The organism is Leucobacter sp. wl10 (genome assembly GCF_003569785.1).
Taxonomy (GTDB): Bacteria; Actinomycetota; Actinomycetes; order Actinomycetales; family Microbacteriaceae; genus Leucobacter.
In genome coordinates this window covers 1-56,653 of sequence record NZ_KZ983995.1, presented here as the reverse complement: position 1 = coordinate 56,653, position 56,653 = coordinate 1, and the positions used below count along the sequence as shown (strand labels likewise).

Sequence of the window (56,653 nt, the reverse complement as noted above, 5' to 3'; positions counted from 1 at the left end):
CACCGCGAGCACGGGCTCGGCCTCCGGGCTCTTCGGGCTCCGCGCGCCGCGTTCGTCGAGCGCCGCGGACATGAGCACCCGCGTGTACTCCTCGCGGGCCTCCTGCCGCATGCGCGACGAGTGCAGCGTCTCGACGACGCGTCCGTGCCGCATCACGGCGACGCGGTCGGTCACCGCGCCGGCGAGTGCGAGGTCGTGGGTGATGAAGAGCATCGACAGCTCGCGGTGCTTGCGCAGCTCGCCGATGACGGCCATCACCTCCTCCTGCGTGGTGACGTCGAGGGCCGTCGTGATCTCGTCGGCGAGCAGGATCTCGGGGTCCATCGCGAGGGTCGCCGCGATCATCACGCGCTGTAGCAGCCCGCCCGAGAGCTCGGCGGGGTACTGCCGCAGCCGGCGGCCCGGGTCGGTGATGCCGACCTCGTCGAGCAGCTCCTTCGCGCGCCGGTCGGCGGCGTCGCGCTTCCGTCCGGCGACGTGCACGAGCGCCTCGGTCATGAAGTCGCCGATGGTGCGCAGCGGGTTGAGGTGGGCCCGCGGGGTCTGGAAGACCATGCCGATGCGGGTCGCCCGCAAGTCGCGCAGCTCGGGTGCGCTCATCTCGGCGATGTCGCGGCCGAGGATCCGGATCGACCCCCCGGTCGTGAACGCCTCCGGGAGGAGGCCCGCGACGGCGCGCACCGAGAGCGTCTTGCCCGATCCCGACTCTCCCACGAGCCCCACGGCCTCGCCGACGCCCACCGACACCGTGCAGTCGTGCACGAGGGTGCGCCCCGGCAGGCCGACCGACAGACGGTCGAGTTCGAGTACGGTGCCGCTCATCGTTCCTTCTCCTCTGCCCAGGTGGTCACCCGCGCGCCGATGATGCTGACCGAGAGCACGGTGAGCACGACGAAGAGCGCGGGGAACAGCGACTGCTCCGGCGCGCCGGCGAGGATGCCGGCCTGCCCGCTCGAGATCATGGAGCCCCAGTCGGCCGCCGGCGGCTGCTGACCCAGTCCGAGGAACGAGATCGCGGCCAGATCGAGCATCGAGTACCCGAAGCCGACGGCCATCTGCGCGGCGACGACGGGCATGAGCGCCGGAACGAGGTGCCGGAAGCAGATCGCGAGGCTCGACACCCCCTGCACGCGCAGCGCGGCGATGTAGGGCCTGCCGAGCTCGCGCGACGCGGCGGTCTGGGTGAGCCGGGCCACCACGGGAATGTACGCGATCGACAGCGCGATCACGGGGGCCACGAGCCCCTTGCCGAACATCGCGACCGCGAGCACCGCGAGCACGAGGCCCGGGATCGCGAAGATCACGTCGACGATCCGCGAGATGGTGGCGCGCACGGCGCCGCCGAACCAGGCCGCGCAGATCGCGAGCAGCGCGCCGGCCGCGGTGGAGAGCGCCACGACGAGGATCGGGGCGAAGACGCTGGCCTGCGCACCGGCGAGCATGCGGGAGAGGATGTCGCGCCCGAGGTCGTCGGTGCCGAAGAGGTTGGCGGCCGTCGGCACCCCGTTCTCCGGCCCGACGTAGAGCTGATCGGGGTCGTAGGGCGCGATCCACGGCCCCGCGACGGCGACCAGCGCGATGACTCCGAAGACGCAGAGCGCCGTGAGGGTGAGCCAGTCCTTGCGCGCGGCGCGCTTCGCCGATGCCGGCACGGCGCCCTGCGCGAGCTGAGCGACGCTCATGGCTGCCTCCCTGCGGTAACGGTGTCGGGGTCGATGAGGGCGCTGACGAGGTCGGCGACCGCGTTGAGCACCACGAAGATGGCGACGAGGATCAGCGACACGAGCTGCACCACCGGCAGGTCCTTGCGCGCTGCGGCCTCGGTGAGCAGCGAGCCGATGCCGCCGAGTCCGAAGGCCACCTCGACGATCGCGGACGCGGCGAAGAGGCCCGCGATCGTGGTGCCCGAGATCGCGAGGACCTGCGGAGCCGCGTTGCGGAACACGTGCACGCCGAAGATGCGCGTTCTCGGGATGCCGCGCACCCGCGCGGTGTCCACGTGCTCCGAGTGCAGCTGAGCGACGATCGCGCTGCGCGTCACCCGGCTGATGTAGGCGATGAACATCACCGCCAGCGACGCCGCGGGGAGGAGCAGGTGCCACACCCGGGTCCAGCCGCCCGTCCCCTCCCCGTACACCGGAAACCAGCCGAGGCTCTTCGCGAAGATCCAGATGAGCAGGATCGCCACGACGAAGCCCGGCAGCGCCATGCCGAGCGCGGTGAGCACGCCGATCGCCCGGTCCACCGCGGGGCCGCGGGTCGCGGCGAGGATCCCGGATCCCACGCCCGCGACGAGGATGATGAGCACCGTCAGCAGCACCAGCTGCAGCGTGATGCCGAAGCGCGGCGCGACGAGGTTGATCACGTCGGTCTTGTAGACGAAGGATCGCCCGAAGTCGCCCGTGAAGACCCCTCCGAGCCACTTCAGGTAGCGCATCCAGATCGGGTCGTCGAGGTCGTACTCCGCTCGGATCTGCGTGATGAGCTCGGGGGTGGGCTTGGCTCCCCCGGCGAGCGCCGCGATCGGGTCGCCGGGGGTGAGCAGCAGCGCCGAGAAGATCACGACGCTCGACAGGAGGAGCGTGAGCAGTAGGCCGCCGATCCGCCCCAGGAGCAGGCGCGTCCAGTTCATGTCGTCATCGGTCCCTCGTTCTCGGCTCCGCGGATCACTTGCCGCCGAGGCGCAGCGCCCAGGGGCTGCTGTAGACGGCCACGGACGTGACGACGCCGCTCAGCTCGTCGTTCAGGTAGGTGGTCTGGTAGGCGCCGGCCAGGGTCACCTGCAGCTGGTCGGGCGCGAAGATCTTCTGCGCGGCGACGAACTCCTCGGCCGACGTCTGCGGGTCGGGCGCCGTGCGCGAGGCCTGCATGCGCGCGGTCACCTCCTCGTTCGCGTACCCGCTCCAGTTGAACACGCCCCCGAGCTCGGCGGGCAGCGTGAAGAGCGTCGGGTAGCCGCCGACGCCGGGGGTCTCGAGGTAGCCCTGAGTGGCGACGAAGTCGATGCCCTCGCGGCCGGCCGGATCGTAGAACATGGCCCCGAAGTCGGCCGGCTGCATCTCATTGATCTCGATGTCGACGCCGATCTCCTTCGCCGAGCTCTGCAGGATGGTGGCGGTCTGCTGGAACTCCTTGGCGCCGGCGGGGATCGCGATGACGAGCGGCCGGTCGGGCTGCTCCCCGCTCTCCTCGAGCAGCTGCTTCGCCCGCTTCAGGTCCTTGCCCGGCGTCTCGAGCGCCTCGTAGCCCGCCCGGTAGACGTCGGCGGCCTCCATCGCCGAGAAGCTGAAGGGCGGCACCATCGTCTTCTGCACCTCTCCGAGACCGCCGAGCACGGTTTCGATGTACTGCTCGCGGTCGATCGTGGAGCTGAGCGCCGCGCGGAACTTCGGGTTGGCGGCCGGGCCCTGGTCGGTGGCGGGTCCGAAGCTGTACGAGGCCGTGGAGGGTCCGAGCACGAGGGAGCCGGCGCCCTCCCCCTCGAACGCCCTGCGCGAACTCGGCGAGACGTTGAAGGCCCCGTCGATCTCCCCCTGCGTGAGCGCCGTTGCCAGGGTCGAGCTGTCGGTGACGAAGACGTAGGTGAGGGTCTGCACCAGCGGGGCGCCGCCCCAGTAGCTCTCGTTCGCGACCGTCACGATCTCGCTGCCCGGCTTCCATCCGCCGGGCTCGAGCTTGAAGGGGCCGGAGCACATGAGCCCGGCGTCGGAGGTGCCGAGCGCCGCACCCGCCTTGTCGCCGAAGGCCTTGCTCATGACGGCCCCGCCCTGCCCCGCGATCGCTTCGCGGAAGCCCAGGTCGGGCGCCGAGAACCTCACCGTGACCTGGAGGTCGCCGGTCTTCTCGATGCTGTCGACGAGCACGAAGGCGGAGTACCACTGCGACTGCGGATTCTGGCCGCGCTGCAGGCTGTACACGACGTCGTCCGCGGTGACCGGGGTCCCGTCCCAGAAGGTCGCGTCGTCGCGCAGGTCGATCACGAAGGTCACGGGGTCCACGAACTCCGCGCTGGTGGCGACCCCCGGTTCGATCGAGTAATCGGGCTGCAGCGAGAGGAGGTTGTCGCACAGGTTCGGGATGATGAGGTTGGCCGAGGACGACGGGTCGAGCGTCGCGGGCTCCCCCTCGGTCACCGACCAGGTGACCTCGTCGACCGGCTGCGTGCCGGCGGGGAGCGAGGCGACGAGCTGGGACTTGTCGACCGGTGCGCTCGTGCCCGAGGTCGATGCGCCGTCGCGGGGAGCGCAGGCGGTCACGGTGAGCAGCGCCGCCGCTCCGAGAGCCAAGCCCGCCAGCAGTCCACTTCGTTTCATGGGTTTCGTCCTTTCGGAATGCGGGCGGATCGTCCGTGATCCGTCCTGATGATATTTTAGTGCAACAACGTTGTACATCAACGTTGCTTTTTGATTACGGGGCCCGCTAGGCTCGCGATATGCCGAGGGACATCGACCGCGAAGCACGCCTGCAGGACATCGCCGACGCCACGATCCGCGTCGCTCGCGCCTCGGGCGCGAACGCGGTGACCATCCGCGCGGTGGCCCGAGAGCTCGGCGGGTCGACGACGCTCGTCACCAACTACCTCCCCTCGCGCTCCGCGCTCATCCTCAATGTGCTCGATCGCGCGAGCGCCCGCTGGCGCGACGAGTACGAGTCCTCCGCCTCGGGGCTGACCCCGTCGCAGCGCTTCGAGGCGCTCGTCACCTGGGAGCCCGATCCCGACGAGGTCGAGCCCGTGCTGCGCGCGCTGATCCTCGAGATCGTCGCCAACGCCCAGGCCGAACCCGCCCTGAGCGAGTCCCTGCACCGCGAGTCCGAGGCCTACCGCGCCGTGCTGCGGCAGGCCGCCGGCGAGGCGGGCTTCGCCGATGCCGACCTCGCGACCGACCTCGGCTATCTGCTGCTGCGAGGCGCCTACTTCGCGAGCGCCGAGGACGCGGCGTACTGGACGCCGCTGCGTACGCGCGAGGTCGCGCTGGCGGCGCTCCGCGCGCTGCCGCGCCGCACGCACTGAGCCCGCCATCACCGCACCACGAACACTCGGATGCACACCCGACCGTCCTCGTCGCGCGCGAGCCCGAGGAACTGGTGCTCGGCGAGCCAGCGGTGAGCGGGGGCGTCGGTCTGGAACACGGGGGCGGTGCGGAAGTACACCCCCGGGTCGTCCTCGGCCACGTCCTCTCCGCGCTCCATGCGGGCCAGCGCCTCGGCCGACGCCCGGAAGTAGCCGCGGTTGAGCACCTCGATCACGGCACCGTCCTCCGCGCGGATCGCGTAGCGCGCCTCGAGCTGCGCCGTTCCCGAGCGCTCCACCGCCCAGTCCCCGCCGCCCGGGAGCACCTCGCCGCTCAGCAGCGGGCCGGCCACGACGCCGCCCGTGATGGGCGTGAGCGTGAGCACCTCGTCCGGGCCGCGGCCGATGTGGATGTCGGGGTCGCAGTCCACGCGGATCTCGAAGGCGAACTCCAGCCGCGGATCGGCGGTCACGCGAGCTCACCCGCCAGCACCGGGATCTCGATCGCGAACGCCTCGGGGCCTCCGACCGCGAGGTGCTGCGTGTTGGCCTCCACGGCGTCTCCTTCCGTCCAGGGGTCGCCCCCGGTGCCCGGTTGCGGCAGGAACTCGGGGTAGTCGCTGCTCGACACGTGCGCGCGCAGGCGGTGGCCCGCCCGCAGCCGGTAGCCCACCTGCCCGAGGTCGATCTCGAGCGCGCCGCCCTCGGCGGCGTCTCGCAGCTGCAGCTGGCCGCGCGCGATGCGCAGCGCCGAACCGTCGGGTGCGAGGTCGAGCAGCCGCACGAAGCAGTCCATGACCGGGCCCGTCGACCGCACCCGCACGCGCGCGGCGACCGGGCCGGCGAGGTCGACGTCGTGCGGCTGCTCGGGCGAGGTGAACACGAGCACGTCGTCGCGATCGCCGATCGGCGCCTCGTCGGGCAGGTGCAGCAGATACGAGAACGCGTCGGGCACGCTCGAGGGAACGAGATCTTCGGGATCGTGCACCCAGCTCAGCTCGCCCGCCTCGACCGGCCGCTCCGCGACGAGCCCGCCATCGGCCGTCGCGAAACGCGTCTCGACGCGCACTCCCGCGGGCGGCCAGGCGGCCTCCGCGCGGAACCCCTCGGTGCCGGCGAGATTCCAGGCGACCCGCGGGATATCTGCGGGGCGGCCGTTGCCGCGCACGAACACCTCGAAGAACTCCAGCGCCGGGTCGAGGTAGGCGGGCAGCGCCTCGCGCACCTGGGCCTCGCTGCGGTCCTCCACCCGGTCCTCGGCGGGCTCGAGCAGCGCGTGGTTCTCGTGATCGATCGATTCGATGCGCAGGTGGTGATGCGCGTCCCAGTGCGGGTGCCGCGCGATCTCGGCGACATCGGCCCAGGAGAGCGGGGCGCAGTTGTCCCACCACCCGATGGTGTGCAGCACCGGCACCGAGCGCCCGGCGAACGGGCTGCCCTGGGGAAAGCGGCGCAGCGTCACGGGGTGCGGAACCCACTGGTCGTAGGAGACGGAGCGTCGGCCGCGCGCGGCCATGAACGCCTCCGCCTGCGCGGCGAAGTCGCGCCGCGTCCAGTCGGGCTCCCACAGGTAGGTGTCGCTGCCGAAGAAGTGCGTGAGGGGGTACATGTTCGTGATGCCCATCTCGACCCGGCGCGTGCGGTCCGCCGGATCCCGGTGCACCGGCTCCCCCAGCGCCGTGCCGGTGACGCGGGGCGCGATCGCCCTGAGCGCGGGATGCCCGCTCGCGGCCGCGGCCCACTGCGTGTAGCCGTAGTAGCTGTCGCCCCACATGGCCACGCGGCCGTTCGACCACGGCTGGGCGACGATCCAGTCGAGGGTGTCCTCGCCGTCGCGCACCTCGTGCACGAAGAGCAGCGCCTCGCCCTCCGAGCGGAACTTGCCGCGCACGTCCTGCGCCACGACGCGGTAGCCGCGCGCCGCGAAGTACTCGGCGACGAGCGGGATGAAGGTGTAGGCGCCGCTCTTGTCATAGGGCAGGCGGATGAGGATCGTGTCGCCCGGGCTCTCGTCGCGCACGCCGCTCGCGGCGACCGGCAGGTAGACGTCGGTGGCGAGGTGCACGCCGTCGCGCGTGCGCACGCGCTCCTCCCGAGCGAGCGGGCTCACCGGCGCGGGGGCCAGGTGCAGGGTCTGCGGCATGTCACTCCTTCGTGTGCGGGATCCTCCGGCCGCGGTCGACCGGACGTGAATACGCTAAGCCGCGAGACCCTATTTAGTCAAGTCCGACTAGACTAAATATTATGGAACCCGCCGACCCGACTCGGACGCCGCGCGCGGACGGTGACGGGGAGCGGGGATCTAGGCTGGCAGAGGCAGGACCCGCGAACGGCGGAACAGCGACAGGACAGGAGCAGGCATGGCACGTCCATCGGTGGCCGGCGAGCGCCGCGAGCAGATCATCGAGGCCACACTGCAGACGATCTCGGAGCGCGGCATCAGCGGCACGACGCTGGATCGCATCGCCGACGCGGCAGGCATGTCGCGCGGACACGTGCGCCACTTCGCGGGCAACCGCGATCGCCTGCTGCTCGACGCCGCGCGCGCCTTCTACGCCGACGAGAGCGGCGCCCCCGCGATCCTGCCGAACACCGTCGACGACCTCGACGGCGCGCTCGACTACCTCCTCGGCGAGGAGTTCGCGAGCTCGAGCGCCGAGAACGCCATCGTGCTCGCCTTCGTCGAGCTCGCGCGGACAGACGCGGAGATCGCCGCGACCCTCAGGGCCGCCCATTCCGCCACTCTGGACCGGCTGAGCGGTTTCATCGCGGCCGCGAAGCCGGCGGCCGATCCCGCCGCGCGCGAGGTCGCCGCTCAGGGGCTGCTCGCCGCCGCCCTGGGCAACGCCTTCATCGGCGACTTCGACCCCGACACCCGGCACACCTCGCTCGCCCGCGCGGCGGTCGACGCCCTGCTCGCCACCCTGTAGGGCGCGGCGGGGCTACCGCGCGGCGAAGCCCTCGACGAGCCGGGCGAACGAGACGTACGCGCGGCGCGGATCCATCGTGCCGGCCGCCACGCCGATCGCCGCCTCGCGCAGCGCGCCGACGAGCAGCACCGCAGCGGCCTCGGCATCGACCCCGGGGTCGACCTCGCCCGCCTCCCGCGCCCGCTCCAGCGCTTCGCGGATCGACACGACGCTCGCACCCGAGCCGATGCCGCGCTCGGCCCCGTCGACGATGAGCGTGGGGCCGGAGACGTTGTAGAAGTGCCCGATGCGCGGGTCGCCGGCCAGGTCGAACATGGCGCGGGCGTGGGCCACGATGCGACCGCGCCAGTCGCCCGCGGCGAGCACCGCCTCGCGAGTGCGCCCGACGAGCTGCCGCCCCAGGCGCGCGTAGGCCGCCCGCAGCAGCTCGTCGCGACCGCCCGGGAAGTGCGCGTAGACGGTGCCCCGCGAGATACCGGACTCCGCCGAGATGCGATCGATCGTGGTCTCCGCGAGCCCCGCGCTCGCCACGACGGCGAGCACCGCGTCGACGAGCTCGCGCCTCGTGCGCTGCTGCCGTCGCTCGCGCAGGCTCGTCGGCCGCTCATCAGTGTCCACGTCCACCCCTCCATCCTAGAGAACGTCGGCCGCGGCCGGCTCTCCCGGGTCCGCGATCCGGCGCCGGGGTGTGGTTTTGAGGCGGGGTGTCTCCTGGAGCGATGGCGAGGCTCGCACCATCGCTCGCGGACGCGCGCGCGGAGGCCGTTGTGGCGGAAGTGCATGCGCGGAGCCGAACGCAGCCCATGCGCAACGCCGTGCCACTGGCCGGGAGGCCGATGCGCGCCCGGCACCCGGCGCCGGGGCCGGGGCCGGGTCGCCGACAAACTGGTCGCGCTCGACCCAGCAAAGGCCGCGCCGCACCATCTGCTCTGCCGCACACTCAGCGCCCGCAAAGGCCTGGAAGCCGGGACCCTGCGCGGACTGGAAGGGACCCGTCGCCTTCATACTGATCGACCTCTGGACCCCGATGACACCGCCCGCCCTCGACCCGGCCACCCCGACGCCCCACCCCGGATGCGCCGGTGCGGTGCGACAACGCCATCAGCGGGCGCCGCGACCACGCCGACTACCTCGCACAACCCCAAACCCCTAACGGCCCGCTCGAACCGGTGCCCCCGGCCGGAACGGCCTGGAGACCTCGATCAAACGCAGCGGTCGCGTACCGCCCCGCCAAGGGCCGAACGCGCCGGAACACCATGATCCTCCCGAGACGCCACGAAAATCACGTGAATAGCATGGCGTCTCGGGAACAGCATGGCCCCCCGGCGGGAACGCAAGCGAGCCCAGCCCGCCACCACGACCAACACATCAAGCATCACACCCTTACCCACCCGGCCCCCTACGCGGACATCCCCACGTGAGGCAAGCGCAGCCCCTCCCGGACCTCTAAACCGAGCCAAGTCCAGCGCTTGTGCATCGCGAGCCATATTTCTATACTCTGAGTATAGTTTTCTGCCGGGATCCCGGCGATCCCGCGAGACTCCCGAAAGGACGTTCATGGTCACCGTCGATCTCGCCGCGGCAACCGAGCTGGCCCGCGAGGCGCTCGCCGAGTACGGCCTCGACCCCGGCACCGGGCTGACGCTGCTGAAGCAGCGCGAGAACTTCGTGTTCTCCCTGAGCAACGGGGGCACGGACTACGTGCTGCGCGTGCACCGCCGGGGCTACCACAGCGACGAGGAGCTGGCGTGCGAACTCGATTTCGTGCGGGCCCTGCACGGAGAGGGCGTCTCCGTTCCCCGCTTCGTGACCGCGGGCGACGGCCGCGGCTTCTGCGTGGTCGGCGCGGAGCACCCGGCCGGCGCGCACCAGGCCGACCTGCAGCACCTCATCACCAACCACGGCAACTTCGGCGACGAGCGCACCGGCGTCGACGGCACCGCCGAGCTCGACCCCGGCGACTTCGCCGAGCTGGGCCGGCTCACGGCTCAGGTGCACGACGCCACCGAGCGCTCGGGCTACGCCATGGCGGTGCCGCGCGACGACTGGGACCTCGACGGCCTCGTCGGCGAGGAGCCCGCGTGGGGCGATCCGCTGCGCATCGCGGAGCTCGCGGGCGACGAGCGCGAGGCCGTCGCCGCCGCGATCGCGCGCATCCGGGAGGCGCTCGGCGCCTACGGATCCCCCGCGCACCGCTTCGGCCCCATCCACGCCGACCTCACCCCCGAGAACGTGCTGCGCACCCCGAACGGCCTCGTGCTCATCGACTTCGACGACTTCGCGGCGGGCTGGCACCTCTTCGACCTCGCCACCGCGCTCTATTTCTACACGCCCCACCCGCGCTACGCCGAGTACCGCGACGCGCTCTTCCGCGGGTACGAGGCCGTGCGCCCGCTCGACGAGGCCGACCGTGCCGTGTTCCCGGCGATCCTGCTGGCCCGCGGCCTCACCTACCTCGGCTGGGCGGCCGACCGCCGCGGCGAGCCGACCGCGGAGTGGCACGCCACCGCGGTGCTCCCCAACGTCGTCCGCATGTCCCGCGAGCTCATCGCGCAGCCCCGTCACCGACCCGGGAGGACCGCGATGACCTCGAACGCCGAACTCATCGGGCGCCGCAACACGACCATCGGCCCCTACTCGCCGCTCTTCTACGACGAACCGCTCCAGTTCGTGTCGGCCAAGGGCGTGTGGCTCACCGAGGCGAACGGCGACCGCTACCTCGACGGCTACAACAACGTGCCCCACGTGGGTCACTGCAACGACCGCGTCGTCGCGGCGCTCGCCGAGCAGGCGGCCACGCTCAACGTGCACACCCGGTACCTCAACGAGCGCGTGGTCGACTACTCCGAGCGGCTGCTCGCCACCTTCGAGCCCGGCCTCGACCGCATCCTCTTCGGCAACTCGGGCTCCGAGGCCAACGAGCTCGCCATCCGCATCTCGCGCCAGCTCACGGGCAGCACCGGCATGATCGTCTCCGACTACAGCTACCACGGCACCACGATCACGCTCGCCGGGCTCACGACCGGGCTCAAGACGGCCGTGCCGCTCGACCCCGACGTGCGCACGCTGCGGATCCCGGATCTCGACACCGACCCGCGCCCCGAGGCCGAGGTGCTCGCCGAGACGCTCGCCGACCTCGACGCCTCGATCGCGTCGCTGCAGGAGGCCGGCTTCGGCGTCGCGGCCTGCCTCTTCGACCCGCTGTTCTCGACCGAGGGCATGCCCCGCCTGCCCGAGGGACTCGTGCGGGGCATCGTCGACCGCGTGCGCGCGGCCGGCGGCATGGTCATCGCCGACGAGGTGCAGAGCGGCTTCGGGCGCACCGGCACCCACATGTGGGGGCACGAGTACGCGGGCATGCGGCCCGACCTCGTGACCATGGGCAAGCCCATGGGCAACGGGCACCCGATGTCGGCGGTCGTGACGAGCGGGACGGTGCTCGACGCCTTCGGATCGGCCAACGAGTTCTTCAACACCTTCGCGGGCAACCCCGTCTCGGCCGCGGTCGGCGAGGCCGTGCTGATCGAGATGGAGGAGAGGGGGCTCATGGCGCGGGCGAAGACCCTCGGAGACGAGGCCTCCGCGCGGTTCCGCGAGTTCGCCGAGCGCTACGACTTCGTGCGCTCGGCGAAGGGCGCCGGCATGTTCCTCGGCCTGGACTTCGCGGTGGACGGAGCGCCCGCCCCCCGGCTCGCGAAGCGGGTCGTCGAGGCCGTGAAGGCGCGCGGGGTGCTCATCTCGCGGATCGGCCGCGACGAGAGCGTGCTCAAGGTGCGACCGCCGCTCGCCTTCGGCCCCGACGAGCTGCCGATCCTGCTCGACGCCCTCTCGGGCGCCCTGTCCGACGTTTAAGGTGTATCCTCTCCGCAAGATGATTCGAAGAAGGTGATTGGCTGTGCAGATCGCTCCGCAACGAGGCGGCGCAGGACGCCCCGAGCCCCGTCCCTCCCAGGCCGACAGTCTGGGAGTCTTTCGCAGCATGGTGTCGTCGTCGTTCGTGCCGCTGCTCGTCAGCGCGGAGCGCGACGACGCCTTCACGGCGCGGCTCACCTCCGCCGACGCCGACGACATCGTCTTCACCGAGGTCGCCGCTCGGCCGCACCTCGTGGAGCGCACCCCCGCGACCATCGCCGACGGCGGCAGCGGCTACTACAAGGTGAGCCTGCTCGTCTCGGGCAGCAGCATCCTCGTGCAGGACGGCCGGGAGCTCGTGATGCGACCGGGCGACCTCGCGGTGTACGACACCTCGCGCCCCTACTCGCTGCTGTTCGGCGAGGAGTTCCGCAACCTCATCATGATGTTCCCGAAGGATCGGCTCGACCTCCCCATCTCCTTCACCGAGCAGCTCACCGCGGTCTCCCTCGTGCAGGAGCACAGCGGGCTCACCCCCGTCATCACGGCCTTCCTCTCGCAGTTCCCGGCCCAGCTCACGCACCTCTCGCATCGCGTGCGCGCCAAGCTCGCCCACACCAGCCTCGACCTCATGGGCACGCTGTTCTCGAGCATCCTCGACTCCGATCCCGAGCAGCGGGATCCGCACCGCGTGCTGCTGCAGAAGATCTACAGCCACATCGACCTGCACCTCGCGTCGCCCGGTCTCTCCCCCGGCGCCGTCGCGGCCGCGCACTACATCTCCACGCGGCATCTGCACGCGCTGTTCCGGGAGGCCGGCACCACGGTGTCGACCTGGATCCGCGAGCGGCGCCTCGAGCGCTGCCGCGCCGACCTGCTCGACCCCGTGCTCAGCGACCGAACGGTCTCCGCGATCGCGGCGCGCTGGGGGTTCACCGACGCGGCGCACTTCAGCCGGGTGTTCAAGGCCGCCTACGGCGTCTCCCCCAGCGAGTTGCGCCGCATCTGACCCGCGCGCCGGGATGGGCCGGCGCTCGACGGGCCTGCGCCGAGACCGAGTCGTAACACTCGTTGTCCGCCAGTGCACGGGCATTGTCTGTCGCGGTGATCGTCCCTCCAAGGGCCGCCGCGGCTGTCTACAGTGATACCAGGTTCCGGGCGATGCGGCTCGCCAGCGCTCCTCGGCACCCCCCACGATCCCATCTCTGAAAGGAAGCCGGGCCGATGACGACCCCCGATGCAGACCTCTCCGCAGCGGATCCGAACGAGTGGCGCAGCTACGACGAGTTCGCGGCCGGCATCGACGCCTTCCGCCTGCCGAGCACGGGCCTCGACGGCCGCTCGTTGAGCCTCGCGCTCGAGGACGGCTCGCAGCTCGACCTGGCCTTCTCCGCCGATACCGTGCGGTGGAGCGCGACGGGCGACCTCGCGACCGACGGCGAGTCCGCCGACCCGTACGACGCGGTGCGCGTGCGCGAGGACGTGGTCTTCGTCAACCTGCCGCTCCGGTCGCGGGAGCGCGAGGCGATCACGATCGTGTACTCGGAGACGACGCACCGCGCGCTCGTGGCGCGCTCGCTCATCGCCGAGGAGGCCGTCGAGGGCGAGCCCCGGGTCGGCCAAACCTTCTGGTCGGCCATCACCGATCGCGGCGAGGTCTCGGGCGAGGCTCCCGGCCCGTCCCGAGACCTCATCGGCGCGCGCAACCTCTACCGCTACAGCCCGCATCACCTCTACGAGCACGTCTACATCTCGAGTCAGCGCTACGCGTGGCAGTGCGTGCAGGGCGTGCAGCGCGGCCACGGCGACATGGACCTGTCGACCGTGTGGAGGTTCGCCGACGGTCTCTACCTCTTCTGCTTCCGCGAGTTCCGCATCCCCGTCGCGAGCGTCTGGCTGCACGACCTCGGCTACCGGCTGATGACCACGGGCGTCTTCCTCGGCCTCAACGGCGAGGGCCGGGCCGAGCACTCGCGGGCGGGCGGGCACATCTACCCCATCGGCACCGTCAGGTACCCCGATGCGCAGCCGGTCTGATCCCCCGCCGATCCACCCCACCCACTCACCCATCCGAGAGGACACACCATGAAATCACGCATCCTGGGCGCTGCCGCGCTGACCGCGGCAGCCGCACTCGTGCTGAGCGGCTGCGCAGGGGGCGCGGGCGGAGGTGAGGGCGCGCCGATCAAGCTCGGCTCCGTCAACACCATCAGCGGCCCGGCCACGTTCCCCGAGGCCTCCGAGGCCGCGGCGGCCGTCTTCGACAAGGTCAACGCCGACGGCGGCATCAACGGACGGCAGATCGAGTACAAGGCCACCGACGACAAGGCCGACCCGGCCACCGCCACGGCGTCCGCGCGCGAGCTCGTGGGCAGCGACGAGGTCGTCGCGCTCGTGGGCGGCGCCTCGCTGCTCGACTGCGAGATCAACGCGAAGTACTACGAGCAGGAGGACGTGCGGTCGATCCAGGGCATCGGCGTCGATCCCGGATGCTTCAACTCCCCCAACATCGCCCCCGCCAACATCGGGCCGTTCAACGACACCACGGCCACCATGCTCTACGGCTCGGAGGAGCTCGGCCTCGAGAACCTCTGCGTGTTCACCAGCGTCATCGGTTCGACGGGTCCCTCCTACGCCGCCGCGGTCAAGCGATGGAGCAAGATCACCGGCAAGGAGCCGACCCTCGTCGACGACACCGTCCCGTACGGCGGCGCGGACTACACGCCGTACATCGTGAAGGCCAGGGAGGCGGGCTGCGACGCCATCGTGAGCAACGCGGTGGAGCCCGATGCGATCGGCCAGGTCAAGGCCGCCAACCAGCAGGGCTGGGACGACGTCGCGTTCCTGTTCCTCACCTCGGTCTACAGCGAGAGCTTCGCGGCCGCGGTCGAGAACTCGGGGGCCGGGGTCTACGTGCCCGCCGAGTTCTACCCCTTCACCGAGGACAGCGACGTCAACGCCGACTGGAAGGCGCTGATGGAGGAGAACGACATCACGCTCACCTCGTTCAGCCAGGGCGGGTACCTCGCCGCGACCTTCATGGTCGAGGTGCTGCAGAGCATCGACGGAGACATCACGCGCGAGAGCGTCAACCAGGCGCTCGCGGACATGGCTCCGATCGAGAACCCGATGATCGCCTACCCCTACCAGTTCGACAAGATCGCGGCTCAGGACTACGCCCCCGGCGCGTGGCCCGTCGTGCTGAAGTCGGGCACGAAGGCCTGGGCGCAGGCTGCCGACGACTGGCTGATGATCCCGGCGAGCTGATCCCGCCCCAGCCCGGCACGCGGTGCGGCGAGGGCCCTGCGCTCCCGCCGCACCGGGCGCACCCGCTTCAGACCCCGAAGGATTCCCATGCTCCAGAGTTCCCTCCCACGGCCGGCCGGCCGGAGGCGGCCGTGAACGGCGGCGCGCTGCTGCAGGGCGCGCTGTCGGGCCTCGCCGCCGGCGGCGTGTACGCGGTCTTCGCCGTCACGCTGACGCTGATGTCCCGGCTCGTTCGCGTCGTCAACTTCGCGCAGGCCGCCACCGGCATGTTCGCGGCGTTCATCGCGGTGTGGTTCGCCAGCAGGCTCGGCATGCCCGTGTGGCTCGCCACGGTCGCGGGCGTCGTCGTCGGCGCGCTGCTGTCCGCGCTCATCGGCTGGATCGCGGCGACCTGGCTCTCCGAGGCCGACCTGTCGACCCGGTCGGCGATGACGGTGGGCCCCCTCCTGCTGCTCATGTCGCTCTCCTACATCCTGTTCGGCAACAAGCCGCAGCCGTTCGCCTCGATCTTCAACGGGCCGGCGTTCAGCGCCGCGGGCGTCGTGGTCAGCTGGGTGACGGTGATCACCGTGTCGCTCGCCGTGGCCGTCGCGGTCGCGGCGGCGCTCATGCTGCGCAGGACGACGATCGGCACGAAGCTCCGCGCGCTCTCCGACCGCCCCACCACGGCGGAACTCATCGGCATCTCGTCGAAGCCGCTCGCGGTCGGCGTGTGGGCCGTGACGGGGGCGATCAGCGCCGTCACGATCCTCATCATCGCCCCGACCCAGTCCAACGACGCGGTCACGCTCTCCATGCTCATCATCCCCGCGGCCGCGGCGGCCCTGCTGGGTGGGTTCAAACGGCTCGACCTGGCCGTCGCCGGCGGCCTGCTGCTGGGCCTCATCAACGGCGTGGTGGCCCAGGTGGCCGAGCTGTCGCTCGTGCGCAACTTCGTGCCGCTGCTGTTCATCGTGATCCTGCTGCTGTGGTCGCAGCGAAAGGAGGTGTGGGATGCTGCTCGCTAACCGACGTCTGCGGGTCGCCCTGCCCGCCGCGGTCGCCGTCGTCGGCATCGTCGTCGGATGGGCCATGAGCGCGGGGCTCTCGGGCTACGTCGTCTACCTCGCCATCAGCATGGTGACGGCGACGATCTCGCTGCTCGGCCTCGGCGTGGTCACCGGGTCCGCCGGCATCATCGCGCTCTGCCAGCTCACCTTCGGCGCCATCGGCGCGTGGGTCGTGACCTTCCTCAACCAGAGCGGGGCGCCGGGCGGATTCGTCCTGTGGCTGATCGCCGGAGCCGTCTTCGCCGCGCTCGCGGGCGTGCTGCTCGGCCTCCCCGCGCTGCGCCTGCGCGGCGTCAACCTCGCCGTGGTCACCCTCGGCGCCGCAGCGGCCGTCGACGTGCTGCTCGTGCAGACCCAGTTCCCGGGGCAGAAGGACGGCCTCTCGGTGGAGCGGCCCGACCTCTTCTCGAGCGACCGCGAGTACTTCTTCTTCTCGATGGTCGTGCTCGTCGTCTGCGCCTACCTCGTGTTCCTGCTGCAGCGCAGCCGCGTGGGGAGCAGCTGGAAGGCGGTCTCCTTCTCGGAGCGCGGCACCGCGGCGGTCGGGCAGAGCGTGCGCATGGCGAAGCTGTCGGCCTTCGCCGTCAGCGCCGCCCTCGGCGGAGTCTCCGGCGGACTGCTCGCCGGCCAGGTGGGCATCCCCTACGCGTCGAGCTTCACCCCGATCATGTCGCTCGCGCTCTACATCCTCGCGGTGATGAGCGGGGCCTACCTCATCGACATGGCCGTCTTCGGCGGCGTGCTCTGGGTGCTCGTGCCCGAGCTGCTCAAGCGCTGGGGCGTGCCGCAGGACTGGGGATTCGTGATCTTCGGCGTGCTCGGCATCCAGGCGATCACCAGCGGATCGAACCTCGGCGAGGCGATCCGCGGCGGGTTCCGCAAGCGGGCCCGCAGGCGCAGGCAGGCGCGGGCCGAGGCGGCCGCCGCGGCCGCCTCGGAGGTAGGCACGACCGCGCTCGACGTGTTCGCGGTGCCCGAAGCCGCGGAGCCGATTCCCGCGAACGCGGAGCCCGCGCTCGAGGTGCGCGGCCTGGGCGTGCAGTTCGGCGCGCTCAAGGCCAACGACGACGTCTCGCTGCGGGTCCGGCCGCGCAGCATCATGGGGCTCATCGGCCCCAACGGCGCCGGCAAGTCGACCTTCGTCGACGCGGTGAGCGGCTTCCTGCCGCAGCACACGGGAACCGTGCTGCTCGACGGCGAGGACGTCACGCGCCTCTCGCCCGTGGCTCGCGCCCGCAAGGGCCTGCGGCGCACCTTCCAGCAGGATCGCGTTCCTCCGCAGCTCACGGTCGAGGCCTACGTGCGCTTCGTGGCGCGCAGGCGGCTCGACCACGACGAGCTGGCCGACGCGCTGGCGTTCCTCGGCTGCCCGCCCCCGGAGGAGCAGCTGGCGGGAGTCGACGTCGGCACGCGCCGCCTCATCGAGGTCGCCGCCGCGGTGCTGTCGGGACCGCGCGTGCTGATCCTCGACGAGTCCGCCGCCGGTCTCTCGCACGAGGAGCACCTGCAGTTCGGGCACCGCCTGACCCGGATCCCGTCGCGCTTCGACACCGCGATCGTGCTCATCGAGCACGATCTCGATCTCGTGCGCTCCGTGTGCACCGAGCTCACCGTGCTCGATTTCGGCCGGGTGCTCGCGCAGGGACCGAGCACGGAGGTTCTCGACGACCCGGCCGTGATCGCGGCGTACATGGGAGATGCGGAGATGACGCAATGAGCGAACTGCAACTGAACGGCGTCACCGTGAGCCGCGGGGCGGGCCCGGTCGTCTCGGACGTCGAACTCGTGCTGCGGCGGGGAGAGATCCTCGCTCTGGTCGGGCCGAACGGCGCGGGCAAGACCAGCCTGCTCGAGTCGGTCTCGGGCGTCATCGGCCATTCGGCGGGCGACATCCGGATCGACGGCGAGTCCATCGCGAAGTGGAAGCGGGTGCAGCGCTCGCGCGCCGGCATCGCGCACATCGAGCAGGGGCGGGCCATCTTCCCGTCCCTGACGGTGCGCGAGAACCTGCTGCTCACGGCCCGGACCGACGCCGCGCTCCAGGAGGTGCTGCAGTCCTTCCCCGAGCTCGAGAAGCGCATCGACAACCAGTCGGCGCTGCTCTCGGGCGGCGAGCAGCAGATGGTGGTGCTGGCGCGCGCGTTCGCGTCGAAGCCGCGCTTCCTGCTGATCGACGAGATGTCGCTGGGCCTCGCGCCCGTGGTCTTCATGCGGCTGCTGCCGGTGATCCAGCAGATCGCCGAGTCGGGTGTGGGCGTGCTCCTCGTCGAGCAGTTCACGCATCTCGCGCTCGGCATCGCCACCGACGCGATGGTCGTCTCGAGCGGTCGCGTGAGCCACCCGCAGGGCCCGGCCCGGGTGCTCGCCGACGACGAGGCGCTGCTGCGCCGGAGCTACCTCGGCGGGTGATCGGCCCCGGCTGCGGGGGCGCGGGGTTCGGGATCGCCGCTCAGCGCGGCTCACATGCCCGCGTGCTCGAAGGCGACCGTCGGCAGGTCCACGATGTGCGCGCCGCCGTCGGCGACGAGCACGGCGCCCGTCATGTACGACGACTGCGGCGAGCCGAGGAAGCGCACGATCGAGGCGATCTCGGCGGGTTCGGCGGGCCGGCCGAGCGGCACGTCGCGCGTCACGGCGGCGTAGCCCGCCTCGCGGTCGGCGATCTCGGGCGCGCGCTCGGCGAACTCGTCCATCTCGGAGTCGGCCATGGGCGTGCGCACCCAGCCGGGGCAGACGGCGTTGACCCGCACGCCCCGGCGGCTGTAGTCGCGCGCGAGGCTGCGCGTGAGCCCGATGAGCGCGTGCTTTCCGACCGTGTACCCCGCCACCGAGGGGCCGGCGAACAGCCCGGCGAGCGACGACACGATCACGATCTGGGCGCCGCCCGCGCGCTCGGCGCTCTCGAGGAGCGCGGGCAGCGCCTCGCGCGCCATCACGAACGCGGTCGAGAGGTTCACCTTGATCGACGACTCCCAGTCGTCGTCGCTCGTCTCGCCCACCGGGGAGAAGCCGTGGCCGCCCGCATTCGCCACCAGCGCGTCGAGGCGCCCGAACCGCTCGACCACCCGCGCCACCGCCGTGCGCGCGGACGCGCCGTCCGAGGCGTCGGCGACGATCGCGGTGCAGCCGATGCGCGCGGCGACCTCCTCGACGGGGCCCGAGCGCCGCCCCACCACCACCACGTGCGCGCCCTCGCTCGCGTAGCGCTCGGCGATCGCCGCCCCGATCCCGGTGCCGCCGCCGGTGATGACGACCACTCGTCCCTCGTTCTCGCTGTTCCGGGGTGCCATGCGGGATCCTCTCCGTTCGATTGCCTGCTGCGGCCGCGAGCGGCCCCTCCTCCTCTCATCCTGCCGCGATCCGCCGTCCGCGCCGAGCAGCTCTACGCTCTCAGCGCATCGGTCTTCGCCCAGAGTCAACACCGCCCGGGGGATAATGGCGACGAGCCGTCCATTCCTCGGCAAAGGAGCCCCCATGGCACAGGCTTTCGCCGACCGCCACCGCCCCGACGTCACCCACACGCACGGCGCGCGGGTCACCACGCCGGCGAGCGCCGTGCACCCCCTCGACCCGCTGACGAGCGAGGAGATCGCCGAGGCCCGGCGCATCCTCGCCGACGCCGGCCGCTTCACCGAGCACACCCGCGTGCCCCGCATGCTGCCGGTCGACCCCCCGAAGCAGACGCTCGCCGTGTGGCGATCCGGCGACGCGCTCGACCGCCGCATCCGCGTGACGCTGCTCGAGCGCGACACCGGCGCGGTCTCCGAGGCCATCGTCGCGGTGACCCGCGGCGAGGTCGACGACTTCCGCGTGCTGCCCACCGGCGAGCATCCCTACGGCCAGCCCCAGTACCTCTTCGAGGAGTACGAGGACGCCGCGGCCATCGTCAAGGCCTCCCCCGAGTGGCGGGCGGCGATGCGCCGCCGCGGCCTCGAGCAGCACCTGGAGCTGGCCTTCTGCTCCCCCCTCGCCCCGGGGTTCTTCGGCCGCGACGACGAGGTCGGCCGCCGCATCGTGCGCTCCCACACCTACGTGCGCTTCGACGAGTCCGACAGCCCGTGGGCACACCCCGTCGAGGGCCTCGTGGTGCACGGCGACCTCACCGAGCGCCGGGTGATCCGCATCGACGACGAGGGCGACGTGCCCGTGCCCCGGCAGCACGGCAACTACACCCTCGACGCGCAGGGGCCCGCCCGCACCACGCTCAAGCCCATCGAGATCACCCAGCCCGAAGGCCCGAGCTTCTCGGTCGACGTCAGCCTCGTGCAGTGGCAGAACTGGAAGCTGCGCGTCGGCTTCACCCAGCAGGAGGGGCTGGTGCTGAACCAGATCACCTGGCGCGACGGCGACGAGGACCGCTCCGTGGCGCACCGGGCGAGCATTCCCGAGATGGTCGTGCCCTACGGCGACACGTCGCCGAGCCGACTCTGGATCAGCTACTTCGACGCGGGCGAGTACCTGCTCGGCAAGAACGCCAACTCCCTCTCGCTCGGCTGCGACTGTCTGGGCGTGATCCACTACTTCGACGCCTTCGTGCCCGACGACCACGGCAATCCGGTCAAGATTCCGCGGGCCGTGTGCATGCACGAGGAGGACTACGGCGTCCTCTGGAAGCACACCGACTTCGCGGGCAACCCCGAGGCGCGCCGCAGCCGCCGCCTCGTGATCAGCTACTTCGCCACCGTCGGCAACTACGACTACGGCTTCTTCTGGTACCTCTACCTCGACGGCTCCATCCAGGTCGAGGCTAAGGCCACGGGCATCGTGTTCGCCGGTGCGGGGATCCCGGGATCCGAGAACCCGCACGCCCCCGAGATCGCGCCGGGCATCTTCACCCCCGTGCACCAGCACCTCTTCTGCGCGCGCATCGACGTGGCGATCGACGGCGAGGACAACACGCTGCACGAGGTGGAGGCCGTCGGGATCCCGACCGGCCCCGACAACCCGCACGGCAACGCGTTCACCTGGTCGGACACCCGGCTCGAGACCGAGCGGTCGGCGCAGCGCATCGCGAACGGCCTGACGAGCCGGGTGTGGGAGGCGCGCTCGGCGCACCGCACCAACCACGTGGGCAGGCCGACCGCCTACCGGCTCATCCCCGAGGGCGGGATGCTGCTCGCGGCGCAGCCCGAGTCGACCGTGCACGGCCGTGCGGCCTTCGCCACGAAGCACCTCTGGGGCGCGCGGTACGACCCCGACGAGCTCTACCCGGGCGGCTTCTACCCGAACGCCCACGCGCCGGGCGCCGGGCTGCCCGAGTGGACCGCGCGGGACCGCTCGCTCGACGGCGGATCCGCGACGTGCTGCACGGGCAGCGAATGACGACCACCCTCGAGAAGCAGGAGCCCGCCTTGACCACTCACCCCGACCTCATCCTCACCGGCGGCCGCGTGTACACCGTGGACCCCTCGAACCCCTGGGCGGAGGCGGTGGCCGTCACCGCCGGCCGCATCGCCGCCGTCGGGGCCGCCGCCGAGGTGAGCGCGCTCGCCGGGCCCGACACCGAGGTGCGCGACCTCGAGGGCGCGTTCGTCATGCCCGGCCTCGCCGACGTGCACAACCACTTCTTCCTCGCCGGCAAGGAGGAGCTGTTCGAGCTGCGGGTGCCGATCGGCGCCCACCTCGACGGGATCATCGCGTCCGTCCGCGAGCACGCGGCCTCGCTGCCGGCCGACGCCTGGGTGGTCGGCGGCCCCTGGGCGAGCGACCGCCTCGGAGAGGTGAGCACCCGCGAGGCGCTCGCACAGCTAAATGAGGCCGCGGGCGGGCGCCCCGTCATGCTCTCCGACGACTCGCACCACAACCGCTGGGTCAGCAGCCGGGCCATGCAGATCGCCGGCGTCGAGGCCGGTCAGCCCGGCGTGGTGCTCGACGCCGAGGGCCGGGCCACGGGCGTGCTGCTGGAGTCCGCCGGCATCCCCGTGGCCCGGGCCCAGCAGGCCGCCGGGGGGCTCACCCCCGGGCAGGAGCGGAGCGCGGCGCGGCGCGGCGTCGAGATCCTGAACTCCTTCGGCGTGACGGCGTTCCAGGACGCCGGCGTCTCGATCCACATCATGGAGGCGCTGCGCTCGCTCGACGCCGCCGGCGAGCTCGACGCGTGGGTCGTCTCGTCGATGCTCGTCAACGACGACATCTTCGGCTTCTCCCGGGTCGGCGACGACCTCGTGTTCGACGGGGAGCGATACCGCACGGAGCGCCACCGCCCCGACTTCGTGAAGATCTTCCTCGACGGCGTGCCGCCGACCCGCACCGGCGCCTTCCTCGAGCCGTACCTGCCCGACGACGCGCACGGGCACGACCACCGCGGTGCGACGCTGCTGCCGCCCGATGAGCTCGCCGACTGGCTGCGCCGGGCGGCGAAGGCCGGCCTGGGCGCGAAGATCCACTGCACCGGAGACGCCTCCGTGCACGAGGTACTCGACGCCGTCGAGACGCTGCGCGCCGAGGGCTTCGCCGACACCCGGTACCACATCGCCCACGGGCAGTTCGTGCACCCCGACGACATCGAGCGCTTCGCGAAGCTCGGCGTCGCGGCCGACATCTGCCCCTTCATCTGGGTGCCGGGCCCGATCGTCGAGGCGATCCGCGAGGTGCTCCCGCGCGAGCGCGCCGACCGGATGCAGCCGAACCGCGCGCTGCTCGATGCCGGCGCCATCGTCGCGGGCGGGTCCGACTGGCCCGTGGCCGCGTCTCCGAACGCCTGGGAGGGGATCCACGGCCTCGTCACGCGCGAGGATCCGCACGGGCAGTACCCGGGAGCGCTCTGGCCCGAGCAGGCGATCACGCTCGCCGAGGCGATCGAGGCGTTCACCATCGGCGCCGTCACCGCGATGGGGCTCGCCTCGGAGACCGGTTCGCTCGAGGTCGGCAAGTCGGCCGACCTCGTGCTGCTGGATCGCGATCCGTTCGAGCACCCGGCGAACCAGCTGGTGCGCACCACGGTCGCGGAGACCTGGTTCGCGGGCCGCCGGGTCTACGCGCGCGACTGACCGGCCCCTCGCGGCCCCGACCGAAGGAGAAACGCATGCACCAGCTCACCGTGCTCTACCCGGAGCCGACCGATCGGGCCGCGTTCAGGGAGCACTACCTGAGCACGCACCTGCCCCTCTGCGCCAAACTGCCGGGCGTGCAGGGGATCGCCTACGCGCTCGACATCTGCGAGCCGGGCGAGGGGCCGTACTTCGGCGTGTTCCAGGCGACCTTCGCCGACGAGGCCGCCCTCGGCGCCGCACTCGCCTCGCCCGAGGGGCTGACCGTGCAGGCCGACGTGCCGAACTACGCGACGGGCGGAGCGACGGTCCTCCCGTTCGCGGTGGAGTCCTTCCCCGTCGGGTGAGGCCCGCCGTTCGGAGACCGTATCGATACGGTCCGGGATATTCACCATTCCGCGGGATCGGCGTACCGTTGCACCCATGACCGCGGTTGTGCGAACGAACGGGCTCACCAAGCGCTTCGGCCGGGTCCGGGCCCTCGACGGGCTCGACCTGCGCGTCGAGGCGGGCCAGATCCACGGCTTCCTCGGTCCCAACGGCGCGGGGAAGACCACCGCCATCCGGATCCTGCTGGGCCTCGCGCGGAAGACGGGGGGCGAGGCCGCCGTCTTCGAAGAAGACCCGTGGCGCGACGCCGTACGGATCCACCGGCGCATCGCCTACGTCCCCGGCGACGTGAGCGTGTGGCCGAACCTCTCCGGCGGGGAGGCGATCGACCTGCTGGCCCGGCTGCGCGGCGCGCGGCGGGGGGACGCCGCATACGCGTCCGAGAAGGAGCGCCTCGCCTCGGTTTTCCGGTTCGATCCGCGCAAGAAGGGGCGCAGCTACTCGAAGGGCAACCGCCAGAAGATCGCGCTGATCGCGGCGCTCGCCGTCCCGGCGGAGCTCTACGTCCTCGACGAGCCGACGAGCGGCCTCGACCCGCTCATGGAGGTCGTCTTCCGCGACGAGATCCACCGGCTCCGCGCGGCTGGGGCGACGGTCCTGCTGTCGAGTCACATCCTCTCCGAGGTCGAGCTGCTGTGCGACCGCGTGAGCATCATCCGGGCGGGCAGGATCGCCGAGTCGGGAACGCTCGCCGAGCTGCGGCACCTCACCCGTACCGAGGTGTCCTTCGAGGCGACGGACCCCGCGGCTGTCGCCGGCCTCCCGGGCGCGCACGACGCGGCGGTCGCGGACGGCCGCGCCCGCTTCACCGTCGACAGCGATGCCCTCGGGCCCCTGCTCCCGGAGCTCGCCGCGAGGGGCGTCGCGGGCCTGCGGATCCGGCCGCCGTCGCTCGAGGAGCTGTTCCTGCGGCACTACGGCGACGACCTGGCCGATCCGAAGCTGGCGGGGGCGACCCGTGGGGCGACGGCCCCGGGCGGAGGCTCGGCGCGATGATCGCCCTGCTGCGCCTGCGGCTGCGGAGGGACCGGCTGCAACTGCCGCTCTGGATCCTCGGCGCGGTCGCGCTGGCCATGGCCGCGGTGAACGGCGTCGACCAGACCTACGGCACCGAGTCCGACCGGGTGGAGATCCTCGCCGCCGTCGTCGCCAACCCCGTCATCATGCTGTTCAGGGGGCTCCCATCGGGTGCCGACCGCGGCGCCTTCACGATGTTCCTGATCCTCCCCTTCCTCGCGATGATGGCGGCCTTCATGAGCAGCTTCCTCGCGGTGCGGCACACGCGCGCGGAGGAGGAGGCGGGTCGCGCCGAGCTCGTCGGCGCGGCCCCCGTCGGGCGGATCGCACCGCTCGCGGCCACGATCGCGCACGGTGCGCTCGCCAACCTCGTGCTCTCGGCCCTCGTCGCGGCGGTGTTCCTCGCGGCCGGACTCGACGCCACCGGCTGCCTCGTCGCCGCCGCGGCCACGGGGGCGGTCGGGCTCGCGTTCCTGTCCGTCGGCCTCACCGCAGGGCAGCTCATGCGCACCTCCCGGGGCGCGAACGCCCTCGCCGTGTGGTGCATCGTGATCGCCTTCGCGCTCAGCGGGGTCGGCAACGCGCTGGGCGCGCCGAGCGACGACCTGCGGAGCGTGGAGAGCGCCTGGCCCGCCTGGCTCTCGCCGTTCGGCTGGGCGGAGAACGCCCGGCCGTTCGCCGCGGACGATCCGCGGCCGATCCTGCTCGGCCTCGGGCTCGCCGCGCTGCTCTCGGTGGCCGCGTCGCTGCTGCGGTCGGTGCGCGACGTGGGCGGCGGCCTCATCGGGGAGCGCCCCGGACGGGAGGCCGCTCCCGCCGCCCTGTCCTCCCCGCTCGGGCTGGCCTGGCGGCTCTCGCGGGGTTCGCTGATCGGCTGGTGCGCGGGCGGCGTGCTCACCGGACTGCTCGCGACGAGCCTCGCCTCGGTCATCGACGCGATCGGCGCGGAGGTGCCCGCGGTCGAGCAGCTCACGGCCGCACTCTCGGACGGCGGCGAACTCGCCCAGGGCATGGTCGTGATCTTCTTCATCGTCGTCGGCGTGCTCGCCTCGTGCGCCGCGGTGCAGACGGTGTGCCGCGCCCGCCAGGAGGAGGTGCGCGGCACCGCCGAGCTCGTGCTCGCCGCGCCCGTCGACCGGGTGCGGTGGCTCGCGGCCACCCTCGCCATCGCCCTCGCCGCGATCCTGCTGGTGACGGCCGCCGGTGTGCTCGGTTCGGTGATCGGCGCGGTTGCGGGCGGGGACGAGTGGTCCCTGGCGCGGGACGCGCTGGTGAGCGGCGGCGGACAGGCGGTCGCGGCGGCCGTCTTCCTGGCGCTCACGGCGCTCGTGTTCGTCGTGCTGCCGCGCGCCACGATTCCCCTCGGGTGGACCCTGGTGCTGCTGGGGCTGCTGCTGGGACTGTTCGGAGCCCTGTTCGGGCTCCCCGACTGGATCGTGCGCCTCTCGCCGGTCGCGGATGTCCCGACGGTCAGCGGCGGCGGCATCGATGTCCGGGGGCTGTGGTGGCTCCTGCTCGTCGCGGCGGCCGGATCGGCGGCCTCGCTCGCGCTCATGCGGAGGAGGGAGCTCGAGGGCGACGGGTAGGGCGGCGGCCGAGTCGGGCCCGGATCGCCCGGGCCCGCTCGATCCGGCTCGGGGCGGCTCGGGGCGGCTCGGCGCGGAGGGCGGCCCGATCAGTCGGCGAGCTGCGCGACGGCGCCGCCGATGTCGCGGAGCACCGTGCGGTCGTGCCGCGAGCGAGCGCCCGGCACGTACCGCAGGCGCTCGATGGATCCTCCCGCGAAGCGGAACGAGCGACGCCGCTCGTGCAGGTCCCAGTCGACGGGGCCGCCGTAGTCGTACCCGACGCTGATTCCGGTGAACGGCGCCATGCCGAGCAGCATCGGCACGGCGGCGATCTCGGCCGAGAGCGCGCCGTCGACCTCGAGCCGCAGCCGCCACCGCAGGCCCTCGAGCTCGTCGACGCGCAGCACGAGCTCGCGGGCGCCCGGCTGCAGCGCGCCGCCCCGCGCCCGGTGCATCTCGCCGTAGGCGTTGTAGGAGAGCAGCGGCGCGCCGTCCTCGATGGCCAGCAGGTAGCCGCCGCCCTGGTCGCCGTGGGCGACGACCACCCCCTCCCCGCGCTCGCCGAGCGCCAGCGACGCCTCGACGACGAACGACTTCAGCGCCGTCAGCTGCGCCGCGCGGAAGCGCTCGAGCGGCGGCCGGAACGGTATGAGCGACACGGGCGCGGCGAGGGCGGCCTCCGTCTCAGGGCGGTTCGCGTGCAGCGTGCCGTCGTCATCGAGCGGGAACACGGCGTTGCTCCAGGCCTCCTCGCGCCAGCGCTCGGCGAGCGCGGAGAGGCGATCGGGTTCGGCCGCCGCGAGATCCCGGGTCTCCGTCGGGTCCTCGGAGAGGCGGTACAGCTCCCAGGAGCCGCCGGCCGCGCCCTCCCCGCGCGTCGGCGGCGTGGGCGACACCGCTTTCCACTCCCCCTCGACCATGGCGCGGCGCCCCAGGCACTCGAAGTACTGCGCCTCGCGCACCTCGGCGTCGGGGTCTCCCAGCACCGGGGCCATGCTCCGCCCGTCGGCCTCCTGCGCGGGCCGCCCCCTCAGCTCGGCGAGCCGGGGCACGCCCGCGAGTTCGAGGATGGTGGGCGCCAGGTCGGACACGAACACGAACTGCTCGCGCAGGCCGCGCGAGCTCGTTGGGGCGGCGGGCCACGCCACGATGAGCGGCGCGTGCACGCCGCCCTCGTAGGTGGACGACTTGAACGAGCGGAACGGCGTGTTCGAGACGCGGGCCCACCCGGTGGGGTACTGGGAGAAGAGCGTCGGGCCGCCGATGTCCTCGAGGTCGCGGGGCACGTCCCTCACCCACCCCTCGGGCACCGGAGCCGAGTGCCCGAACTGCGCGAAGTAGCTGCGCGTGCCGCCGGGGCCGCCCTCAGCCGTGCCTCCGTTGTCGCTGGCCAGCACGATGATCGTGTTCTCGAGCTCGCCGAGCTGCTCGAGACGGGCGACGAGGCGGCCGACGCTCTGGTCGACCTCGTCGACCGCCGCCGCGTACACCTCCATGTGGCGCGCGAAGAGCGCGCGATCCTCGTCGCTCAGCGAGTCCCAGATCGGGATCCGGTGTCCGTCCGCGATCGCGTCGTGCGGCAGCTCCGCGTGCTGCGGCACGATCCCGAGCTCCCGCTGCCGCGCGAAGCGCGCCTCGCGCAGCGCGTTCCAGCCGGCCTCGTAGCGCCCGCGGTGCCGCTCGATGTCGACCGCCTTCGCCTGGATCGGGCCGTGCACCGAGGTGTGGGCGTAGTACAGGAAGAACGGCTTGGCGGCGTCGCTCGCGCGCAGCGCGTCGATCATGGCGAGCGCCTCGTCGGTGAGCTGGTCTGTGAGGAAGTAGCCGTCGGAAAACTCCTGCACGTCGACGACCGAGTTGTCGCGCACGAGCCGGTGGGGGTGGTGCAGCGAGGTGAACCCGTCCATGCTGCCGAAGTAGCGGTCGAAGCCGCGCTGCAGAGGCCAGGAGGACCGGTCGGCCGCGTCGTGCAGCCTCGACTCGAGCGTCAGGTGCCACTTGCCCACGGCGAACGTGGCGTAGCCGCCCGCGCGCAGCGACTCGGCGAGCGTCGGCGCGTCGTCCGGCAGCTCGCAGGTGAAGCCGGGGTAGCCCGGGTCGGTGTGCGCCACGAAGCCGAACCCCGCGCGGTGCGGGTTGAGGCCCGTCATCAGCGCGGCGCGGGCCGGCGAGCACATGGGCGCCGTGCGGTAGTTGGTGAACACCCAGCCGTCGCCCGCGAGCCGGTCGATGTGCGGCGTCGGGATCTCGCTGCCGAAGGGGCCGAGGTCGCTGAACCCGAGATCGTCGACCAGCATCACGATGACATTCGGCGCCCCGTCGGGGGCGGTGGGCCGCTGCCGCCACCAGGGCGTCGAGTCCGAGACGAACTCGGAGACCCGCCCCCCGAAGCCCTCGTAGCCGCGCAGCCGCCTCTGCTCCGGCACGCTATCCGGCCTTCCGGATGAGCTCGAGGATGCGTGTGCGCAGCTCGGCGAACCCGGGCAGCGCGCGCGTGGTGATCTGGTCTCGGAGCCCTCCGAGGTCGATGTCGAGGATCTCGGTGACGCGCGCCGGGCGCTCGCCGAGCACCACGACCCGGTCGGAGAGGTAGACGGCCTCGTCGATGTCGTGGGTGACGACCACGATGGTCATGCCGAACTCCTCGCGGATCTTGAGGCAGAGGTCCTCGAGCTCGAAGCGGGTCTGCGCGTCGACCGACGCGAAGGGCTCGTCCATGACGAGCACTTCCGGGCGGTAGGCGATGGCGCGGGCGATCGCCACGCGCTGCTGCATGCCGCCCGAGAGCTGCCACGGATACTTCGCCTCCGCGCCCGCCAGGCCGACCGCCGTCAGGGCCGAGCGGATCCGCTCCTCCCGCTCGGCGGAGGGCAGGCGCAGGTGCCCCAGCGGCAGCCGCACGTTCTTCTCCACCGTCAACCACGGCATGAGCGAGCGCGTGTACTCCTGGAACACGAGCGCCATCTCCTCCGGCGGCCCGTCGATCGGCTTGCCGTCGATGCGGGCCGTTCCCGACGTGATCGACTGCAGGCCCGTGAGGCACTTCAGCAGCGTCGTCTTGCCGATGCCCGAGGGACCGACGATGCAGACGATCTCGGCCGCGTGCACCTCGAAGGTGAGGTCGGCGATGACGGGCACCGCGCCCTTCTTCGTGTCGTAGGTCTTCGCGAGCCCCTGCACGCTCAGGCGCGCCGGAGCCTCGGTCGTCGTGGCGGTCATAGGTTCTTCTCCTGCTGTCGGATGGCGATGTACCAGCGCAGTACGCGGCGCCGGAAGAGGGAGAGCAGGGCGGTCGCGGCGTAGCCGATGACGCCCAGCACGAGGATGCCGACCCACATGTCGGCGATCATGAACGACTGCTGCGCGAGCAGAACGCGCGCGCCGAGGCCGTTCGAGGATCCGAGCATCTCGCTCGCGACCATCACGACGAACGCCGTGATCAGGCTCACCTGCATCCCGGAGAGGATGCGCGGACTCGCCTCGGGCAGCGCGACCGAGAAGATGCGGTCCCATCGGCCCAAACGGTAGATGCGGCCGACGGCGCGGCGATCCGGATCGGTGGCGCGGATGCCGTCGATCGTCGAGATCAACACGGGGAACAGCGCCGACAGCGTGATCGACAGGATGCGGGTCTCGTTGCCGAAGCCGATCAGCGACACGAAGATCGGCACGAGCGCCACCGGCGGAATGGCCCTGAAGAAGTGGATCGTGGGCTCCACGAGGGCCGACAGCCACCGCACCGTGCCCAGCGCGATGCCGAGCACCACGCCGCTCGCGCAGGCGAGCACGAACGAGAGCAGCAGATTGCCCACCGAGGATCCCACGTCGCCCCAGAACATCGGTGTGCCCGCGAGCGCGGCCGTGCGCTCGAGGATCATCTGCAGTGGCGGGAAGAAGGTGTTCGTCGAACCGGCCGAGGCGAACCACCACACCGCCAGGAGCAGGATCGGCACCAGGATCTCGGCGCCGATCAGCACCCACCTGGGCAGGGCGCTGCGCCGCTGGCGGCGGGCCTCCCTCGTGCGGATGAGCACGGTCGAGGTCGCGGTCATCACGCCACCTGCTTCCGGTACTGGGGGTGCCAGTGCAGCAGGCGTCGCTCGCCCCACTGGCTCAGCCCCTGCACGATCAGGCCGAGGATGCCGAGGACCAGCACGTACGCGAACAGCTGATCCTGGTTGCCCGCGATCTGCGTGAGCACGAGGCTCTGGCCGAGGCCGGGAGCGCCGCCGACGAGGCCCGCGACGACGGCGACGATCAGCGCCGTGGGCGCGGCCACCCGCACCGCGGTGCCGATGTAGGGCAGGGAGCTCGGCAGCACGATGCGCCCCATGATCTCGGCGGAGCCGAGGCCGTACGACCGTCCGGTGGCTTTCGCCACCGGATCCGTGTCGAAGACGCCGGCCGAGGCCTGCACCACGATCGACACGAAGCAGCCGACGACCACGAGGAACACCCCCATTCCGACGGTGGGGCCGAGCACCAGCATCACCACGGGCAGGATCACGATGGGCGGGATCGGCTTCAGGAACTCGAGGGGCACCCGCGTCGCGTGCATCGCCAGCGGCGACACCCCGATCCCGATCCCCAGCAGCACGCCGGCCACCGTCGCGATCGCGAGGCCCAGCAGCGCCATGTACACCGTGTCCCACGTCGCGAGCCACATCTCGGACGTCGCCACCAGGCGGAACAGCGCGCCGAAGGCCTCGTCGGCGGTGGGCAGCGGCGACTCGGCGAGCGGCCCCGTCGTGGCGGCGAGCTGCCACAGGCCGATCGCCGCCACGACGCCCAGCGCGCCGATGCCGGAGTCGAGCAGTCGGGATTCTCGCATGGTCAGCCCGTGTAGATCACGCCGGCGAGATCGACCGGCTGGGCGAGGAAGCCGAGGTTCACCATCTTCTCGTTGGGGCGCTGGAGGTCCTGCGGCTTCACCTCGGTCGGCCACACCGGCACCTTCACGTCGGCGATGGCGAGACTCGATTCGGTGTAGTCGAGACCGGCCTGGATCGCCTTCTCGGGGTTCGCGGTCGCGTACTCGTTGGACTTGACGATCGCGCGCTGGAAGGCCGCGATGGCGTCGGCCTTGCTCTCGATGGTGGAGGAGCCGGCGGTCCAGAGCCCGGTCGCCCCGGTCTCGAAGAAGCCGACCGACGGGGCGGAGATCTGCGTCGCGCCCGCGGTCTCCGCCTCGGTGGTGAAGGGGCTGACGAGTCCCGCGGCGTCGACGTTGCCGGATTTGAGCGCTTCGACGGCCGAGGTGAAGTCGAGCACCACCCAGTTGACCCCGCTCTTCGGATCGATCCCGGCCCTGTCGAGTTCGCCCGCGATCACGACCTCCAGCTGCGCGTTGCGCGCCGGGACCGCGATCGTCTTGCCGTCGAGGTCCTCGACCGACGCGATCCCGCTGCCGACCGCCGCGAACAGCCCGGTGTCGTCGATGGCCGCGGCGTCCTTCTCGGATGCCGCGGGCTCGTCGGGGTAGCCGTCCGCCGCCCCGATCACCCGGAGCGGCACGCCCTGGCTCAGCGCGTTCAGCAGGGGAATGCTCGGCGAGTAGGCGACGTCGACCTGTCCGCTCTGGGCCGCCGCGAGGCCGGCGGGCGGATTCGCGACGATCGAGGTATCGATCTGCAGGCCCTCCTCCTCGAAGAAGCCCTGCTCGATGCCGGTGAGCAGGCTGCCGTCGGAGGTGAGGCCGATGGTCGCCACCTTCAGCGTGGTGAGGCCGCCGCCCGCACCCGACCCGGCTCCGGCGTCGCCGGACGAGCCGGAGGGGCCCGAGGAGCCGGAGGAGCAACCGGCGAGCGCGAGGGCGGCCGCGGCCGCGACCGCGAGCGCCGCGGCGAGACGGTTGGTTTTCTGCATGGACGACTCCTTCGTCGGCTGGTGACGGCCCCTCGCGGGATCCGCCGATTCGTTTAATCACCAATCGGTGACTAAAGGATAATCTCCGATCGTCCTCTTTCAGTAACGACGAGGTAACGATTCGTCACCATTTGGTGACGAAAAGTGCCGAGTGTCTCCCGCGCACCGGATCTCTCCGGCCGGGGAACCCTATGATCGAGAAAGAGACGGGCGGAAAGGAGACCGCATGCCCAAGATCGTGGATCACGATGAGCGCCGCGCGCACATCGTCGCGGCCGTCACCAAGATCATCATCCGCGACGGATTCGACCGGGTCACCATGCGCGAGATCGCCGCCGAGGCGGGCTACGCGCACGGGGCGATCGCGCGCTACTTCCCCGACAAGAAGAGCCTCTTGACCGCCGCGTTCCTCGAGGTCTTCCAGGGCTCCCACGACCGCACGCTGGAGCGCACCGAGGGGGTGCGCGGCCTCGAAGCGCTCCGGCAGATGTTCCTGGAGCTGCTCCCCTTCGAGGAGGACGGGCCGCAGCGCTCGCGCGTGGTGCTCTCGTTCTGGGATCGGGCGGCGCAGGATCCCGAGCTGTGGCAGATCCACCACGAGAACATCCTCAGCCGACGCGAGCTGATCCGCCGCTTCCTCTCCGAAGCCCGCGAGGACGGCGACCTCGACCCCGGCCTCGACATCGATGACGCCGTCAACCGCGTCTCGGCGCACAACGCGGGCTGGCAGATGATGGCCGTCCTCGTACCCGAGGCCGCCGCCGACCCGAGCCTGCGCTCGAGCATCGACTCCATCCTCGCGGCGCTGCGGGGCTGCGACGAGAGGAGGCCCGCCCGTGCGAGCTCCGCAGCCTGACCCCGGGTGCTGCGGCCCGAGTCGCGCCGCGCCGCGATCCGGCGCTCCGCCGCGCCTCTCGGCGCCGTCGACGCCCTCCGGCGGGCACGGGACCGGTCGGCACGGGACCGGTCGGCACGATGTCGAGCAGTGCGTCGTCCCCGGCGGGGCCTTCGCGATGGGCGACTCCTCCGGCGACGGCCTGGCCGCCGACGGCGAGCGCCCGGTGCACCGGGTGGCGCTCGACGCCTTCGAGATCGACGCGACACCCGTCACGAACGCCGGGTTCGCGCGCTTCATCGCGGCCACGGCATACACGACCGACGCCGAGCGCTTCGGCGCCTCGGCCGTGTTCCACCTGCTGGTGCGGGCGCCGACCGCCGATATCGCGGAGCCCGCGGCGGGCGCCCCCTGGTGGATCGGCGTTCGCGGCGCCGACTGGCGGCACCCCGGCGGGCGGGCCTCGTCGCTCGACGGGCTCGACGATCACCCGGTCGTGCACGTCAGCTGGCGCGACGCGGTCGCCTACTGCGGGTGGGCCGGCCGCCGACTGCCCACGGAGGCCGAGTGGGAGTGCGCGGCGCGCGGCGGACTGCACGCGGCGACCTACCCGTGGGGCGAGGGCCCGATCGACGGCAGCGACGGCGTCTGGCGCGCGAACGTGTGGCAGGGCGCATTCCCCGCCCACAACACGGCCGCGGACGGATGGGTCGGCACGGCGCCCGTGCGCTCGTTCGCGCCGGGCGGCTACGGGCTCTGGCAGGCCGTCGGCAACGTGTGGGAGTGGTGCGCCGACCGTTTCGACCCCGGCTACTACGCCGAATCGCCCGCCGAGAGCCCGGCCGGTCCCGAGCGGGGTCGGGAGCGCGTGCTGAGGGGCGGCAGCTACCTCTGCCACCCCTCGTACTGCAACCGGTACCGCAACTCGGCGCGGTCGCGCAACACTCCCGACTCGTCGATGGGCAACGCCGGCTTCCGCACGGTCGCGCTCGGCTGAGCCGGAGATGGCGGCGCGCAGACGGGACGACTCAGCGCTCGCCGCCCAGCACGAAGCGCGCTCCCAGCTCGCCGATGAGCACCGCCGGGGCGTTGGTGTTGCCGGTGGTGACGCGCGGCATCACCGACGCGTCGATCACCCGCAGCCCGTCGACCCCGTGCACCGCGAGCCGCGGCGAGACCACGGCCAGCTCGTCGACGCCCATCTTGCAGGTGCCCACCTGGTGGTGATAGGTCGCCAGAGTGCTGCGCACGTAGTCCACCAGGTCATCGCCGTCACCGACGCCCGGCCCGGGGTAGACCTCGGTGGCGCCCCAGCCGCCGTCCTCGGGCGCGGCGGCGAGCGCCGGCCGCCGGCCGATGCGGCGGCACTGCCGCACCGACGCCACGAGCGACGCCGCGTCGTCCTCGTGCTCGAGCGCGTGCGGGTCGAGCAGCAGCGGGTCCTCGGGATCGGGACCCGACAGCCTCATCTCGCCGCGCGACCGCGGCGAGATGAGGCCCGCCATGAGCGAGAAGCCGTTGTCCCCCCTGGGTTCGAGGAAGTCGCCGTACATCGGCACCGAGAACATGATCGGCTGCGTGTCGGGGCGGTCGAGCTCGTCACGGCTCTTCCAGAACAGGTGGGACTGCGTGACCGACACGCCCTCCCGCGGCGGGTCGACGGGCTTCGCGGTGTCGAAGATCACCGGGGCCAGGTAGTGGTCGTGCAGGTTCTTGCCGACGCCGGGCAGGTCGACGCGGGGCTCGATCCCCGCCTCGCGCAGCTCGTCGGCAGGGCCGATCCCGCTGCGCAGCAGCACCCGCGGCGAGTCGATCGCGCCCGCCGCGAGAACCACCTCGTCGGCGAACAGCTCGCGCACCTCGCCGCCCTGCGCGAAGCGCACGCCCACGACGCGCGGCCGCTCCCCCTCGGCCGCGGCGGCGAAGACGAGCTCGTGCACGTGACACCCCACCTCGAGGGCGAGGCGATCCCGCACCGGCTTCACGTACGCCATGTACGTGTTGAGACGCTTGCCGTCGCGGATCGTCAACTGCTGCTGCGAGACCCCCTCGATCGAGGCGCCGTTGTAGTCGGGGTTGCGCGGCAGCCCCTCCTCGGCCGCGGCGGCGATGATGGACCCCTGGATCGGCGACAGCTCGTACTCCTCGGTGACGTCGAGCAGCCCGGTCGTGCCGTCCGACCCCGTGCCGTGCAGCTCGGGATCGCCCGCACCGCGGTAGTTCTCGATCGTCCGGTACACGGGGAGCACGTTCTCCCACTCCCAGCCGGGGTTGCCGAGCGACGCCCAGTCGTCGAAGTCCTCGGGCACGCCCCGCACCCAGATCATCGCGTTCAGCGAGTGCGAGCCGCCCAGCACCTTGCCGCGCGGCCAGTGCAGGCGGTGCCCGTTCGCGCCCTCCTGCGGCACCGTGGAGTAGTCCCAGTCGTCGGTGCTGTGCCACAGCTCGCCCATGCGGCTGAGGTCGTGGATCGCGGGGTTCGTGTCCTCTCCGCCCGCCTCGAGCAGCGTCACCGCCACGCCCGCGTCGGCGAGGCGGCGCGCGACCACCGAGCCGGCGGAGCCGGCGCCCACGACGATCACGCTCTTCGGCGCCGCGGCCGATCCGGACTGACCCGACATCAGAACTCCTCTCGCGCGCGGCCCCGTCGCCGCACGGTCCACTCCAGAATCCCACTCCGGTTGCGAGCCGGTCGAGACGCGCATTTCGGTCGTGCCCCCTGAGTCAAGGCGCGTGCACTGCGGCGCAACGGATGCCGCCCGGTCCGGATCCGGAACCCACGGAGGGTCTTTCGTCTACACTGGAGGAGAAAAGGTCCGCCGACCGCCGAAGGATGCCTCAATGCCGAAGATCATCGACCACGATCAGCGCCGCAGGGAGATCGTCGACGTCACCTGGCAACTCATCGTGGAGGGCGGCATCGAGGCCGCCACCATGCGCGAGATCGCCTCGCGGGCCGGCTTCGCCAACGGCGCCCTCAAGCACTACTTCTCCGGCAAGGACGCGATCATCGAGGGGGCCTACGAGCGCTCCCTGTCGCGCATCCAGGCCCGACTCGCCGCGCACGTCGAGGGCAAGCGCGGCATCGAGGCGCTCGAGATGTCGATGCGCTACACGCTGCCCACGAACGAGGACGCCACGGCCGCCCGCGTGCTGCTCTCCTTCTGGGAGCGCTGCGCCTTCAGCACCGAGATCGACCACGACTACGGCGAGCACCTCACCTCGTGGAAGGCCGGCTACCTCCAGTACCTGCGCGAGGGGCGCGAGGACGGCGACGTCCTCACCCGGACGCCCGACGAGCAGCTCGTCAGCGAGATCGTGCTCATGAACATCGGCGCGACCGTCACGCGCGTCGTGAGCCCCGAGCACCTCGACGGCTCGATCCTCGACGCGCAGGTCACCGACTTCATCCAGCGCCTGCGGCGCCCGGAGTAGCGGGACCGGCGCGGCGCGGTCGCGACGGCGCGGTCATGACGGTGGGCACGGCGCCGCTCTCCGGGGTCAGACCGCTGTCGCGACCAGCACGCGGGGGCTGCCGGGCAGCGCCACGAGGCGATCGATCTTCCAGCCGGTGTCGGCGAGCCACGCCTCGACCTGCTCGATCGGGTACACCACGGTTCCGTCGATGTTGAAGTACTCGCCGGCGTGCAGGGCGTCGATGGAGCGCTGAGCGCTGTCCCGATCGAGGAAGAAGTCGAGCAGCATGAGCGTCGCGCCGTCGGCCGCCGCGCCGCGCGAGGCGGTGAGGATGGCCCGGTTCTGGGCCTCGTCGAAGCGGTGCAGCACGTGGGTGAGCAGCACGAGGTCGTGATCGCCTCCGGGCTCGGCCTGCTCGGTCGCGCCCTCCTCGACGGTCACGCGGTCCGCGAGGCCGGCAGCGGCGGCGGCCTCCGCGATGCCCCCGGCCATGTCGGGCGCGTAGACGAAGCGGGTGCTCAGCTCCGGGTTCTGCCGCATCGCCGCGATCGAGAAGCCGGCTGCGAGGCCGCCGAAGTCGAGCCCGTTCCGGTAGGCCGAGAAGTCGAAGGCCTCGCCGAACTGCTCGGCGTGCAGCGCGTTGTAGGTCATGACCCCGTCGAGGAAGAACTCCCAGCCGGCCGCGTCGAGATCGAGGCTACCCGCCTCGTCGGTGTCGACCGTATCGCCGTAGCCGAGCCACTGCCTGTAGCTGATGTCGCCCAGGAACGCGATGAACGGGGTGAGGTCGATCTCGCCCCCGCCCGAGAGATACTTCTCGGCGTCGGCCTCGAGCGAGTAGGCGCCGTCGGCGCGGCCGAGCAGGCCGAGGGAGTTCATGGCGTCGGCGAGGGTGCGCACCTGGCGCTCGGCGTGCTGCGTGTCCGCCGCGAGCTCGCCGACGGTCTTCGGCCCGTCGGCGAGTGCCTTGAAGAGGCCGATGCGAGCCGCGGCGTCGAGCTGCTTGGCGCCCATGAAGCCGATGGCGATGTCGACGATGCGTTCGGGGGTTGCGGTCATGCGTGTCGTCCTTTGGTTCCGGGCCGCCCCGCGAGGCGAGACGACGGTGTCCGTGGTGTGCCTGCGGTAAACTCTACATTCGTAGACATAAAAGATCCAGCTCCGCTTCCGTTATTTTCTACTAGCATAGAAAAACAGCGCGCCGAGCCGCTTCCGCCCCCGTTCACCGTCGAAAGGCAGATCATGGCCCTTGCCGTCCACCACTTCCCCGCAGCCGACGGAGGCCGGCCCCCGGTCGTGCTGCTCCACGGCTTCGCCTCCAGCGCCGCGGAAGACTTCCTCTCCACGGGCTGGGCCGGGACCCTGGGGGCGGCGGGCCGTTCCGTCATCGCCGTCGACCTCCCCGGCCACGGCGACAGCCCGGCGGTGGCCTCGGCTGATCAGGCGACGACCTCCGCGGTCGTCGCGGCGATCCTCGACGCCGTCACGGGCGTGGCGGCGGAGGCCGACTTCGACACCATCGCCTACTCGCTGGGCGCGCGCCTCGCCTGGGAGCTGCCCGCAACGTCGCCGCGCGCGCGCCGGCTCGTGCTCGGCGGGCTCAGCCCCCTCGAGCCGTTCGCCGCCGTCGATCCCGCGGAGCTCGAGGCGGTGCTCGGCGGGGCCGAGCCCGTCACCCCGCTCGTCGCAATGATGGCCGGCATGATCTCGGCCCCGGGCCGCGACACCGCGTCCCTCGCGAAGCTGATCTCCGGCCTCGCATCCGAGCCCTTCGCACCTCGGGCGGCGGCCCCCGGCGTGCCCGCCCTCCTCGTCGCGGGCGCGGATGACCAGATGAACCAGGGCGTCGACGCACTCGCCGACGCACTCCCCCGGGGTTCGCTCGCGCGCGTGCCGGGCGACCACCGCGGCGCGCTCGACAGCCAGGAGTTCCGCGAGGCGGCGATCCGGTTCCTGGCGTAGCCGCCGGATCGGCGGTTCACCCCGGCGCAGAAGCTCGCGCCGGCGGAGCGCGACGGCGGCTGCGCATTCTGCGGCGCGCCGGCCGCGCGCTACGATATCGCGGTTTAACGCCGCGCCGGGCCGACTCCGAGCCCGCTACGACGCCTCGGGCGGAGCCCAGACACCGTCGGCGCGCACCTCGCGGTCGAGCCACAGATCGGCGGTCGCCTCGCGGAGGCGCTCGGCGCCGACCCGATCGAGCAGGGCGACCGCGCCGAGGTTGTCGTCGAACTGGCGCACGCTCGAGGCGCCGAAGAGCACGTTCGCGGTAGCCGGGTTCGCCAGGCAGAACGCGATGCCGAGCTGTGCCGGCGTCGCGTCGAACGAGGCCGCGATCCCGGCCACGCGCGGGTACGCGGCGACGATGCGCTCGCGGATGCCCCCGACGTCGGCGCCGATCTTGCGGGCGGGGCTGAGCTTGCCCACGAGGATCCCGCCCTCGAACGCGTCGGAGGCCTGCAGCGCGAGGGCGCCCTCGGCGAACCAGCGCCCGTAGAACTCCCCCTCCGCCACGCTGCGGCGCACGAGCCCGTACTTGAGCTGCGCGAAGCTCGGCGGCGTGAGCCCCTCGGCCGCGGCCGTGTCGAGCGCCAGCTGCAGCGCGGCGGCGGGCCAGTTGTTGACGCCCCAGCTCGAGAAGCTGCCGCGGTCGATCTCGGCCTGCACGTCGCGCACCACCCGGGCGATGTCGATGCCGCCCATGAAGTCGCCGACGACGACGGTGTCGAACGCACCGACGTCCGCCCCGCCCCGCCCGATGCGCTCGAGCGACTCGTCCATCTGGCCGGCGAATCCGGTCCGGGGGTACTCCCACAGCCAGAGCTTGCCGCAGAGCCGGTAATCGGAGCGCGCGAGGCCCGCCTCGCGGATCGCCTCGCCGAAGAGCAGGTCGGTGCGCGAGGCCTCGGCGTGGGGGCCCGTGTTGTAATAGGCCACGTCGAAGAACGCCGAGCCCACCTCGACGGCGCGCTCGATCAGCGCGAGACGATCCGGGGCCTCCATGCGATCCCAGATGTTCCAGGATCCGAGCGCGAACACGGGCACCTCCGGCCCACCGGGCCCGAGCCTCCGGGTGGGAACCCTGCCGCTGAACTCCACAGCGCCTCCTTGCGACACGCGAGCTTATTTTCCACGATCGTATAATATAAATCGCGATCAATCCACCGCGGATCCCCCAGGCGACGCGCCCACGACGAAGGAGTCACCGTGACCTCATCCCGCACCATCCTCATCACCGGCGGCGCCGGCGGCATCGGCCAGGGCATCGCCCGAGCGTTCCTCGAGGCCGGGGATCGCACGATCCTCGCCGACCGCGACGGCGAGGCCGCGAGCGCCGCGGCCGAGGCGCTGGGCGCGCAGGCGATCGCCCTCGACATCACCGACGCCGCAGCCGCCCGCGAAGCCCTCGCGCGACTGGCCGAGAGCGGCGGCGTCGACGTGCTCGTCAACAACGCCGGAATCCTCTCGGTGCACGGCGCCGTCACGGAACTCGAGGCCGACGCCTACCGCTCGATCCTCGAGGTCAACGTGATCGGCACCTTCACCATGATCCAGGTCTTCGCCAGGCACCGCATCGCCGCGGGAGGCGGGGGCGCGATCGTCAACATCTCCTCGATCGGCGGGCGCCAGCCCACCCCCGGCATGGGCGCCTACGAGTCGAGCAAGGCCGCGGTCGACTCCATGACGCGCTGGGCCGCGATCGAGCTGGCGGCTCACCGGATCCGCGTCAACGCCGTCGCCCCGGGGCCGGTGCTCACACCGATGCTCGAGGCGGGCATGCCCCGGGGATCGCGGGCCCGCGAGGCGTGGTCCAGTCGCATCCCCCTCGGAGAGCTCGCGCGGGTCGCCGACATCGCCCCCGCCGTGGTGTTCCTGGCGGGGGCCGGCGCGGCGCACATCACGGGAGTGAGCCTCGCGGTCGACGGCGGCCAGCTGCTCACCTGAGCCGGTCCGGAACCCCGCCGAGACACCGCGATTCTCCCGAGAAGCCACGATATTCGCGGAAATCTGATGGTCCTTCGGGAGCGCCTTGGTGTTTCGGCATGCGAAAACGCGGGCGGGGGGCGGGGGGGGGCGGGCGGGGGCGGGGGCGGGATCGCCTAGCGCTCGAACACCACGCGCCCGTCGAGCACGGTGAGGTCGATCGGCACATCGGGCAGGCCCGCGGCGCCGACCTCGAAGGGGTCCCGCGCCAGCACCACGAGGTCGGCGACCTTGCCGGCCGAGACGGTCCCCTTCCATGCGGCGGCGCGATCCTGCTGCGCGGGCACCGCCGTGTACGCCCGCAGCAGGCGGTGCAGGCGCTCGCGGGCGGCCTCCGGAGTCGCCGAGCCGCCCGTGCGCACGATGCGGGCCTCGGCGTCGGCGATCCCGCGCCGCCAGTCGAAGCCGAGGACCGGCGCGTCCGAGGAGAGCACGAGCACCCCCGCGTCGAGCGCGGCGCCGTACGCCCAGGCCTCCGCCGCCACGTCGGCGCCCATCATGCCGGCCAGCCACTCGTCGCTCGCGGCGGCGATCCCGGACTGCGCGTTGCACCACACGCCGAGCTCGGCCATGCGGCGCAGCTGCGCCTCGGTCGCGAGGTCGCCGTGGATGACGACGTGCCCGAGCGAGCGGGCCGAGGGCGCGCCCGGCGCCGCGGCGGCCTCCGCGATCGCGTCGAGCGCCAGCTGGACGGTGCGATCGCCCGTCGCGTGGATGCCGATCTGCAGGCCGGCCGCGTGGGCGGCGCGGATCATCTCGGCGAGGCGCTCCGCCTTCTGCTCCACGGAGTCGCCGCGCACCAGCAGGTCGCCGTGGGTTCCGTCGTCGTAGGCGCGCTCGGTCCACGCCTGTCTGGAGAGCGGGATGAGGTCGCCGAAGAGCTTGACCCCCGGCACGCTGAACCACTCCGGCGAGGGCTCGGCGGGGGCGGCGGCGCGCGCGGCGATCCCGCGCAGCACGGTGTCGAGGTCGCTCGGCCCGTCGAGCACTCCGTAGAGGGCGAGCAGGGTGACGCGCTGCAGCAGCTCGCCCGAGGCCGCGAGCTCCCGGTAGACGTCGATGACCTCGCTGTGGAAGCAGCCCGTCTCGCCGCCGTCCTCACCGGGGCCGACGCCGGGTTCGGTGTAGCTGGTGATGCCGTACTCGGCGAGCATGCGGCCGGCGCGCAGGATCGCGGCGCGGCGCCCGGCCCGGTCGCGCACGAGCGCCCCGCGCACCCGGGCGGCCGCTTCGGGGTCCGGGGCGCCGAAGAGGGTGTGCGGCCAGCGCGAGCCGAGCCAGGAGCCGTGCAGATGGGAGTCGTTGATGCCGGGCAGCACCGCCCGCCCCTCGAGCTCCACCACGCGAGTGCCGGGATCGATCCAGCCGGCGACGTCGGCGTCATCGCCCAGAGCCGCGATGCGCCCTCCGGCGACGGCGACGGCCTCGGCCCGGCTGCCGCGCGCGTCCATCACCAGCACGGAGCCCCCGCGCAGCACCAGCTCCGCGCGGCCCGGCGGGCCCCCGCGCTCGCGGATCAGCGCCCGCGTCCCTGTTTCGCTCGAGCTCATCGTCCTCCTCCGTGCGGCCGCGGTTCCGCGGCGCTCCGATTAGCCCCGATCCGTCCCGATCCGCCCCGATCCGTCCCGATCCGATCCGATCCAGCGCGGGGCTTCCCATTTATGTCAACGTATGTAGAATAAAATCACATCATCGGCATCCCGGCAACGACGCCGTGCCGAACCCCCGCGGAACGGAGCACTCGATGGCGATCCCCACATCCACCCTCGCGGCCGTGCTCACCGAGCACGGCGCCCCGCTCGAGCTGCAGGAGCTGCCGCTCCCCCGACGCGTCGAACCCGGCGCGGCGCTCGTGCGCATCACCTGCGCCACCCTCTGCGGCACCGACATCGAGATCTGGGAGGGCAGGATGAGCTTTCCCGGCATGCTGCCCATGGTGCTCGGGCACGAGATGGTCGGCGAGGTCGTCGCCGCCGGCGAGGGCGCGGTCGACGCGCTCGGCGAGCCCATCGGCGCGGGCGACCGCATCGGCTGGTCGGAGTCGGTCTGCGGCCGGTGCTTCGGCTGCACGGTGCTGCGGCAGCCCGTGGCCTGCTCGAAACGCGGCTACGGCTTCCTGCAGCGCTCCGACGCGCCGCCGTACGCGACCGCGGGGCTGTCCGAGTACGCCTACGTCGCACCGGGCGCCCAGAAGCTGCGACTGCCCGTCGAGGTCAAGGACACGTGGGCGGCGGCGGCGGGCTGCGCCGCGAAGACGGTGCTGCGCGCCTTCGACCGAGCGGGGGGCGTGCGCCCCGGATCCCGAGTCGTCGTGCAGGGATCCGGCGCGCTGGGCCTCTTCGCCACGGCGGTGGCGAGCATCTCGGGCGCCGGGACCGTCGTCACCGTCGGAGCGCCGCCCTCGCGTCTCGCCCTCGCCGAGCGCTTCGGGGCGACGCACACGATCGACATCGGCGCCCCCGACCCCGCCGACGGCGGGCGAGACGGCTCCGACGCCACGGTCGCGCGGACGATGGAGATGACCGACGGGAAGGGCGCCGACCTGGTGCTCGACTTCGCAGGCGCGCCGAGCGTCGGCCCCGAGGCGATCGGCATGGCGGCGCAGCGCGGCACCGTGGCGATCGTGGGATCGACGGGCCCGGCGGGCGAGGCTGTCGCGCTCTCCGAGATCATGCGCAAGGAGCTGACCGTCGTGGGTTCGCTCAACGGAGACGTCTCCGACTACCACCGATCCATCGAATTCTTCCGCGCCTTCTCCGACCGCTTCCCGTGGGACGCGCTGTTCTCGGCCCCCTGCGGCTTGGAGCAGGCCTCGGACCGCATCGCGAGCATGCACCGCCTCGACGAGGTCAAGGCCGTCGTCGACCCCCGGCTCACCGTCCGCTGACCCCGAAAGGACCGACATGACACCCGCCCCGCTCCCCCGCCGCCGCATCGGCCGCAGCGAGCTCGAGACCTCGGTCTTCTCGCTGGGCTCCTGGCACATCTACGACCGCATGCACTTCGAGGACGCCGCCGAACTCGTGCGCACCGCCCTCGACCGCGGCATCACCCTGTTCGACGTCGGCGTCTACGGCAACCGCGAGATGCCGCCTGCGTTCACCGACGTGCTCTTCTCAGCGGTCATCCGCGCCGTCGGCGTTCGGCGAGACGACTACCTGCTCTCCGAGAAGCTCTGGGTCGAGGGCTGGGACGACGAGAGCGGCTTCCGCCCGCAGCTCGATCGAGCCCTCTTCCGCGCGGGCGCCGAGCACGCCGACCTCGTGATCGTCGGCGACCTGCGCCGCGACGACGTCGAGCTGCGCGACATCGTGCTGAACCTCGCCGAGCTGCGTCGCGACGGGCTCATCCGCGCCTGGGGCGTCAACAACTGGTCGGCGACCAGCATCCAGTCGCTCATCGACATCGCCGCGGCGGAGGGCGCGCCCGTCCCCGAGATCGCGCAGCTCAAGTACAGCGTGTCGCGCCGCGCCATCCCCGACGGCGAGCCGTTCGCGAGGCTGTGGGAGCTGGGCCTCTCGATGCAGGCCTCCGACGTGCTGGAGGGCGGCTATCTCGCGGGCAAGGTCGCCACCGAGCGCGAGGTGGGCCGGGATCCGGGCGGGATCCGCCGGCGCATCATCGACGACGTGCCCGGCTTCGCGCGCCTCGCCGAGGAGCTGCACTGCGCTCCCGCGCAGCTCGCCATCGCCTTCACGCTCACCCACCCCGCCACCGCGACGACGCTCTTCGGGGCCTCGAGCGTCGCTCAGCTCGAGGCGAATCTCGGCAGCCTCGATGTGCTGGATCGCGTTGGCGCGGAGGAGATCCGCGCGCGCGTCGAGCCGTTCCGGGCCGACCGCGGCCTCGTCGACCCGGAGGGACCGTGAGCGTGACCGAGCAGAGCATTCCCGGCAGCCCCGGCATTCCCGGCAGCCCCATCGCCGTGGGCTCGCCGCAGCTCGCGCCCGCGCCGTTCGCAGCCGAGCTGCAGCCCGTCATCGAGCTCATGGGGCGGAATCCGCCGCCGCCGATGACCGAGGAGAACCTGCGGACGGGCGGCACCGCGTCCGGGCCCGGCTTCCCCGACGGCGCCGGCGCGGCGGAGGGCCGGCCCGTCACCGCCGAGGAGCTCGTCATCCCGGGCCCCGCCGGCGCACCCGACCTCGAGATCACGGTGTTCCGCCCCGAGCAGCCCGATGCCGAGGGCGACCCGCTGCCCGCCCTCGTCAACTTCCACGGCGGCGGCATGATCGTCGGCCATCGCAGCTGGGAGCACGGCCGCGTCGTCGACCTGGTCGAGCGCCACGGCTTCGTCGGCGCGAACGTCGAGTACCGCCTCGCCCCCGAGCACCCCTTCCCCGCCGGAGTCGATGACGCCTACGCCGCGACCGCGTGGGTCGCCGAGCACGCAGCCGAGCTGGGCGCCGACCCCGAGAGGCTCGTGGTCATGGGCGGCAGCGCCGGCGGCGGCCTCGCGGCGGCCGTCTCGCTGATGGCGCGCGACCGCGGCGGCCCGCGCATCGCCGGCCAGCTGCTGCTGTGCCCCATGCTCGACAACACGAACACCACCCCGTCGTCGCTGCAGTACGACGGCATCGGCACCTGGACCCGAGACGCGAACCTGCTCGCCTGGAGGTGCGTGCTCGGCGCCGTGCTCGCCCACTCCGAGCAGGCGCCCGCGTACGCCGCGCCGAGCCGGGCCGCAGACCTGAGCGGCCTGCCGCCCGCCTTCATCGAGGCGGGGTCGGCCGAGATGTTCCGCGACGAGGACGTCGACTACGCGAGCCGCATCTGGGCGACCGGCGGCGACGCCGAGCTGCACATCTGGGCGGGCGGATTCCACGGCTTCGACGTCTACGCGCCCGACAGCGAGCTCGCGCGGGCCGCGCTCGCCTCGCGCGACTCCTGGCTGTCTCGCATCGTCGGCACCGCTCCGACGGCGCCGCCCGCGGGCGGCGCCGGGATGGGAGGCTTCGCCGCATGAGCGTCGACGGGACCGCCGCGGACGGCGTCCGCCCCTACCGCGCCTCGGAGCCAGACCCGCGCCCCGTCCCCGTGCCCTACGACCCGCAGCTCGAGGCCGGCCTCGCGTCCTTCCTCGACCTCGTCGAGCGCGTCCCGCTGCGGGCGCGCACCATCCTCGAGAACCGCGCCCGCTTCGCGACCGTGATCCCGCCCATGGAGACGCAGGCCGAGGGGCGCGACGTGACCTGGGAGGACCGGCTGATCCCGGGCCCGGCGGGCGCGCCCGACATCGAGGTCACGATCGTGCGACCGCCGGCCGTCGGCGCCTCGGGATCGGGCGGGCCCGGATCCCGAGCCCGCTCCGACCGCCCCGGGGTGCTGAGCATCCACGGCGGCGGCTACGTGCTCGGCACCCGGTTCTTCGGCGCGGGCGAGCTGATCGATCTCGCCGAGCGGTACGGCGCCGTGGGCGCGGCGGTCGAGTACCGCCTCGCCCCCGAGCACCCCGCGCCGGCCGCGGCCGAGGACTGCTACGCGGCGCTCGTCTGGATGGCCGGGCACGCCGAGGATCTGGGCATCGATCCCTCTCGCATCGTCGTGTCCGGGGCGTCGGCCGGCGGCGGCCTCGCCGCCGCCGTCGCGCTCATGGCCCGGGATCGGGGCGGACCGGCGATCGCCGGCCAGCTGCTCGGCTGCCCGATGCTCGACGACCGCAACAGCACCGTCTCCGCCTGGCAGTACGACGGCGTCGGGGCGTGGGATCGCAACAGCAACGACACCGGCTGGGACGCCACCCTCGGCGAGGATCGCGGCACGGACCGGGTGCACCCGTACCGGGCGCCCGCGCGCGCCGACGATCTCTCGCGGCTGCCGCCCGCCTTCCTGGAGGTGGGGGCGGCGGAGATCTTCCGCGACGAGACCGTCGACTACGCGAGCCGCATCTGGGCGACCGGCGGCGACGCCGAGCTGCACGTCTGGTCGGGCGCATACCACGGCTTCAGCGGGTTCTCGCCCGACGCCGTCGTGTCGCGGGCGGCGATCGGCGCGCGCGACAGCTGGTTGCGTCGGATCCTCGATCGATGACCGCCCGTCGCAGGGGAGCGCCCGCTGCGCGAGGCGTCGCCCCGACGCCCGCGGTGCCGCCCGCTGCACGCCTTCCGCGGGGCTCGCGGGTGTGCCCGCAAAGACAACCGGGGTACCCCGCGAGTCAAGCCCCGCCCGACCCGGAGCGCGTAGCCTGTTGGTAATCATCCGGACTCAAGGTGGAGGTTCAATCCATGAAAACGTATGCGGAGCTGCTCGAGGCGATCACGGCGAAGGAGGGCCCGGCCCGGGACGCCGTCGATCCGGCCACGGGCGAGGTCATCGGCCGTTCGCCGACGCAGTCGGTCGAGGATCTCGAGGCCGCGATCGACCGGGCCGAGGCCGCGCAGCCGGCGTGGGCCGCGCTGAGCGACGACGAGCGCAAGGCGCACCTGCACCGGGCCGCCGATGCGATCAAGGAGTCCTCCGAGGCGCTCGCCGAGCTGCTGTCGCGGGAGCAGGGCAAACCCCTCAACGGCCCCAACGCCCGGTTCGAGGTCGGCGCCTGCGAGGTGTGGACCCGCACCGCGGCCGACACGCCGCTGCCGGTCGAGGTGATCATCGACGACGAGTCGGGCTATGCCGAGATGCACTACCGCCCCATCGGCGTGGTCGGCGCGATCTCGCCGTGGAACTGGCCGATGATGATCTCCATCTGGCAGATCGCCCCGTCGCTGCGCATGGGCAACACGGTCGTGATCAAGCCCGCCGACACGACCGCGCTGTCGGTGCGCGCGCTGGTCGCCGTGATGAACCGGGTGCTGCCCGAGGGCGTGCTGAACATCGTCACCGGCCCCGGCAGCACCGTGGGCGACGCGCTCACGAAGAGCCCGAAGATCGGCAAGATCATGTTCACCGGCTCCACCCCGGTGGGCAAGCAGATCATCGAGGCCTCGGCGAACAACGTGACCCGCCTCACGCTCGAGCTCGGCGGCAACGACGCCGGCATCGTGCTGCCCGACGTGGATCCCGCGGCCATCGCCGAGGATCTGTTCTGGGGCGCGTTCATCAACACCGGCCAGACCTGCGCCGCGCTCAAGCGCCTCTACGTGCACGACTCGGTCTACGACGCAGTGGTCGAGGAGCTCGCGAAGGTCGCGGCGAACGTGCCGATGGGGGTGGGGCTCGACGAGGACAACGTGCTCGGCCCGCTGCAGAACCGCAAGCAGTTCGAGACGGTGGATCGCCTCGTGAGGGCCGCGAAGGAATCGGGCGCCCGCGTCGTGCTCGGCGGCGACCCCGACTACGACGCGCCGGGCAACTTCTACCCGACCACGCTCGTGGCCGACATCGACCCGCACAACGACCTCGTGGTCGAGGAGCAGTTCGGCCCCGCGCTGCCGATCGTCCGATACAGCGACCTCGACGAGGCCCTCCGCCTCGCGAACGAGCTCGAGTTCGGGCTCGGCTCCTCGGTGTGGACGCGGGATCGCGCCAAGGCGCTCGAGGTCGCATCGCGGCTGCAGGCGGGCACGACCTGGATCAACTCGCACGGCGGCCTGCACCCGATGGTGCCGTTCGGCGGCGTCAAGCAGTCCGGCTACGGCCGCGAGTTCGGCGTCGAGGGACTCAAGGCCGTCGCCGAGCCGCAGATCATCAGCGGCCGCTGAGCTCGGCCCGCACGCGGGAGGGGGCGTCGTCCGGGGGGACGGCGCCCCCTCCCGCGTGCGGGGTCGCGCCGGTCGCGTCAACCGCTGCGCCTCGAGGAGATGCTTCGCTCACAATCGAGCTAATTCCCCACCTCATGACAAGATATCCACAGACTTTGCATCGCTGTTCCACGACCATCGAATAGCTGGGATACTGACTTCCACTCAGGCAGAATGGGAGTGTGATCACCTTGACCGAACCGCAGATCTGGACCATCATCGGTGTGTTCGCCGCGACGCTCGTCGCGCTGGTCACCATCGTCACCCAGTCGTTCACGCGCAGCATCTCGAGCTTGCGCGACGAGATGGTGCTGCGCTTCGAGCACCAGGGCGAGAAGTTCGGCCGGTTCGAGACCCGCATGGACCGGCTCGAGAAGCGCGTCAACGACATCGACCGCGACGTGCAGGCCATCTCGAAGCGCATCTTCCCCGAGCAGTAGCGATCCCGGTACACCTCGGCCACGGCGCTCACGCGGCCGGCGTCAGCCCTCGAGGCCGCGAAGCGGAACGAGCCCCCGATTCCTGCGGATGTCGCGGTAGTTCCACTGGATGTCGCGCGCCTCGGCGAGCCAGCGCGCGAGCGTTTCGACGTCTACCTGACCGCGCTCGGTGTACCTCGCCTCGGCCGCCTTGAAGCTGCCCTCGGCTTGCAGCCCCGGTTCCCGGAAGGACTGCCCGCTCCAGAACAGCAATCGCACGGAGGCCTTCAGCCGGTTGTAGCCGACCACCGGGTTGCCGTCGAAGAACCAGACCGGATGGGCGTGCCACACCTTCCGCTCCGCGTCCGGCAGTTCCCGCTCGATCGTCTCGAGCAGCAGGTCGCACACGGGTCGCGCCTCGGGGTCGAGCCGCTCGTGGTAGTCGCGGATGTCGTCGGGAACCGGCCTCATACGCCGAGCCTACCGTCGTGTCACGGGCCGCGGTAGGGCGCCCCTCGAACGCCCCGGCCTACCAGCGGGGCTTGCGCCTGCCGTCGGCGCGGTTCGCCCCGCCGTCGCGCTTGCGGTCATCGCGCGACCCGCGATCCTGCCAGCCGCCCTGGTCGCCGCGGCCGCTTCGCTCGTCCCGGTCCCAGCGCGGCTTGCGGTCGCTCCGATCGTAGCCGCGCTCTCCGCGAGAGTCGCGATCATAGCCCCGGTCGCCCCGGTCGCCCCGGTCGCCCCGGTCGCCCCGATCGCGATCGTAGCCCCGGTCGTACCCGCCGCGACCCCGGCGATCGGGGCGATCGCCCCGGTCGTAGCCTCCGCGCCTCCCGTCGCGCGCGGGGCCGGTGTCGGGCCGCAGCTCGATGAGCTTGCCGCCGATGCGGGTCTGCTCGAGCGCGTCGAGCGTCTCCCGGGAGAGGTTGGCCGGCAGCTCCACGAGCGAGAAATCGTCGCGCATCTGGATGCGGCCGAAGTCGTCGCGGCCGAGGCCGCCCTCGTTCGCGATGGCGCCCACGATCTGCCCGGGCTTCACGCGCTGGCGGTGCCCCACCTCGATGCGGTAGGTCTTCAGGTCGTCGCGCTTCGGGCCGCGCTCGCCCCGGTCCTCGCGCCGTCCGCGCTCGGGACGGTCGCCGCGCGCACGATCCCGCGACCCGTCCTCGAGGAAGCGCTGGGCCTGCTTGCGGTCGCGCTCGAACTTGCGGTCGTCCTCCTCGGAGAGCAGCAGCGGGGTGTCGCCCTGCGCCACGACGGCGAGCGCGGCGGCCACGTCGGCCTCGGGCACGTCGTGGTGCCGCACGTAGTGGTCGATGATGTCGCGGAACGTCTCGATGCGGCCCTTCTCGTCGAGCGCCGCCGTGATGGCGTCGTCGAAGCGCGACAGCCGGGTCGCGTTGACCTCGTCGACCCGCGGCAGCGGCATCTGGGTGAGCGGCTGCTTCGTGGCCTTCTCGATGGCCTTGAGCAGGCGCTGCTCGCGCGGCGTGACGAAGCTGATCGCATCGCCTGTGCGGCCGGCGCGGCCCGTGCGGCCGATGCGGTGCACGTACGACTCGGTGTCGATGGGCAGGTCGTAGTTGATGACGTGGCTGATGCGCTCCACGTCGAGGCCGCGCGCGGCGACGTCGGTGGCGACGAGGATATCGAGCTTGCCGTCCTTCAGCGACTGGACGGTGCGCTCGCGCACATTCTGCGGAATGTCGCCGTTGATGGCCGCCGCGGAGTAGCCCCGGGCGCGCAGCTTCTCGGCGACCTGCTCGGAGTCGCCGCGCGTGCGCGTGAAGACGATCATGCCGTCGAACTCCTCCACCTCGAGGATGCGCGTGAGCGCGTCGAGCTTCTGGGTGTAGGAGACGACGTTGTAGCGCTGCGCGATGCTCGCGCTCGTCTGCGTCTTGCCCGCGATCTTGATCTCCTGCGGGTCGCGCAGGTGCTGCTGCGAGATGCGCCTGATCTGCGCTGGCATCGTGGCCGAGAACAGGGCGACCTGCTTCTCCTCGGGGGTGTCGGCAAGGATCGTCTCGACGTCCTCGGCGAAGCCCATCTTGAGCATCTCGTCGGCCTCGTCGAGCACGAGGTACTTGATCTCGGAGAGGTCGAGGGATCCGCGGTTCAGGTGATCCATGATGCGGCCCGGGGTGCCCACCACGATGTCGACGCCGCGGCGCAGTGCCGACAGCTGCTGGCCGTACGCCTGGCCTCCGTAGACGGGCAGCAGGTGCACCTCGGGCAGCTGCGAGGCGTAGCTCTCGAAGGCCTCGCACACCTGCAGCGCGAGCTCCCGGGTCGGGGCGAGCACGAGGGCCTGCGGAACGCCCTGGCCCGGCTCGATGCGGCTGAGGATCGGCAGCGCGAAGGCGGCGGTCTTGCCGGTGCCGGTCTGGGCGAGGCCGACGACGTCGCGGCCGCTGAGCAGCACGGGGATCGTGGCCTCCTGGATGGCGGAGGGCGTCTCGTACCCCACGGCCGTCACGGCTCGCAGCACCGCCGGGGCGAGGCCGAGGTCGGCGAAGGTGGTGCGCTCGGGCGCGGACTCGGGGGCGGCGGGGGTTTCGGTCTGGGTGCCGGCCGGGGCGGCCGCCTCGGCGGGGGCGACGTCGGTCGCGGCCGTCTCGGCGGGCTCTGCGGCTTCGACGTTCTCGGAATTGCTCATCATACAATCCTACCGCGGATCCCATGCCGCCACGCCGCGTTCCCCGGAGCACGGCACCGCTCCCGGCGCCGAGCCCGCCGGTCCTTCGTCGCAGATCCGCCGTCGAGCACACCGAAACCTCGAAAGCGGTGCGCTCGACGGCGGATCCGTGCCGCAAGGTACGCGAGCTACGCCGGCTGCGCCTGCTCCTCGCGCAGCGCGAGCCACTCGGCCCGGCGCTGCGCCTGCAGCGCGGGGTCGGCGACGGGCGAGGCCGCGAGCAGGCGCCGGCTGTACGGGTGCTGCGGATCCCGCGTCACCTGCTCGCCCCCGCCGACCTCGACGAGGCCGCCGCGGCGCATCACGGCCACCCGGTGGCAGACGCGCCGCACCACCCCCAGGTCGTGCGACACGAAGAGGTACGAGACCCCGGTGTCGCGCTGCAGCTCGACGAGCAGGTCGAGCACCGTCGCCTGGGTGGTGAGGTCGAGCGCGCTGACCGGCTCGTCGCAGATGATGAGTCGCGGCCTGCGCACGAGCCCGCGGGCGATGGCGATGCGCTGGCGCTGGCCCCCGGAGAACTCGCTCGGGTAGCGGCCGACGACTCCGGCGGACAGGCCGACCCGCTCGAGCATCTCACCCACGGCCCGCCGGGCCTCGGCTCGAGGCGCGCCCGCTGCCGAGAGCGGCTCCGAGAGGATCTCGCCGATCGTCATCATGGGGTTGAGCGAGCCGTAGGGGTCCTGGAACACCACCTGGATGTCGGAGGCGAGCTCGCGACGCCGGCGGCCCCTCAGGTGCGTGATGTCGCGGCCGTCGAAGGCGATCGTTCCGCGCGCGACGGGCACGAGACCCAGGATCGCCTTGCCGAGCGTGGACTTGCCCGATCCCGACTCGCCCACCAGCCCGAGGCACTCGCCGGCGCCGATCTCCAGCGAGACCTCGTGCAGCACCCGGTTGGGCCGGCGTCTCGGGCCGTACTCGACGACGACCCTCTCGGCGCGCAGCAGCGGCTGGGGCGACTGGCTCATGCGTTCTGCTCCTTCGTGGCACGGGCGGATCCGCTCGCGGCGAGCGCGGAGTCGAGCTCCGCGCGGCTCGAGGCTCCGTCGAGCGAGGCCTCGATGAGCTCGCGCGTGTAGTCGCTCTCGGGGTGCGCGAAGATCGGGCCGACGTCGTCGATCTCGACGACGGATCCGGATCGCATCACGACGACGCGGTCGCAGATGTCGGCCACGACGCCGAAGTCGTGGGTGACGATGACGAGCGCCATCCGGTCCTCCCGCTGCAGCTCGCGCAGCAGCTCGAGCACCTCGGCCTGCACCGTCACGTCGAGCGCGGTGGTCGGCTCGTCGGCGACGAGCACCGACGGCCCGCCCGCGATCGCGCCGGCGATGAGCACGCGCTGGGCCATGCCGCCCGAAAGCTCGTGCGGGTACGACCTCATGACCCGCTGCGGGTCGACGATGCCCACGCGGTCGAGCATGGCCAGCGCCCGCTCGCGCGCCTCGGCCCGGCCCATGCCGTGCACGGCGCGCAGGGGCTCGGTGAGCTGGTGCCCGATCGTGTACGAGGGGTCGAGGTTCGTCATCGGCTCCTGCGGGATGTACCCGATCTCGTGCCCCAGCAGCCGCGCGCGCTCGCGCTTCGACAGCGTCGTGACGTCCTCGCCGCCGATCCAGACGGCGTCGGCCGTGGAGTAGCCCGACTTCGGCAGCAGGTCGAGCATCGAGAACACCGTCTGCGACTTGCCCGATCCCGACTCGCCCACGATGCCGAGCACCTCGCCCGGCGCCACGTCGAGGGTGATGCCGTGCACCACCTCGACCTCGCCGTCGGCGGTCTCGTAGGCGACGCGCAGGTTCTCGAGGCGCACGGCCGAGTCGACGGCGGCCACGGAGATCGAGCCGGTGGTGGTCGTGGCGCCCGCCGGGCGCTTCTCGGCGCCCGGCCTCGCGATCCGTCTGCGCTCGCGGCGCGACGGGCGCGGCGTCTTCACGCTGATCACGTCGGCGAGGGTGGATCCGAGCACGGCGAGCACGGCGATCGTGACGCCGAGCGCCAGGGAGGGCCACAGCAGCAGGAGCGGATCGGTGCGCATGGACTGGAAGCCCTCGTTCATCGCGGCGCCCCAGCCGGGGGTCGTGCCGCCGCCGATGCCGAGGAACTGCAGGCCGGCCTGCATGCCCATGGCGATGCCCGCGGTGAGCGCCGACTGGATGACGATGGGGGCGATCACGGCGCGGATGACGTGGCGCCCCATGATGCGCGCGTCCGAGAGCCCCGCGACCCGCGCCGCGTCGACATACGCCTCGCCGCGCACGGCGAGCACCGTGGAGCGCGTGAGGCGGAAGTAGCCGGGAGCCATGAAGACGCCGACCGTGACCATGAGGATCGTGAAGTCGTTGCGGAACGCCGAGGCGACGATGAGCAGGACGATCATGCCGGGCACCGCCTGCAGGCCGTCGCTGATCCAGGTGCCGATGCGGTCGGTCGCTCCGCCGGAGTAGCCGGCGACGAGCCCCGACGGCACGCCGAGCACGAACGAGGTGAGGACCGCGACGACGGCGCCCCAGAGCGTGATCTGAGCGCCCCAGATGAGGCGGCTGAGCACGTCGCGGCCGCTGGTGTCGCCCCCGAGCGGGTGCTCGGGGCTCGGCAGCGAGCGCGTCAGCTCGAGATCGACGGCGTTCGGGTCGTAGGGGGAGGTCCAGGGCGCGAGGATCGCGACGAGCACGATGAGGAGGAGCACCGCGGTGGCGACGGCGCCCGCCGGGCGCCGGAGGAAGCGGGCGAGCGTCGAGCCTCGGGCGCCGCCGCGCGAATCGACGGCCTCGGCGACGGTATCGGTGATCGGAGCGGTCATTTCGCACGGGCCTTCGGGTTGATCCAGCCGAGCAGCACGTCGAGCAGGAAGTTGACGATGACGACGAAGACGACGGTGATCACCGTGATACCGAGCAGCACCGGGATGTCGCCGTTCTGGGAGGCGCCCAGGGTCTGCGCGCCGATGCCGGGAAGCGCGAAGATCTGCTCCACCACGACGGCGCCCGAGAGGAGGCCCACGAACATGAGGGCGAGGACGGTGAGCGAGGCGGGCGCCGCGTTGCGCACGAGGTGCACGACGACGCGCCACTGCGGCAGGCCGCGGCTGCGGAGGGTGCGCACGTAGTCCTGGCGATCCGCCAGGATGATGGCGCTGCGCAGCTGCTCGGCGATCATGACGACCGCGCCGAGCGCGAGCGCGAACGACGGGAGCGTGATGGAGAGCAGCCAGCCGCCCGCCGACTGCGTCGGCTGGGTGTAGCCCACCGCGGGGAACCACTTGAGCTGCACGGCGAAGATCATCACGAGCACGAGCGCCACCCAGAACCCCGGGAGCGCGAAGAGGATCACGGCGCCGGCCTTCACGGTGCGGTCGGTCCAGCTGTTCGGGCGCAGGCCGGCGATCACGCCGAGCACGCCGCCGAGGACCGCGGAGAGCAGGGTGGCGGCGCTGACGACGGAGAGCGTCACCGGCAGTTTCAGGCCGATCTGCTTGCCGACCGGCTGGAAGTTCTTCCAGGAGTCGCCGAAGTCGCCGCGGAGCATGCCGCCGATCCAGTCGCCGAACTGCACGAGCAGCGGGCGGTCGGTGCCGATCTTCTGGGCGAGGGCCGCCTGCGCATCCGGCGTCGCGGCGCTGCCCAGCAGGCCGAGCGTGGGATCCGGTATCGCCAGGTACGCGAGGAAGAAGGTGCCCGTCGCCACCGCGACCAGCAGGATCGCGCCCGAGAGCAGCCTCTTGAGCGTGAATGCGAGCATCGGGTCTCCTGGGTGGGGTGTCGTGCGGTCGAGCATCGGGGAGGGGAACCGCGGCGGCCCCTCCCCGTGCCGGATCAGCTCTCGAGGGTGATCTGGCGGAGCGTCGGGAACATCATGCCGATGACGGGGGTCACCGAGAACTCCGAGGTGGAGATGTACATGTTGTTCGCCTGGTACCAGACGTCGAACCACGCCTCCTTCGTGACGAGCTCGCCCAGCTTCTCGATCTCGGCCACCTGGGCTTCGCCCGGCTCGGCGGCGAACACCCTGTCGGCCTGGGCCTGGATCTCGGGGAACGCTTCGACCCCCGGGGTCGGGTTGTACCACTGCGGGTTGACGATCTGGCGCTCGACCGTCGCGACGGCGTTGCCGTCCATGGAGAGCACCGCGATGAACATCGGATAGGTCGGGGCGTTGCCCATGTAGTCCATGAACTGGTACTCGTCCCACGTCACCTTGATGCCGAGCTCGCCGAACACCTGCTCGACCGAGGCCTGGTAGGGCTGGAAGGGCGGCGCCATCGGCATCTTCACCTCGAAGCCGTCGGCGTACCCCGCTTCGGCCAGCAGGTCCTTGGCCTTCCGGAGGTCGTACTCGTAACTGCCGTTGAGGCCGGACACATTGCCGGGTGTGCCGTCGGGGAACACCTGGTTGGTCGCGGCACCGGCGCCCTGTCCGATCGCCTTGAGCATCTCGGGGCCGTTGAAGGCGTAGTTCAGCGCCTGGCGCACGCGCCGATCGCCGAGCGGCTTGCCCATCTCCGTGGAGCCGGATCGGTCGGTGAACTGCAGGCCGACCCAGGTGGCGACGCCCTGGCTCACGTTCCACCCCTGCGCCTCGGCCATCTTGGCCGCGGTCTCGTCGCCGTAGATGACGTTGAACTGGCCGCCCTGCATGCCGTTGAGCATGGCGGTCGGGTCGCTCAGGGGGGAGATGACGAGCGGGTCGAAGGGGAAGTCGTCGGCGGCCCAGTGGTCGGCGACCTTGTCGAAGCGGTACTCCGATCCTGCGACCGAGGCGTCCGAGAGCGTGTAGGGGCCCGAACCGACCGGGGTCTCGGCGAGGGTGCCCGCGTCGATGGCCGAGGGCGCCATCATGTAGCTGCGCCCGAGACCCATGAAGTAGAGGATGGTGTCGTCGCGCTGGGTGAGGCGGATCTCTATCGTGTCCTCGTCGACCGCCTTGAAGCTCTCGACCTTGGTGTAGGCCTCCTGCGAGCGCACGCCCTGCTTGAGGTACTCCAGACTCTTGACGGCTGCCTCGGCGTTGAACGCCTCGCCGTTCGAGAAGGTGACGTCGGTGCGCAGGTTCATCGTGATGGTCTTGAAGTCGTCCGAGATCTTCCAGTCCGTCGCGAGGGCCGGCGCCGGTTCGCCCTTGCCGTTGTCGACCACGAGGGGGTCGTAGACGGCGGAGAGGTACGGGCCGTCGAAGCCGATGTCGGCCAGCGCGGGATCCCAGGATGTCACGTCGAGGAAGTTGCCGATGTTGAGCGGCGCGCTGCTGACGCCGCCGCCCGCGTCGCCGCCTTCGGAACCGCCCGCCGAGCAGGAGGTGAGGGCGAGCGTCACGGCGGCGATCGCCGCGATGCCCGTCAGTGTCTTCTTCATCATGTCTGCTTCTCTCGGTTCATGGACGTGTCGTCGGGTGAGGCGCCTCCCGCACATCCATCACCCGTCCCCGGGGGTGTCCCGGGGCCGCGATGGACGTCACTTCGGTGTGCCGTCGAATTTCATTCTACGTACGTTGACAAAAAACACAAGCCCCGCCGATCCGCGCGAACATCACGAAATCGACACGACCCGCCCCTGAACCGCGCGCTGGTGCGGCGCCCGAAGATCATATACGATCTGATGAGTGGCGACGCGGCGCTGCAGGGCGCGGCACCGCGCGCAACCGCGGAAACGGAGGACACGTGCTCGAGCAGTCGCAGATCGAA

48 protein-coding genes (1 of these 48 cut by a window edge) are annotated in these 56,653 nt (G+C 72.0%); 25 read left to right on the top strand and 23 right to left on the bottom strand.

Translation table 11 applies throughout. From position 1 onward, the window contains the following. The 4 genes in view from nikE to D1J51_RS09840 are tightly spaced (at most 34 nt apart) and all read right to left on the bottom strand, a layout consistent with a single transcriptional unit that may run on beyond the window. On the bottom strand, nt 1–822 hold the beginning of the coding sequence (gene nikE / locus D1J51_RS09855) for a nickel ABC transporter ATP-binding protein NikE (protein WP_119075022.1). 888 nt of this gene lie to the left of the window's left edge; only the first 822 of its 1,710 coding nucleotides appear in the window; the start codon lies at nt 820–822; its stop codon lies beyond the left edge, outside the window. Further along, nucleotides 819–1,682, bottom strand: a complete 864-nt coding sequence (locus D1J51_RS09850; RefSeq protein WP_119075021.1) for an ABC transporter permease — start codon at nt 1,680–1,682, stop codon at nt 819–821. The genes nikE and D1J51_RS09850 overlap by 4 nt, the downstream gene beginning before the upstream one ends. Then, nucleotides 1,679–2,632, bottom strand: coding sequence for an ABC transporter permease (locus tag D1J51_RS09845; RefSeq protein ID WP_119075020.1), 954 nt, complete (start codon nt 2,630–2,632; stop codon nt 1,679–1,681). The genes D1J51_RS09850 and D1J51_RS09845 overlap by 4 nt, the downstream gene beginning before the upstream one ends. A gap of 34 nt (nt 2,633–2,666) precedes the next feature. Beyond that, entirely contained in the window at nt 2,667–4,313 is a 1,647-nt protein-coding gene (locus D1J51_RS09840; RefSeq protein WP_119075019.1) for an ABC transporter substrate-binding protein, read from the bottom strand. 119 nt (nt 4,314–4,432) lie between these two features. On the opposite strand from D1J51_RS09840, the gene D1J51_RS09835 reads away from it, so the two are divergent. Further along, the gene (locus D1J51_RS09835) at nt 4,433–5,011 is read left to right on the top strand and encodes a TetR/AcrR family transcriptional regulator (RefSeq protein WP_119075018.1); all 579 of its coding nucleotides are present in this window, start codon (nt 4,433–4,435) and stop codon (nt 5,009–5,011) included. An 8-nt stretch (nt 5,012–5,019) separates the two neighbouring features. Here D1J51_RS09835 and D1J51_RS09830 read toward each other — a convergent pair whose 3' ends face one another. Both D1J51_RS09830 and D1J51_RS09825 read right to left on the bottom strand, forming a co-directional pair. Next, a complete protein-coding gene (locus D1J51_RS09830; protein ID WP_119075017.1) occupies nt 5,020–5,484 on the bottom strand; it encodes a DUF3237 domain-containing protein in 465 nt (154 codons plus the stop codon). After that, nucleotides 5,481–7,154, bottom strand: a complete 1,674-nt coding sequence (locus D1J51_RS09825; RefSeq protein WP_119075016.1) for a CocE/NonD family hydrolase — start codon at nt 7,152–7,154, stop codon at nt 5,481–5,483. Before D1J51_RS09825 ends, D1J51_RS09830 begins: the two co-directional genes overlap by 4 nt. Nucleotides 7,155–7,371: 217 nt before the next feature. On the opposite strand from D1J51_RS09825, the gene D1J51_RS09820 reads away from it, so the two are divergent. Continuing rightward, nucleotides 7,372–7,941: a TetR/AcrR family transcriptional regulator gene (locus D1J51_RS09820; protein WP_119075015.1), complete on the top strand. Its 570-nt coding sequence runs from the start codon at nt 7,372–7,374 to the stop codon at nt 7,939–7,941. A 12-nt stretch (nt 7,942–7,953) separates the two neighbouring features. Here D1J51_RS09820 and D1J51_RS09815 read toward each other — a convergent pair whose 3' ends face one another. Continuing rightward, complete coding sequence (locus tag D1J51_RS09815) at nt 7,954–8,565, bottom strand: TetR/AcrR family transcriptional regulator (RefSeq protein ID WP_240423126.1); 612 nt, start codon at nt 8,563–8,565, stop codon at nt 7,954–7,956. A gap of 933 nt (nt 8,566–9,498) precedes the next feature. On the opposite strand from D1J51_RS09815, the gene D1J51_RS18380 reads away from it, so the two are divergent. The 7 genes from D1J51_RS18380 (at nt 9,499) to D1J51_RS09775 (ending at nt 18,518) form a co-directional block, all read left to right on the top strand. Then, the gene (locus D1J51_RS18380) at nt 9,499–11,793 is read left to right on the top strand and encodes an aminotransferase class III-fold pyridoxal phosphate-dependent enzyme (RefSeq protein WP_240423124.1); all 2,295 of its coding nucleotides are present in this window, start codon (nt 9,499–9,501) and stop codon (nt 11,791–11,793) included. 127 nt (nt 11,794–11,920) lie between these two features. Continuing rightward, complete coding sequence (locus D1J51_RS09800) at nt 11,921–12,802, top strand: AraC-like ligand-binding domain-containing protein (protein ID WP_119075014.1); 882 nt, start codon at nt 11,921–11,923, stop codon at nt 12,800–12,802. Nucleotides 12,803–13,017: 215 nt separating this feature from the next. Next, the gene (locus D1J51_RS09795) at nt 13,018–13,830 is read left to right on the top strand and encodes a MoaF C-terminal domain-containing protein (RefSeq protein ID WP_119075013.1); all 813 of its coding nucleotides are present in this window, start codon (nt 13,018–13,020) and stop codon (nt 13,828–13,830) included. Between the two features lie 48 nt (nt 13,831–13,878). After that, entirely contained in the window at nt 13,879–15,060 is a 1,182-nt protein-coding gene (locus D1J51_RS09790) for an ABC transporter substrate-binding protein (RefSeq protein ID WP_119075012.1), read from the top strand. Between the two features lie 131 nt (nt 15,061–15,191). After that, the gene (locus tag D1J51_RS09785) at nt 15,192–16,067 is read left to right on the top strand and encodes a branched-chain amino acid ABC transporter permease (protein WP_119075011.1); all 876 of its coding nucleotides are present in this window, start codon (nt 15,192–15,194) and stop codon (nt 16,065–16,067) included. Further along, the gene (locus D1J51_RS09780) at nt 16,054–17,826 is read left to right on the top strand and encodes a branched-chain amino acid ABC transporter ATP-binding protein/permease (protein ID WP_119075010.1); all 1,773 of its coding nucleotides are present in this window, start codon (nt 16,054–16,056) and stop codon (nt 17,824–17,826) included. Before D1J51_RS09785 ends, D1J51_RS09780 begins: the two co-directional genes overlap by 14 nt. Beyond that, the gene (locus D1J51_RS09775; protein ID WP_119075009.1) at nt 17,823–18,518 is read left to right on the top strand and encodes an ABC transporter ATP-binding protein; all 696 of its coding nucleotides are present in this window, start codon (nt 17,823–17,825) and stop codon (nt 18,516–18,518) included. The genes D1J51_RS09780 and D1J51_RS09775 overlap by 4 nt, the downstream gene beginning before the upstream one ends. Nucleotides 18,519–18,568: 50 nt before the next feature. Here D1J51_RS09775 and D1J51_RS09770 read toward each other — a convergent pair whose 3' ends face one another. Next, nucleotides 18,569–19,399: an SDR family NAD(P)-dependent oxidoreductase gene (locus tag D1J51_RS09770; protein ID WP_119075008.1), complete on the bottom strand. Its 831-nt coding sequence runs from the start codon at nt 19,397–19,399 to the stop codon at nt 18,569–18,571. 184 nt (nt 19,400–19,583) lie between these two features. On the opposite strand from D1J51_RS09770, the gene D1J51_RS09765 reads away from it, so the two are divergent. From D1J51_RS09765 to D1J51_RS09745, 5 genes are all read left to right on the top strand, one after another. Beyond that, the gene (locus D1J51_RS09765; protein WP_119075007.1) at nt 19,584–21,431 is read left to right on the top strand and encodes a primary-amine oxidase; all 1,848 of its coding nucleotides are present in this window, start codon (nt 19,584–19,586) and stop codon (nt 21,429–21,431) included. A 29-nt stretch (nt 21,432–21,460) separates the two neighbouring features. Continuing rightward, a complete protein-coding gene (locus tag D1J51_RS09760; RefSeq protein ID WP_205547859.1) occupies nt 21,461–23,098 on the top strand; it encodes an amidohydrolase in 1,638 nt (545 codons plus the stop codon). A 35-nt stretch (nt 23,099–23,133) separates the two neighbouring features. Beyond that, nucleotides 23,134–23,445, top strand: a complete 312-nt coding sequence (locus D1J51_RS09755) for an EthD family reductase (protein ID WP_119075006.1) — start codon at nt 23,134–23,136, stop codon at nt 23,443–23,445. Nucleotides 23,446–23,521: 76 nt separating this feature from the next. After that, nucleotides 23,522–24,484 (top strand): ABC transporter ATP-binding protein, encoded by a 963-nt coding sequence (locus D1J51_RS09750; protein WP_119075005.1) that lies wholly within the window; start codon nt 23,522–23,524, stop codon nt 24,482–24,484. Next, nucleotides 24,481–26,091, top strand: coding sequence for a polyketide antibiotic transporter (locus D1J51_RS09745; RefSeq protein ID WP_119075004.1), 1,611 nt, complete (start codon nt 24,481–24,483; stop codon nt 26,089–26,091). The genes D1J51_RS09750 and D1J51_RS09745 overlap by 4 nt, the downstream gene beginning before the upstream one ends. An 89-nt stretch (nt 26,092–26,180) precedes the next feature. Here D1J51_RS09745 and D1J51_RS09740 read toward each other — a convergent pair whose 3' ends face one another. Genes D1J51_RS09740 through D1J51_RS09720 form a run of 5 tightly spaced genes read right to left on the bottom strand, consistent with a single transcriptional unit; the run spans nt 26,181 to nt 31,938 of the window. Continuing rightward, a complete protein-coding gene (locus D1J51_RS09740) occupies nt 26,181–28,499 on the bottom strand; it encodes an arylsulfatase (RefSeq protein WP_119075003.1) in 2,319 nt (772 codons plus the stop codon). Nucleotide 28,500: 1 nt separating this feature from the next. Beyond that, nucleotides 28,501–29,292, bottom strand: a complete 792-nt coding sequence (locus D1J51_RS09735; RefSeq protein ID WP_119075002.1) for an ABC transporter ATP-binding protein — start codon at nt 29,290–29,292, stop codon at nt 28,501–28,503. Then, complete coding sequence (locus D1J51_RS09730; protein WP_119075001.1) at nt 29,289–30,125, bottom strand: ABC transporter permease; 837 nt, start codon at nt 30,123–30,125, stop codon at nt 29,289–29,291. Before D1J51_RS09730 ends, D1J51_RS09735 begins: the two co-directional genes overlap by 4 nt. Further along, entirely contained in the window at nt 30,125–30,904 is a 780-nt protein-coding gene (locus tag D1J51_RS09725; RefSeq protein ID WP_119075000.1) for an ABC transporter permease, read from the bottom strand. Before D1J51_RS09725 ends, D1J51_RS09730 begins: the two co-directional genes overlap by 1 nt. A gap of 2 nt (nt 30,905–30,906) precedes the next feature. Beyond that, nucleotides 30,907–31,938, bottom strand: a complete 1,032-nt coding sequence (locus D1J51_RS09720) for an ABC transporter substrate-binding protein (RefSeq protein WP_119074999.1) — start codon at nt 31,936–31,938, stop codon at nt 30,907–30,909. A gap of 226 nt (nt 31,939–32,164) precedes the next feature. On the opposite strand from D1J51_RS09720, the gene D1J51_RS09715 reads away from it, so the two are divergent. Together D1J51_RS09715 and D1J51_RS09710 are read left to right on the top strand one after the other, a co-directional pair. After that, complete coding sequence (locus tag D1J51_RS09715; protein WP_119074998.1) at nt 32,165–32,794, top strand: TetR/AcrR family transcriptional regulator; 630 nt, start codon at nt 32,165–32,167, stop codon at nt 32,792–32,794. Continuing rightward, nucleotides 32,775–33,770 carry a formylglycine-generating enzyme family protein gene (locus D1J51_RS09710; RefSeq protein ID WP_119074997.1) on the top strand — a complete coding sequence of 332 codons (996 nt, stop codon included), beginning with the start codon at nt 32,775–32,777 and terminating at the stop codon, nt 33,768–33,770. The genes D1J51_RS09715 and D1J51_RS09710 overlap by 20 nt, the downstream gene beginning before the upstream one ends. Nucleotides 33,771–33,801: 31 nt before the next feature. On the opposite strand, the gene D1J51_RS09705 is transcribed toward D1J51_RS09710, so the two are convergent. After that, a complete protein-coding gene (locus tag D1J51_RS09705; RefSeq protein ID WP_119074996.1) occupies nt 33,802–35,394 on the bottom strand; it encodes a GMC family oxidoreductase in 1,593 nt (530 codons plus the stop codon). A gap of 220 nt (nt 35,395–35,614) precedes the next feature. Between D1J51_RS09705 and D1J51_RS09700 the strand changes: the two genes are divergently transcribed. Further along, complete coding sequence (locus tag D1J51_RS09700) at nt 35,615–36,208, top strand: TetR/AcrR family transcriptional regulator (protein WP_119074995.1); 594 nt, start codon at nt 35,615–35,617, stop codon at nt 36,206–36,208. 66 nt (nt 36,209–36,274) lie between these two features. Here D1J51_RS09700 and D1J51_RS09695 read toward each other — a convergent pair whose 3' ends face one another. Then, nucleotides 36,275–37,249, bottom strand: a complete 975-nt coding sequence (locus D1J51_RS09695; RefSeq protein ID WP_119074994.1) for a methyltransferase — start codon at nt 37,247–37,249, stop codon at nt 36,275–36,277. 183 nt (nt 37,250–37,432) lie between these two features. Here D1J51_RS09695 and D1J51_RS09690 point away from each other — a divergent pair, with 183 nt between their 5' ends. Continuing rightward, the gene (locus tag D1J51_RS09690) at nt 37,433–38,152 is read left to right on the top strand and encodes an alpha/beta fold hydrolase (protein ID WP_119074993.1); all 720 of its coding nucleotides are present in this window, start codon (nt 37,433–37,435) and stop codon (nt 38,150–38,152) included. 135 nt (nt 38,153–38,287) lie between these two features. On the opposite strand, the gene D1J51_RS09685 is transcribed toward D1J51_RS09690, so the two are convergent. After that, nucleotides 38,288–39,289 carry an aldo/keto reductase gene (locus tag D1J51_RS09685; protein ID WP_119074992.1) on the bottom strand — a complete coding sequence of 334 codons (1,002 nt, stop codon included), beginning with the start codon at nt 39,287–39,289 and terminating at the stop codon, nt 38,288–38,290. 108 nt (nt 39,290–39,397) lie between these two features. Here D1J51_RS09685 and D1J51_RS09680 point away from each other — a divergent pair, with 108 nt between their 5' ends. After that, nucleotides 39,398–40,135 (top strand): SDR family NAD(P)-dependent oxidoreductase, encoded by a 738-nt coding sequence (locus D1J51_RS09680; protein WP_119074991.1) that lies wholly within the window; start codon nt 39,398–39,400, stop codon nt 40,133–40,135. A 155-nt stretch (nt 40,136–40,290) separates the two neighbouring features. Here the strand turns inward: D1J51_RS09680 and D1J51_RS09675 are convergent, their stop codons facing one another. Further along, a complete protein-coding gene (locus tag D1J51_RS09675) occupies nt 40,291–41,724 on the bottom strand; it encodes an amidohydrolase (protein WP_119074990.1) in 1,434 nt (477 codons plus the stop codon). Between the two features lie 194 nt (nt 41,725–41,918). Between D1J51_RS09675 and D1J51_RS09670 the strand changes: the two genes are divergently transcribed. From D1J51_RS09670 to D1J51_RS09645, 6 genes are all read left to right on the top strand, one after another. Next, nucleotides 41,919–43,061, top strand: a complete 1,143-nt coding sequence (locus D1J51_RS09670) for a zinc-binding dehydrogenase (RefSeq protein ID WP_205547857.1) — start codon at nt 41,919–41,921, stop codon at nt 43,059–43,061. A 16-nt stretch (nt 43,062–43,077) separates the two neighbouring features. Next, nucleotides 43,078–44,043, top strand: coding sequence for an aldo/keto reductase (locus D1J51_RS09665; protein WP_119074989.1), 966 nt, complete (start codon nt 43,078–43,080; stop codon nt 44,041–44,043). A gap of 2 nt (nt 44,044–44,045) precedes the next feature. Beyond that, nucleotides 44,046–45,140: an alpha/beta hydrolase gene (locus D1J51_RS09660; RefSeq protein ID WP_240423120.1), complete on the top strand. Its 1,095-nt coding sequence runs from the start codon at nt 44,046–44,048 to the stop codon at nt 45,138–45,140. Beyond that, a complete protein-coding gene (locus D1J51_RS09655; protein ID WP_119074988.1) occupies nt 45,137–46,204 on the top strand; it encodes an alpha/beta hydrolase in 1,068 nt (355 codons plus the stop codon). The genes D1J51_RS09660 and D1J51_RS09655 overlap by 4 nt, the downstream gene beginning before the upstream one ends. A 194-nt stretch (nt 46,205–46,398) precedes the next feature. Further along, nucleotides 46,399–47,814: an aldehyde dehydrogenase family protein gene (locus D1J51_RS09650; protein ID WP_119074987.1), complete on the top strand. Its 1,416-nt coding sequence runs from the start codon at nt 46,399–46,401 to the stop codon at nt 47,812–47,814. Between the two features lie 221 nt (nt 47,815–48,035). Then, nucleotides 48,036–48,293 (top strand): hypothetical protein, encoded by a 258-nt coding sequence (locus tag D1J51_RS09645; protein ID WP_119074986.1) that lies wholly within the window; start codon nt 48,036–48,038, stop codon nt 48,291–48,293. A gap of 42 nt (nt 48,294–48,335) precedes the next feature. On the opposite strand, the gene D1J51_RS09640 is transcribed toward D1J51_RS09645, so the two are convergent. The 6 genes from D1J51_RS09640 to D1J51_RS09615 form a co-directional block, all read right to left on the bottom strand. Then, nucleotides 48,336–48,743, bottom strand: a complete 408-nt coding sequence (locus D1J51_RS09640; protein WP_119074985.1) for a DUF1801 domain-containing protein — start codon at nt 48,741–48,743, stop codon at nt 48,336–48,338. 58 nt (nt 48,744–48,801) lie between these two features. Then, nucleotides 48,802–50,931 (bottom strand): DEAD/DEAH box helicase, encoded by a 2,130-nt coding sequence (locus D1J51_RS09635; protein WP_119075098.1) that lies wholly within the window; start codon nt 50,929–50,931, stop codon nt 48,802–48,804. Nucleotides 50,932–51,098: 167 nt separating this feature from the next. Further along, complete coding sequence (locus D1J51_RS09630; RefSeq protein WP_119074984.1) at nt 51,099–51,941, bottom strand: ABC transporter ATP-binding protein; 843 nt, start codon at nt 51,939–51,941, stop codon at nt 51,099–51,101. After that, nucleotides 51,938–53,776, bottom strand: a complete 1,839-nt coding sequence (locus D1J51_RS09625) for a dipeptide/oligopeptide/nickel ABC transporter permease/ATP-binding protein (protein WP_119074983.1) — start codon at nt 53,774–53,776, stop codon at nt 51,938–51,940. The genes D1J51_RS09630 and D1J51_RS09625 overlap by 4 nt, the downstream gene beginning before the upstream one ends. After that, complete coding sequence (locus tag D1J51_RS09620; RefSeq protein ID WP_119074982.1) at nt 53,773–54,714, bottom strand: ABC transporter permease; 942 nt, start codon at nt 54,712–54,714, stop codon at nt 53,773–53,775. The genes D1J51_RS09625 and D1J51_RS09620 overlap by 4 nt, the downstream gene beginning before the upstream one ends. 74 nt (nt 54,715–54,788) lie before the next feature. After that, a complete protein-coding gene (locus D1J51_RS09615) occupies nt 54,789–56,327 on the bottom strand; it encodes an ABC transporter substrate-binding protein (RefSeq protein ID WP_119074981.1) in 1,539 nt (512 codons plus the stop codon). Nucleotides 56,328–56,653: the final 326 nt, after the last annotated feature.

What these genes read in the sequence shown, in the direction of transcription:
- D1J51_RS09670 (WP_205547857.1), top strand. Translation starts at nt 41,919, where the DNA reads ATGGCGATCCCCACATCCACCCTCGCGGCCGTGCTCACCGAGCACGGC.
- D1J51_RS09705 (WP_119074996.1), bottom strand. Translation starts at nt 35,394, where the DNA reads ATGTCGGGTCAGTCCGGATCGGCCGCGGCGCCGAAGAGCGTGATCGTC.
- D1J51_RS09755 (WP_119075006.1), top strand. Translation starts at nt 23,134, where the DNA reads ATGCACCAGCTCACCGTGCTCTACCCGGAGCCGACCGATCGGGCCGCG.
- D1J51_RS09715 (WP_119074998.1), top strand. Translation starts at nt 32,165, where the DNA reads ATGCCCAAGATCGTGGATCACGATGAGCGCCGCGCGCACATCGTCGCG.
- D1J51_RS09675 (WP_119074990.1), bottom strand. Translation starts at nt 41,724, where the DNA reads ATGAGCTCGAGCGAAACAGGGACGCGGGCGCTGATCCGCGAGCGCGGG.
- D1J51_RS09835 (WP_119075018.1), top strand. Translation starts at nt 4,433, where the DNA reads ATGCCGAGGGACATCGACCGCGAAGCACGCCTGCAGGACATCGCCGAC.
- D1J51_RS09850 (WP_119075021.1), bottom strand. Translation starts at nt 1,682, where the DNA reads ATGAGCGTCGCTCAGCTCGCGCAGGGCGCCGTGCCGGCATCGGCGAAG.
- D1J51_RS09790 (WP_119075012.1), top strand. Translation starts at nt 13,879, where the DNA reads ATGAAATCACGCATCCTGGGCGCTGCCGCGCTGACCGCGGCAGCCGCA.
- D1J51_RS18380 (WP_240423124.1), top strand. Translation starts at nt 9,499, where the DNA reads ATGGTCACCGTCGATCTCGCCGCGGCAACCGAGCTGGCCCGCGAGGCG.
- D1J51_RS09690 (WP_119074993.1), top strand. Translation starts at nt 37,433, where the DNA reads ATGGCCCTTGCCGTCCACCACTTCCCCGCAGCCGACGGAGGCCGGCCC.
- D1J51_RS09615 (WP_119074981.1), bottom strand. Translation starts at nt 56,327, where the DNA reads ATGATGAAGAAGACACTGACGGGCATCGCGGCGATCGCCGCCGTGACG.
- D1J51_RS09780 (WP_119075010.1), top strand. Translation starts at nt 16,054, where the DNA reads ATGCTGCTCGCTAACCGACGTCTGCGGGTCGCCCTGCCCGCCGCGGTC.
- D1J51_RS09825 (WP_119075016.1), bottom strand. Translation starts at nt 7,154, where the DNA reads ATGCCGCAGACCCTGCACCTGGCCCCCGCGCCGGTGAGCCCGCTCGCT.
- D1J51_RS09665 (WP_119074989.1), top strand. Translation starts at nt 43,078, where the DNA reads ATGACACCCGCCCCGCTCCCCCGCCGCCGCATCGGCCGCAGCGAGCTC.
- D1J51_RS09650 (WP_119074987.1), top strand. Translation starts at nt 46,399, where the DNA reads ATGAAAACGTATGCGGAGCTGCTCGAGGCGATCACGGCGAAGGAGGGC.
- D1J51_RS09765 (WP_119075007.1), top strand. Translation starts at nt 19,584, where the DNA reads ATGGCACAGGCTTTCGCCGACCGCCACCGCCCCGACGTCACCCACACG.
- D1J51_RS09625 (WP_119074983.1), bottom strand. Translation starts at nt 53,776, where the DNA reads ATGACCGCTCCGATCACCGATACCGTCGCCGAGGCCGTCGATTCGCGC.
- D1J51_RS09735 (WP_119075002.1), bottom strand. Translation starts at nt 29,292, where the DNA reads ATGACCGCCACGACGACCGAGGCTCCGGCGCGCCTGAGCGTGCAGGGG.
- D1J51_RS09640 (WP_119074985.1), bottom strand. Translation starts at nt 48,743, where the DNA reads ATGAGGCCGGTTCCCGACGACATCCGCGACTACCACGAGCGGCTCGAC.
- D1J51_RS09750 (WP_119075005.1), top strand. Translation starts at nt 23,522, where the DNA reads ATGACCGCGGTTGTGCGAACGAACGGGCTCACCAAGCGCTTCGGCCGG.
- D1J51_RS09840 (WP_119075019.1), bottom strand. Translation starts at nt 4,313, where the DNA reads ATGAAACGAAGTGGACTGCTGGCGGGCTTGGCTCTCGGAGCGGCGGCG.
- D1J51_RS09795 (WP_119075013.1), top strand. Translation starts at nt 13,018, where the DNA reads ATGACGACCCCCGATGCAGACCTCTCCGCAGCGGATCCGAACGAGTGG.
- D1J51_RS09730 (WP_119075001.1), bottom strand. Translation starts at nt 30,125, where the DNA reads ATGACCGCGACCTCGACCGTGCTCATCCGCACGAGGGAGGCCCGCCGC.
- D1J51_RS09635 (WP_119075098.1), bottom strand. Translation starts at nt 50,931, where the DNA reads ATGAGCAATTCCGAGAACGTCGAAGCCGCAGAGCCCGCCGAGACGGCC.
- D1J51_RS09745 (WP_119075004.1), top strand. Translation starts at nt 24,481, where the DNA reads ATGATCGCCCTGCTGCGCCTGCGGCTGCGGAGGGACCGGCTGCAACTG.
- D1J51_RS09695 (WP_119074994.1), bottom strand. Translation starts at nt 37,249, where the DNA reads ATGACCGCAACCCCCGAACGCATCGTCGACATCGCCATCGGCTTCATG.
- D1J51_RS09620 (WP_119074982.1), bottom strand. Translation starts at nt 54,714, where the DNA reads ATGCTCGCATTCACGCTCAAGAGGCTGCTCTCGGGCGCGATCCTGCTG.
- D1J51_RS09725 (WP_119075000.1), bottom strand. Translation starts at nt 30,904, where the DNA reads ATGCGAGAATCCCGACTGCTCGACTCCGGCATCGGCGCGCTGGGCGTC.
- D1J51_RS09775 (WP_119075009.1), top strand. Translation starts at nt 17,823, where the DNA reads ATGAGCGAACTGCAACTGAACGGCGTCACCGTGAGCCGCGGGGCGGGC.
- D1J51_RS09700 (WP_119074995.1), top strand. Translation starts at nt 35,615, where the DNA reads ATGCCGAAGATCATCGACCACGATCAGCGCCGCAGGGAGATCGTCGAC.
- D1J51_RS09845 (WP_119075020.1), bottom strand. Translation starts at nt 2,632, where the DNA reads ATGAACTGGACGCGCCTGCTCCTGGGGCGGATCGGCGGCCTACTGCTC.
- D1J51_RS09820 (WP_119075015.1), top strand. Translation starts at nt 7,372, where the DNA reads ATGGCACGTCCATCGGTGGCCGGCGAGCGCCGCGAGCAGATCATCGAG.
- D1J51_RS09630 (WP_119074984.1), bottom strand. Translation starts at nt 51,941, where the DNA reads ATGAGCCAGTCGCCCCAGCCGCTGCTGCGCGCCGAGAGGGTCGTCGTC.
- D1J51_RS09770 (WP_119075008.1), bottom strand. Translation starts at nt 19,399, where the DNA reads ATGGCACCCCGGAACAGCGAGAACGAGGGACGAGTGGTCGTCATCACC.
- D1J51_RS09655 (WP_119074988.1), top strand. Translation starts at nt 45,137, where the DNA reads ATGAGCGTCGACGGGACCGCCGCGGACGGCGTCCGCCCCTACCGCGCC.
- D1J51_RS09720 (WP_119074999.1), bottom strand. Translation starts at nt 31,938, where the DNA reads ATGCAGAAAACCAACCGTCTCGCCGCGGCGCTCGCGGTCGCGGCCGCG.
- D1J51_RS09800 (WP_119075014.1), top strand. Translation starts at nt 11,921, where the DNA reads ATGGTGTCGTCGTCGTTCGTGCCGCTGCTCGTCAGCGCGGAGCGCGAC.